This is a genomic window from Paracoccus aerius (assembly GCF_014656455.1).
Classification (GTDB): domain Bacteria; phylum Pseudomonadota; class Alphaproteobacteria; order Rhodobacterales; family Rhodobacteraceae; genus Paracoccus; species Paracoccus aerius.
Genome location: NZ_BNCL01000003.1, coordinates 220,272 through 277,020, shown reverse-complemented (window position 1 = coordinate 277,020; position 56,749 = coordinate 220,272). Strand labels below are relative to the sequence as shown.

Sequence of the window (56,749 nt, the reverse complement as noted above, 5' to 3'; positions counted from 1 at the left end):
ATCCTGCGCCACGGCCGGGTGGTGGACAGTTGCGACCCGCGCGAACATTCCGCCCGGACCCTGGCCGCGATGATGGTGGGCGGGGAAATGCGCCCCATCGACCGCAGCGGACGGCAGGCGGGCGAGGTGCTGCTGCAGGTCAAGGACCTGTCCCTGCCTGCCCCAACGGCGGAAGGCACGGCCTTGAAATCCGTCGCCCTGACCCTGCGCGCGGGCGAGATTCTGGGCATCGGCGGCGTCGCCGGGAACGGCCAGGACGAATTGCTGTCGGCGCTGTCGGGCGAGGCTCGCAGCGCCTCCGGCTCGATCCTGTTGGAAGGCGCCGACCTGTCGCGTCTTGGCCCCGAGGCACGGCGCACCGCAGGCCTTTTGGCCGCGCCCGAGGATCGGCTGGGCCATGCGGCCGTTCCCGATTTCAGCCTGACCGAAAACACGCTGCTGACGGCAGGCGCGCGCAGGCATTTGGTCCGCAAGGGCCTGATCGACCGCCCGGCCGCCCGCGCTTTCGCGCAGGACGTGATCCGCGCCTTCGACGTGCGCACCCCCGGCCCCGGCACCGCCGCCAAGGCGCTGTCGGGCGGCAACCTGCAAAAATTCGTCATCGGGCGCGAGGTGATGCAGGCCCCCCGCGTGCTGGTGGTGAACCAGCCCACCTGGGGCGTGGATGCGGGCGCCAGCGCCGCCGTGCGCCAGTCGCTGCTGGACCTGGCGGGACAGGGCGCGGGCGTCATCGTGATTTCCCAGGACCTGGACGAGATTTTGGAACTTTCCGACCGTTTCTGCGCGCTGAACGAAGGCCGCCTTTCCGCCCCCGTCCCGACCGAGGGGCTGACGCTGGACCAGATCGGCCTGATGCTGGGCGGCGCACATGGGATGGAGGTGGCCCACCTATGATCCGCCTTGTCCCCCGCACTGAAACCTCGGCCTTCTGGCAGATCGCGACCCCGGTCATGGCGGTGGCGGCCACCATGCTGGCGGGCGGGCTGCTGTTCGCCATCATGGGCTATGACCCGGTGTCTGCGATCCGCACCATCTTCTGGGATCCGCTGTTCGGTCCCGCCGCCGGCTATTCCCGCCAGCAACTGCTGGTCAAGGCGGCGCCGCTGATCCTGATCGCATCCGGCCTTGCCGTGGGCTTTCGCGCGGGCATCTGGAACATCGGGGCCGAAGGGCAATACATCATCGGCGCCATCACCGGCGCCGCCGTGGCGCTTGCCGCCTATCCCGCCCCCGAGATGTGGATCTTTCCCGCCATGGTGGTCGCGGGCGCCCTTGGCGGTTGGGCCTGGGGCATGATCCCGGCGCTTTTGCGCAACTGGTTCGGCGCGTCCGAGATCCTCGTGTCGCTGATGCTGGTCTATGTCGCGCAGCGCATCGCCGCATGGATGGCATTCGGGCCGATGAAGAACCCCGAGGGCTTCGGGATGCCCGGGTCGCGCAACCTGCAACAATATCCCGCAGCATCGAACCCGGAACTGATCGCCGGGACGGGCGCGCATTGGGGCGTGGTCGCGGCAGCCGCCGCCGTGCTGGCGACCTGGTTCCTGATGAGCCGTCATATCCGGGGCTTCCACATCCGCGCCGCCGGCACCGCCCCCCGCGCCGCCCGCTTCGCAGGGGTGAAGCCGGAAACCCTGGTGGCCTTCTGCCTGGGCCTGTCAGGCGCGCTTGCCGGCATGGCGGGCCTGTTCGAGGTCGCGGGGCCGGCGGGCCAGATCACCGACAAGGTCGGCGTGGGCTATGGCTTCACCGCCATCATCGTGGCCTTCCTGGGCCGGTTGCACCCCGTGGGCATCCTATTGGCCGGGCTGCTTCTGGCGCTGACCTATATCGGCGGGGAACTGGCGCAACTGACGATGAACCTGCCCGCCGCCACCGTGCAGGTCTTCCAGGGGATGCTGCTGTTCTTCCTGCTGGGCTTCGACCTGCTGACCCGTTACCGCCTCACCAGAAGGGTTACGGCATGATCGACCCCGTTGCCCTGTTCCTGCTGCTTCTGTCGGCCTCGACCCCGATCCTGTTCGCGGCCTTGGGCGAATTGGTCGTCGAACGCGCGGGCGTCCTGAACCTGGGCGTCGAGGGGATGATGATCGTTGGCGCCCTGTCGGGCTTTGCCACCGCCTATTACAGCGGCGACGCCTTCCTGGGCTTTGCCGTGGCGGCCCTGGCCGGTGCCTTGGTGGCCCTGCCCTTCGCGATCCTGACGCAGTTCCTGATGTCGAACCAGGTCGCCTCGGGCCTGGCGCTGACCCTGTTTGGCTTGGGCCTCGCCGCGCTGTTCGGCAAGCCGGTCGAGGGCGTGCGAGCACCCATCATGAGCGTCGGGCCGCTGGGCCTGAACTGGATCGTATGGCTGGGCCTCGCAATGGTGCCCGCGGTCTGGTGGTTCCTGAACAGGTCGCGCGCGGGGCTGATCCTGCGCGGCGTGGGGGAAAACCACGACGCCGCCCATGCGCTTGGCTATGACGTGCGCCGGGTGCGCCTTGCCGCCATCGCCTTCGGCGGGGCCATGGCCGGCATCGGCGGGGCCTTCATCTCGGTCGCGACCGTGCTGCAATGGACCGAGGGCATGACGGCGGGCGCAGGTTGGATCGCCCTGGCCATCGTGGTCTTCTCCAACTGGACGGCAGTGGGCGTTCTGGCGGGCGCATGGCTGTTCGGCGGCGTCACCGTGCTGCAACTGCGCCTGCAGGCGGCGGGCGTGCGGGTGCCCGTGCAACTTCTGTCGATGGCGCCCTATCTGGCGACGATCATCGTGCTGGTCGCCATCTCGGCCCGGCAAAAGTTCAGCCGCCGCGCGGGCGGCGCGGCCCCCGGATCGCTGGGGCAGGATTTCCACGCCCTGCGCTGACCGCGCCGGGCCAATCAGAGAGAGGGACACATGAACCGCAGACAGCTTATCGCCAGCGTCGCCGCCATGACGACGATCAGCCTGGCCCTGCCCGGCTGGGCCCAGGAAGACCCGCTGAAGGTCGGCTTCATCTATGTCGGCCCCGTCAGCGACGGCGGCTGGACCTATCAGCACGACCAGGGCCGCCTGGCGGTCGAGGCCGAGTTCGGCGACCGGGTGGAAACCACCTATCTGGAAAACGTCCCCGAGGGCGTCGATGCCGAACGCGCGCTGACCCAGCTGGCCTTGGCTGGCAATGACGTGATCTATGCCACCAGCTTCGGCTATATGGATGCGGTCATCAACGTCGCGGCCAAGTTCCCCGACATCAAGTTCGAACACAACACCGGCTACAAGCGCACCGAGAACGTGGGCACCTATGACGGCCGCTTCTACGAAGGCCGGGCCGTCACCGGCACCATCGCCGGCCGCATGACCCAGTCGAACAAGATCGGCTATATCGCGACCTTCCCCATCCCCGAGGTGATCCAGGGCATCAACTCGGCCTATATCCATGCCAAGAAGGTCAACCCCGATGTCGAGATGCGGGTCGTCTGGGCCTATACCTGGTTCGACCCCGCGAAAGAGGCCGATGCCGCCAACGCCCTGATGGCCGAGGGCGTGGACGTGATCCTGCAGCACACCAACTCGACCGCGCCGCTGGCGCAACTGCAGCAGCAGGGCAAGATCGGCTTCGGCCAGGCCAGCGACATGGCATCGTTCGCGCCGTCGCCGCGCGTGTCCTCGGTCTATAACAACTGGGGGGCGCATTACGTCAAAAGCGTGGGCCGCGTCCTGGACGGCACCTGGCAGCCCGAAGGCGTCTGGGGCGGGATCGGCGACGGCATCGTCGCCATCGGCGAGATCACGGACGCCGTGCCCGCCGAGGTCAAGGCCGAGGCCGAGTCCCTGCGCGACAAGATCGCGGCGGGTGAATACCACCCCTTCACCGGCCCGCTGAATAAGGCCGACGGTTCCGCCTGGCTGGCCGATGGCCAGACGGCCACCGATGAGGAACTGTCGGGCATGAACTTCTTCGTGGAAGGCATCACGGCCGAGCTGCCGCAGTAACCATGCACCCGCCCCGGCTTCCTGCCGGGGCGGCCTTTGCCGCCCTTAGGGGCAAACCGCCGCTTGAAGGCGGCACAAGGCCCGCGCTATCCATGCGGGAAACAGTATCGGCACTCTTGCCCCGCCCCAGACAGGCCCCATGACCCTTCTTGATGCACGGCCGCTGGCGCAAGTGATCTATCGCCGCTTTCCCAGTTATTGGACAGCCGGTCTGGAAGCCTTTCAGGGCTGGCGGCACGGCGGCGAACGCCCGCCGGCCCGGCTGGACGTGATGACGTCGATCGGCGGCAGCAACCTTGATGTGCTGCAGGTCCTGTTGCAGTCGCTTGCCGAAACCCATCCCCGGGACCGCATCCAGTTCTGGCTGTTCTACATGCGGCTTGCGCCCCAGGACCTGACGGACCTTTCCGCCTTTGTCGAAAGGCTGCCGAACCTGACGCTGCATCCTGTCCAGGTGCAGGAACGGAAGGATTTCGACCTTCTCAGCAAGCTGGGGCAGAAGCCCTATGGCGCGCGCTTCCTGTGGTACACGGCGCATCTCTATCTGCCGGCGGATATCAAGCGGATCATCTACCTAGATCCGCTTGATACGATCGTCACGAACGACCTGCTGCCCTTCCTGAAACAGCCGCTGCTGGGCCAGTACCTGGCGGCCTGCCGAGAGGCGCCGTTCGCCCCGCCCCTGATCTGCGGTCCGGCCCGTCAGGCAGCCGCGCGCGGCGCATCCCCCGACAAAATCCGGCGCATATCCAAGGGGGTCCTGAACAGCGGGGCGATCGTCATCAACCTCGACAAGCTTCGCCGGGACCGGGTGGGCATCGACGCCTATATCGAGACGGCCAGGTGGGCGCAGGCCGAAATGGGCCTTTCCTTCGGCGACCAGGGCCTTTTCTCGCTGACCCACGGCAGCAACTATGTGCGTGCCCATGACCGCTACAATTTCCGCTTTCACGACGCACCTGCCCGCGGGCCCCGGCTTCCGCCAGCCGTCGTGCATTTCGCAGGCCGGATCCCGAAACCCTTCCACCTGCGGCTGACGCCTGACCAGGAAAGGCAGATCACAGCCGCTCTGGACAGGACAGGGGCCAGGGAACTGCCTCTCAATCCCACGCAGAAGATCAAGCGCCATGACCTGGCCTATTACCGCCAGTGGTGGGACATCTGCGCCCGGACGCCGGTTTACGACCGCATTGCGCCGCTTGCGGGGGCCTATGCCACCAAGGTTCTGTCAGAGCAGCTGCCGGCGCTGCAGGACACGTCCGTCACCCCATCCGCTCGCTGACATAGCTGCCCGGCGAGGGCGGGAAGACCACTGTCTTGTCGCCGTTCAGGAACACGCGCCCATGGATATGGGCGTGGACGGCGCGGGCCAGGACCTGCGCTTCGACGTCGCGGCCCAGCGAGACGTAGTCGCCAGGCGATTGCGCGTGGGTGACGCGGACGGTGTCCTGTTCGATGATCGGACCTTCGTCCAGGTCGGCGGTCACGTAATGGCTGGTCGCGCCGATCAGCTTGACCCCGCGTTCATAGGCCTGCTTGTAGGGGTTGGCGCCCTTGAAGCTGGGCAGGAAGGAATGGTGGATGTTGATGATCCGCCCCGACATGGACTGGCACATCTCGTCCGACAGCACCTGCATGTAACGGGCCAGCACGATCAGTTCCGCCCCCGTCTCGCGGACGATGCGCATCTGCTCGGCCTCGGCCTGGGCCTTGTTTTCCTTGGTGACCTTGACGCAGTAATAGGGCAGGTCGTGGTTCACGACGACCTTCTGGTAATCCATGTGGTTGGAAATCACCGCCACGATGTCGATGGGCAACGCGCCGATCCGCCAGCGATACAGCAGGTCGTTCAGGCAATGCCCGAAGCGGCTGACCATGATCACGACCTTCTTCTTGACCGCGTCGTCGCTGAACTCGGCCTCCATGCCGAAGCGTTCGGCGATGGGGGCGATGCCCTGCTGCAACTGGTCCAGCGTCGCCCCCCCCTCGGACCGGAAGCTGACGCGCATGAAGAAGCGGCCGGTTTCAGTGTCGTCGAACTGCGCGCTGTCGGTGATGTTGCAGTCATGTCCCGCCAGATAGCCCGAGATCGCGGCCACGATCCCGCGGGTCGAGGCGCAGGTCACGCGCAGGGTATAGCTTTTCATGGGGCTCCGCTTCCTTGGCTGTCAGGCTGACAGCATTTCGGACGATTGCAGCGGAATGACAATCGCATTTCCGACACCGCCGGGGGCTGGCGCGACATCCCCCGGCGGCAAGTGCGATCAGGCGGCGGGCATCCGCGCCTCGACCATGCCGGCATACCAGCTTGACCCGGCGGGGATCGCATCGTCGTTGAAGTTATAGGCCGGGTGATGGACCATCGCCGTGCCGCCGTTGCCGACCCAGATATAGGCGCCGGGACGTTCGTTCAGCATATAGCTGAAATCCTCGCCGCCCATCATCGGCTGCATGTCCATGTTCACCCCGCCCGAGATCTCGCGCGCGACATCGGCCGCCCAGACGGTGGCCTGGTCGTCGTTCACGGTGACCGGATAACCGCGGTGGTAATCGACATCGGCCACCGCGCCCATCGCGGCGGCGATGTTGGTGGCGACACGGCGGATGCCTTCTTCCAGCTGATCGCGCACGCCGGCATCGAGGCTGCGGGCGGTGCCCTTCAGCTTGACCACCTGCGGGATCACGTTATGCGCCGTGGAATCCGTGCTGACCACGCAGACCGAGATCACTGCGTTCTTCAGCGGGTCGATGTTGCGCGCCACGACCGACTGCATCGCGACGATGATCTGCGCGGCGGTCAGGGTCGTGTCGATGCATTCGTGGGGCTTGGCCGCGTGCCCGCCCTTGCCCGTCACGGTGATGTCGAACTGGTCGGCCGCGGCCATCATCGCGCCCGGCTTGATGGCGAAGGTGCCGACCGGCATCCCCGGCATGTTGTGCATCCCATAGAATTCTTGGATGTTCCAGCGGCTGACAAGGCCGTCCAGCACCATCGCCTCTCCGCCTGCCCCGCCTTCCTCGGCCGGCTGGAAGATCACAACGGCGGTGCCGTCGAAATTGCGCGTCTCAGCCAGGTATTTCGCCGCGCCAAGCAGCATTGCGGTATGGCCGTCATGGCCGCAGGCGTGCATCTTGCCCGGCGTCCTGGATGCATAGTCGAGGCCCGTCTGTTCAATGATCGGCAGGGCGTCCATGTCCGCGCGCAGGCCGATCACCCGGCCCTGGCTGTCGGTCCTGCCCTTGATGACGCCGACCACGCCCGTCTTGCCGATGCCTTCCACCACTTCGTCGCAGCCGAAGTCGCGCAGCAACTGGGCCACCCGGCCCGCGGTGCGGTGGACATCATACAGCAGTTCGGGATGTTCGTGGAAATCACGGCGCCATGCGGTGATCTCGGGCAGAAGTTCGGCAAATCGGTTCTTGACTGGCATGTTCGGTCTCCTTCTCTGCCAGACTAGGACCGCTGAACCGCCAGTTAAAGAGGATGTTTTGCACAAGATGCAGGTTTCGGACAGCCCCCGGTTCCTGCGGACGCAAGAAGGCCCTGCCGGTTTCGGCAGGGCCATGGATGCGGCACGAAGGGATCAGTTGGTCATTGCAACCGGCTGATCTTCCTGCATGGCCTGGTTTTGGTCATATTGGAAATCTCGCGCGCGCTGGATATCGGCTTCGGTCACGGTGCCCAGCACCAGTTGTTCACCGTTCATCGAAACCACGGTCAGGGGAACCGGCACGACCTTGTCGCCGAGACCCATGAACCCGCCCGAGCTGAGAAGCAGGTATTGCCGCCCTTCCATGTCGATGACGCCTTCGGGATTGCCGAGATCCTGCCCGTCCGCCGTCACGACGGTCATCAGCATGACATCGCCGACCGTCATCTGGCCCGCATTGGCAGGGGCACCGGCATCAGCACTGCCGGCGGCTGGATCGGCCATGCCGACAGGTGCATCGGCGGGCGGGGCATCGGCGGCAGCGGCCTGCTGGCCGGCGCGGCGCTGTTCCCGTTCCTCGGGCGTCTCGATGGTGACCCGCGGCTCTCCGGTCATCTGAACGTCGACCGTCGGCTCCTCGGTCATGGTGATCGTCACGTTGGGCTGGGTGGCGCCCGAGAAGGACACTTCGGGTTCGGCGCGGGTGATGTCCACCTGAGGCTCTTCCGCGGGGGCGACAAAGCTGACGATCGGCTGCTGCTGTTCCAGATCGACATTGCCCGAAACCTGCTGCGCCCCGTCACCCTCGGCCGTGTCCTGGGCCTGATCGGTCGGCGCCTGTTCGCCCTGGGCCACGCCCAGACCGATGTCCAGCTGGGGATCGGGCTGCGTGACGATGATCTCGGGTTCGCCCTGGACAACCTCGACCTGCGGATCGGCCTCGGTCACCGAAACCTGCGGATCGCCCTGCAGCACATAGATGCTGGGTGCAGGCATTGTGACGCGGACGTTGATCGTGGGGATCTCGACCGCGATTTCGGGCTGCGCCTGCTCGACCTCGATCTGGGCGGCGCCGTCCTGCACGCTGACCTGCGGCGGAGCCTGGCGCACCGTCACCTCGGGCCGGGGAACGCGAACATCGACATTGGGTTCGGGAACCCGGACAACGGCTTCGCCGACGATGGTCGCTTCCTCGGACGTGACGACGGATTCGGTGGTCGCCTCGGCCTCGGCTTCCGCTGTGGCGCTGTCTTGCGCGGCGCCTGCTTCCGTCGTCAGCAGGGCCTGTATGTCGGCACATTCCTGCGCGACATCGTTGTTCACGGCATCTGCAACGCGTGTGGGTTCGGCACCGGCGATGCTGCCGTTCTGATCGGCGATGAACTGGCCCAGGGACCGGCATTCCTCGCTTTTTCCTTCAAGCTCGGCAATGTCCACGTTCAGGGTTTGCGCAGAAGATGGCACTGTGAATGCCGCCGTCAGGACGGACCCCGCCAAAAGGGCTTTCAGGTTTGCTGGATTGTTCATGTCGAATGACCTCCTTGCTATCCGGCCTGCTGCTGGCGAAAAAATGTGCAGCAGACACAGGCAAAGGGGATCGGAACAGGCGATGTTCCGCTTATATATATTAACCTTTGTTAATATTCCTGATAAGTTACTCTTTTGCGGTCAGCAAAAAGGTGTTCACAAACAGTTCAGATCCGCATTACCGCTTCGATCGCAAGATACCCCTACCCGTGGGTTACAGGGTCGACCAGAACCTTGTGACCCGGCGCGACCTCTCGATAGACCGAAGGCTGCGCCTGGTAATCCACCGGGTGGATCGGCGAGGGGATCGGCTTGAAATTCAGATCCTCGCTGATCTTCTTCTGGCGCGGATCGGCGACCGGCACGGCGGCCATCAACTGCCGGGTATAGCTGTGCTGGGGGTTCTCGAACACCTGCTGGCGGGTGCCGATTTCCACGATCCGGCCCAGATACATCACGCCCACATGGTGGCTGACGCGCTCGACCACCGCCATGTCATGGCTGATGAACAGCATCGAGATCCCCAGATCCCCCTGCAGTTCCATCAGCAGGTTCAGCACCTGCGCCTGCACCGACACGTCAAGCGCCGACACGGCCTCATCGGCGACGATCAGCTTGGGGTTCAGCGCCAGGGCACGGGCGATGGCGATGCGCTGACGCTGGCCGCCCGACATCTCGTGCGGATAGCGGCGCATGAAGCTGCGTGGCAGTTCCACGCGGTCGAACAGCGCGGCGATGCGGTCCTTGCGCTCGGACCGGCTGCCGATGCCATAGTTTTCCAGCGGCTCGGCCACCTGGTCATACAGCTTCATATGCGGATCGAGGCTGGCAAAGGGATCCTGGAAGATCATCTGCATGTCCCGGCGCGCCCGGCGCAATTCGCCGGGCGACAGCGCCAGGATGTCGGTGCCGCCCAGATCGACCGTGCCCGATTCGGGTTCCACAAGACGCAGCAGCGAACGTCCGCAGGTGGACTTGCCGCAGCCGGATTCACCCACCAGCGACAAGGTTTCGCCCGCATTGATGGTAAAGCTGACATCCTCGACCGCGTGAACACGCGCGACGGTGCGGCGCAAAAGGCCGCCCTTGACCGCAAAGCGGGTGGTCAGGTTCCGGACCGTCAGCAGCGGCTTCGGATCCTTGACGACGATGGGTTCCGGCGCGCTGACGGTGCCGTCGCGCATCAGGCGCATCCGTTCCGGCGCCGCCTTGCCGGTCATCTCGCCCAGACGCGGCACGGCGGCCAGCAGCATCTTGGTGTAATCCTGCTGCGGGTTCTCGAAGACCTCGGCGACGGGGCCTTCCTCGACCTTGTTGCCGCGATACATGACGACCACGCGGTCCGCCATCTGCGCCACCACGGCCATGTCATGGGTGATGAACAGGACCGCGATCTTCTTTTCGCGCTTCAGCCGGTCGATGAGGGCCAGGATCTCGGCCTGGATGGTCACGTCCAGCGCGGTCGTGGGTTCGTCGCAGATCAGCAGGCGCGGTTCGCAGGCCATGGCGATGGCGATCACGACACGCTGTCGCATCCCACCCGAGAGTTCGTGCGGATACTGGTCCAGCCGGCGTTCGGGTTCGGGAATGCGGACCTGGCGCAGGATCTCCAACGCGCGGGCGCGGGCCTGGGCCTTGCTCAAGCCGCGATGGACCATCAGCCCCTCGGTCAACTGGTCGCCCACGGTGAAAACGGGGTTCAGCGCCGTCATCGGTTCCTGGAAGATCATGCCGATCTGGTTGCCGCGGATGTCGCGCATTGCCGGCGTGGATTGCTGGGCCAGGTCGATGACCTTGCCGTCGCCGCCGTCGAACATCAGACGGCCATTGGCGATGGTGCCGCCGCCGAACTCCACCAGCCGCATCAGCGACAGCGAACTGACCGATTTGCCCGATCCGGATTCCCCCACGACGCAGACGCATTCGCCCGGCTTTATGGAAAAGCTGATGTCCTTGACACCCACCACGACGCTATCGCCAGTTTCGAACTCGACGCGAAGTTTCTCAATGGAAACAAGCGGTTTTTCATCCAGCATCAGATCGTCCCCGGTTCAGTGCCTTCGCAAGGCTAGCGACCGCCTGCGAAATGTCAAAGCTGAAACAAGGGACGGATGGTCGCGCGATAAGGCTTGCTTTCCAAATAGGCTTCGATTGAAACTGATCCCATTCCGCAGGTCCGCAGGACCAGGACAAGAACCCGGATGAACCGGGGCATGGGTAAAAAAGCCTGAACAAGGGCACCAACCGTTCTGGCCGCGACCTGCGGGCAGCAACTTCCGACAGGAGAGATTGATGAAGCTTAAGACACTGCTGATGAGCGCAGCCGCCACCCTGGCACTGGCCCCTGCAGCCATGGCCGAGCGGGGCAGCGACGGCGCGCTGAACATCATCATGTGGCAGGCGCCATCCACGATGAACCCCTACCTTTCGGGGGGCACCAAGGAAATCATCGCCTCCAGCATGACGCTGGAGCCGCTGGCGGGCATGACACCGGACGGCGAGCATTACACCCGCCTGGCGGCGGAGATCCCCACACTGGAGAACGGCGGCATCGCCGAGGATCTGAAGTCGGTCACCTGGAAGCTGCAGGAAGGGCTGAAATGGTCCGACGGCAGCCCCGTCACAGCCGAGGACGTGGTCTTCACCGGCCAGTACTGCATGGATCCCGAGGGCGGCTGTTCCCAACTGGCCAAGTTCGAGGGGATCGAATCGATCGAGGCCGTCGACGACCTGACCGTCAGGATCAACTTCATCGACGCCATGCCCGACCCGTATTCGGCCTTTGTCGGATCGCAGTCCCCGATCCTGCAAAAGGCGCAGTTCCAAAACTGCCTGGGCGCCAACGCGCCGACCTGCACGGACCAGAACTTCAACCCGATCGGTACCGGCCCCTTCCGCGTCACGCGCTTCCTGACAAATGACGTGATCACCTTCGAGGCCAATCCCGAATACCGCGACCCCGCCAAGCCCGCCTTTGCGACCGCGACTGTCAAGGGCGGCGGCGATGCGGCGGCGGCGGCGCGTTCGGTGCTGGAAACCGGCGAATACGACTATGCCTGGAACACCCAGCTTGCCCCCGACGTCATCGCCGGGATGGAGCAGATGGGCCGCGGCAAGGTCAGCGCCGCCTTTGGCAGCCTTGTCGAACGCATCCACGTCAACCTGACCGACCCGTCCTCGGCCCACCCGGAAGGCGAGCGTTCAACCGCAGCCCATCCCCACCCCTTCCTGACCGACCCGGCGGTGCGCAAGGCGCTGTCGATGGCAATTGACCGCCAGTTGCTGACGGAAATCGGCTATGGCGCCTCGGGCCAGCCGACCTGCAACTATGTCCCCGCCCCCGAGGCCTGGGCTTCGGACAATACCGAATGTTTGACCCAGGACATCGCGGGCGCGAATGCGCTGCTCGAGGAAGCGGGCTGGGTCATGGGCGGCAGCGGCGTGCGCGAAAAGGACGGCGTGCAGTTGCGGATGGTCTACCAGACCTCGGTCAACGCGGTGCGCCAGGACTTCCAGGCGCTGATCAAGCAATGGTGGTCGGAAATCGGCATCGAGACCGAATTGAAGACCGTCGATGCCTCGGTCTTCTTCGGGTCCGACCCCGGCTCGCCCGACACGCTGCAAAAGTTCTATGCCGATGTCGAGATGTATGCCGACAACTTCGAAGGCGGCAACCCGGCGCCCTATCTGGCGAAATGGACCTGCGACAAGGCACCCAGCCCCGCGAACCAGTGGCAGGGCGAGAACATCAGCCGCTTCTGCGACGAAGCCTATGACCAGTTGCTGGCGGAACTGTCGCGGACCGTCGATCCGGCGGAACGTGCCGAGATCGGCAAGCGCCTGAACGACATGCTGACCAAGGAAAGCAACGCGATCATCCCGCTGGTGTATCGCGGCACGGCTTCGGCCCATTCGAACACCCTGGGCGGCGTCAACCTGAACGCCTGGGATTCGGAACTGTGGAACGTGGCCGACTGGACCCGCGTCCAGTAAATCCCGGCCGGCCCCGCGATCCGTCGCGGGGCCGGATCTTCAAGACAAAGGTTGCATGTGAAGAAAGCTCTGGTCTCGGCCCTGGCGCTGATGATGGCCTCGCCTGCCGTTGCGGAACGCGGCAGCGACGGCGAATTGCGGGTGCTGTACTGGCAGGCCGCGTCGGTTCTCAACCCCTACCTGTCCACCGGGGCCAAGGACGTGGATCCCGCTTCCATGGTCCTGGAACCGCTTGCGCTTGTCGGCAATGACGGCGCGCTGATCCCCGTCCTGGCGGCCGAAATCCCCTCGATCGAGAACGGCGGCATCTCGGAGGACTTCACCACCGTCACCTGGCGCTTGAAGCCCGGCGTGACCTGGTCCGACGGCACGCCGCTGACGGCCGCCGACGTGGCCTTCACCGCAGACTATTGCATGGCGCCCGGTTTCGGCTGCGCCGTCCTGGCGGAATTCGAAGGCATCAAGACCGTCGAGGCCGTGGACGACCGCACCGTCCGCATCCATTACGGCGCGCCCAAGTATCCCCCGCTGCAGGCCTTCGTGGGTGGACGCACGCCCATCCTGCAAAAGGCCCAGTTCGAGCCATGCCTGGGCGAGGCGGGGGCAAGCTGCACCCGGCAGAACTTCGGTCCCATCGGCACCGGTCCCTTCCGCGTCACCAGCTTCGAGCCGGGCAATGTGTCGACCTTCGAGGCCAATCCCCATTACCGCGACCCGGCCAAGCCCGCCTTCGCCACCGTCACCATCAAGGGCGGCGGTGACGCGATGGCTGCCGCCCGCGCGGTGCTGGAAACGGGCGAGTTCGACTTTGCCTGGAACCTGCAACTGGCCCCCGACATAGTGGCCCCGATGGAGGCCGCGGGCAAGGGCAAGCTGGTCGGATCCTTTGGCAGCATGGTCGAACGGATCGAGTTGAACCAGACCGACCCCTCGCCCGCCTTGGGCAAGGAAAGGTCCACGCTGGCCCATCCCCATCCCTTCCTGACCGATCCGGCAGTGCGCCGCGCGCTGTCGATGGCCATTGACCGGCCGATCCTGGCGGAACTGGCATATGGACCCGCGGGCAAGCCCACCTGCACCATCGTCCCGGTCCCCCTGGACTTCACCTCGGGCCGGGACGATTGCCTGAAGCAGGACATCCAGGGCGCGAACAGGCTGCTGGACGAAGCGGGTTGGCTGCCCGGCCCCGACGGGGTGCGGCAGAAGGACGGCGTGCCGCTGCGGCTGGTGTTCCAGACGACGGTGAACGCGGTGCGTCAGGACGTGCAGTCGCTGGTCAAGCAGTGGTGGTCCGAAATCGGCGTGGCGACCGACCTCAAGACGATCGACGGCACGGTCTTCTTTGGCGGCGATGCCGGCAACCCGGATTCGCGCGCGCGTTTTCTGGCCGATGCGCAGATGTTCACCGATGCCTTCTATCTGCCCGATCCTGCATCATTCCTGGAAGAATTCGTCTGCAGCCGCGTTCCGAATGATGAAAACCAATGGCAGGGCAACAATTCCGTGCGCTTCTGCGACCCTGACTTCGACGCCCGCATGGCGGCGCTGAACCAGACCGGCGCCGCGCGCGAGCGGCACCGGATCGCCAAGGAGATGACGGACATGCTGACCGCCGACGGCCATGTGGTCCTGCCCCTGATCCATCGCGGCATGATCGGCGCCCATGCCAATTCGCTGGCCGGCATCCTGCCCAACGGGTGGGAGGGCAGCCTGTGGAACATCGCCGATTGGAGCCGCGCCGAATGACGCGCCCTGCTGGAGGCTATAGATGCTGACATTCACCACCCGCCGCCTGCTGCTGGCGATCCCGACGCTTCTGTTCATCTCGCTGGTGATCTTCCTGCTGCTCGAGGCATCGCCGGGCGATCCGCTGGGCGACGTGCCCCTGACCGTCCCCCCCGAGGTGAAGGAACGGATGCGCGAGGCGCTTGGCCTGGGATCGCCCTGGTACGTGCGCTATGTCCTGTGGCTGAAGCAGTTCTTCTGGGTCGAGCCGCTGTATTGGTTCGACCATGTCTTCGGCACGCAGTTCAGCGCCGGGATGCAGCGGATCATCAGCTTCCAGTCGCGCAGCCCGGTCTTCGACGTGATCGCGCAGCGCGTGCCGCAGACCCTGACGGTGGTGGGCTTTTCCTACCTGGTGGGCATCCTGATCGCGATCCCAATCGGCATCATCTCGGCCTACAAGCAGTATTCGTGGTTCGACCAGCTTGGCACCTTCGTGTCGATGATCGGCTTTTCTATGCCGACCTTCTTCACCGGCGTGGTGCTGATCATCATCTTCGGGGTGAAGCTGCAATGGTTCCCGTCGGTCTATGACACCACGCTGGAGGTGCGCGACTGGAACAGCTTCTGGGCGCAGGTCCGGCAGATGATCATGCCGGTGACGGTGCTGGCCTTGTATAACGCGGCGCAGATCAGCCGCTTCATGCGCGCATCCATGCTGGACAACCTGGGCCAGGATTACGTCCGCACCGCCCGCGCCAAGGGATTGTCTGAAAAGACCGTGGTGCTGAAGCACGTGCTGCGCAACAGCCTGATCCCGGTCATCACCGTGATCGCGCTTGGCCTGCCCGCCGTCTTCGGCGGCGCGATCATCACCGAGCAGGTCTTCAAGGTGAACGGGCTGGGCCAGTTGCTGATCACCGCGATCCACGGCAACGACATCCCCATGGTGCTGACGCTGACCTTCATCTTCGCGATCCTGATCGTGCTGTTCACCCTGATTGCCGACATCCTCTACGGCATTCTCGACCCGAGGATCCGCTATGACTGAGACCCGACGCCAGCACGACCTGTCCGTGACCGAAACCGTTGAGGCCAGTTCCGTCGCGGCGGGCATCACCCCCGGCCTGCCCCCGGACGACCCCCTGCACGCCGGGGGCGAGACCCGCAGCCAGTGGCGCGACGTCTGGCGCCAGTTCCGCAGCCATCGCGGCGCGATGGTGGCCCTTGTGCTGTTCGTCTCGACCATCCTGTTCGTGCTGGTGGGGCCATATCTCTGGACCATCGACCCGACCTATGTGGATATCCGCGCCCGCAATTCGGGCTTCAGCGTCGCCCATCCCCTGGGCACCGACCAGTTGGGCCGGGACATGCTGGCACGGCTGATGGCGGGGGGGCGTGTCTCCATCGCCGTGGGCCTGACGGCCATGATCATCGCGATCACGCTGGGCAGCCTGATAGGCCTTGTGTCGGGCTATTTCCGGCGCATGGACGCGCCCTTGATGCGCCTGACGGAACTGTTCCTGGCCCTGCCGCTGCTGCCCCTGCTGCTGCTGATGGTGACCCTGTTCCGCGAGCCGCTGTCGCAATCCTTCGGTCCCGCCATGGGCACCTTCATCCTGATCGTGTCGGCCATCGGCGCGACAAGCTGGATGCAGGCGGCGCGCATCGTGCGGGGCGACGTGCTGGGCCTGAAGGAACGCGAGTTCATCCTGGCCGCCAAGTCCATCGGCACCCCCGCGCACCGCATGATCCTGCGCCACGTGCTGCCGAACGTCCTGTCGCCGATCATGGTGGCCGCCACCCTGGGCATCGCGACAGCGATCATCACGGAAAGCGCGCTGTCCTTCCTGGGCCTGGGCTTCCCGCCCGATTTCCCGACATGGGGACGGCTGCTTTACGACGCTGTGGACCAGATGGTGATGTATCCGTGGCGGGTGATCCTGCCGGGGCTGTTCATATCGCTGACGGTTCTGTGCGTGAACTATATCGGCGACGGGCTGCGCGACGCGATGGACCCGCGCATCCGCGGACGGTAATTCCACCTGAGATGCGAACAAAGGCGGAACATGGGCTTTCCATGTTCCGCAGACCCGCTTATGCTCGCGGGATGGAGCTTTTGGACGATTCCGATGACATGGGCGGTGTGCCGCTGTCGCAACGCGCAATGGCCGCGCGCCCTGCCCCCTATCTGGACGGGCTGAACGCCGCGCAGCGCGCCGCCGTGGAAACCCTGGACGGCCCGGTGCTGATGCTGGCAGGCGCGGGCACCGGCAAGACCCGCGCGCTGACCACGCGGATCGCCCATCTGCTGATGCTGGGCAAGGCGCGGCCGGGCCAGATCCTGGCGGTGACCTTCACCAACAAGGCCGCGCGGGAAATGAAGAACCGCATCGCCCGCCTGCTGGGCGAGACGGTCGAGGGGATGCCCTGGCTGGGCACCTTCCATTCGATCAGCGTCAAGATCCTGCGCCGCCATGCCGAACTGGTGGGCAATGGCGAATTGCACCTGAAGCCTTCATTCACCATTCTGGACACCGACGACCAGATCCGGCTGCTCAAGCAGCTGATCCAGGCCGAGAACCTGGACGAGAAACGCTGGCCCGCCCGCCAGTTGGCCCATCTGATCGACGGCTGGAAGAACCGCTGCCTGACCCCGGCCAACCTGCCCAGGGGCGAGGGCACGGCTTTCGATGGCTGGGGCGGCAAGCTGTACCAGGCCTATCAGAACCGCCTGCTGGCGCTGAACGCGGTCGATTTCGGCGACCTGCTGATGCATTGCGTGACGCTGTTCCAGGCGCATCCGGATGTGCTGCGGTCCTGGCAGGACCGCTTCCGCTATATCCTGGTGGACGAATACCAGGACACAAACGTCGCGCAGTACATGTGGCTGCGGCTGCTGGCCCAGGCGCATCGCAACATCTGCTGCGTGGGCGACGACGACCAGTCAATCTATGGCTGGCGCGGGGCCGAGGTCGGCAACATCCTGCGCTTCGAGAAGGATTTCCCCGGCGCCCAGGTGATCCGGCTGGAACAGAACTATCGTTCCACACCGCAGATCCTGGCCGCCGCCTCGGGCCTGATCGCCGCCAACCAGGGCCGCCTGGGCAAGACCCTGTGGACCGAGGCCGAGGGCGGCGAACCCGTGCGCCTGATCGGCCACTGGGACAGCGAGGCCGAGGCCCGCTGGATCGGCGAGGAGATCGAGGCCTTCCATGGCGGCCATCGCGCCAGCGTCGGCCGCACCAGCCTGAACGACATTGCCATCCTTGTCCGCGCGTCCCACCAGATGCGCGCCTTCGAAGACCGCTTCATGTCGATCGGCCTGCCCTATCGCGTGATCGGCGGCCCGCGCTTCTATGAACGCGCGGAAATCCGCGACGCCATGGCCTATTTCCGGCTGGTGGTCAGCCCCGCCGACGACCTGGCCTTCGAACGCATCGCCAACACGCCGAAGCGCGGCCTTGGCGAAAAGGGCCTGCAGGCCATCCAGCACATGGCGCGGGCGCGCGGGCTGTCGCTGCTGGACGGCACGGTCGCGGCGCTGACGGCAGGCGACCTGTCGGGCAAGGCCGCCGCCCAGATGCGCCAGTTCACCGAGGCCCTGGGCCGCTGGCATGCCGACGCCCTGGACGACCGTGTCAACCATGTCGAACTGGCCGAGCGGATCCTGGATGAATCCGGCTATACCGCCATGTGGCAGAACAACAAGTCGCCCGACGCGCCGGGGCGGCTCGACAACCTCAAGGAACTGGTAAAGGCGCTCGAGGAGTTCGAGAACCTGCAAGGTTTCCTGGAACACGTGGCCCTTGTCATGGACCGGGACGAGGGCGAGGCAGCCGAGCAGGTCAGCATCATGACCCTGCACGCCGCCAAGGGGCTGGAATTCCCCGTCGTCTTCCTGCCGGGGTGGGAGGACGGCTTGTTCCCCAGCCAGCGCGCCATGGACGAGAACGGCACCAAGGGTCTGGAGGAGGAACGCCGCCTGGCCTATGTCGGCATCACGCGGGCAGAACGGCTGGCCACGATCAGCTTCGCGGGCAACCGGCGCCTTTACGGGCAATGGCAAAGCTCCATGCCCTCGCGCTTTGTCGATGAGCTGCCGCCCGAACATGTCGAGGTGCTGACCCCGCCCGGCCTTTACGGCGGCGGCTATGGCGCGGCGATGGCATTCGCGGCAGGCGGCCCGGTCAATGCGCTGCACGAGCGCGCGGCCAAGGCCGATGTCTACAACTCTCCGGGCTGGAAGCGGATGCAGGCCCGCGCATCCGAACGCAAGGCACCCGTCCACCGTGCGCCCATCATCATCGACGCCGAGCCTGTGTCGAAGTTCACCGTTGGCGACCGCGTGATCCATGCCAAGTTCGGCGAGGGCACGGTGATGGGCATCGCCGAGGATACGCTGACCGTCCAGTTCCCGGCGGGCTTCAAGAACATCAAGGCGGCCTATGTCCAGCCCGCTGGCAGGGATGATGACGTGCCGTTCTAAGGCAAGGGCGTTCTGACGGCTGGTCCCCTGCCCGGCGCGGTGCTAGCCTGCGGGCCGAACCATTCGGGACCGTTCCTTGGCCGCCTTTATCCGCCTGATCCTGTTCCTGCTGATCGCCGAGGCGCTGTTCTATCTGCTTCTGCGGGTCTATCTGCGGTCGCTGCGCCGCGAGCGGCTGGAAGAGACATGGGACCAGCGCCATCCCTCCCTGGCGGGGAACACCCCCGCCCGGCGAGAGTTCGTTCGAAGGTCCATGATCGGGTTCGACAAGACGCTGAAATCGCGGCTGTTGCTTCTGGTCTTCGTTCTGCCCAATCTGGCGGTCATGGGCATCATCTATTGGGTCAACTGGCAGTAAGGACCGCTTTCCATGCATTACCTCAAGGTCGCGGTCGGCGTGCTGTTCGGCATCGCGGTGTTCCTGTTCCTGGACTATGCGCTGCCGTCCAAGAACACGGTGCGCATCACCAATACCTATAACCGCCTGACCTCGGTCACGCCGTCGAACGCGATCTTCTATGCCTCGGACAATACCGGCACGGTCGAGAATGCCCAGGGACAGCGTGACGTGCGCTTCATCGAAACGGTGCGCCCCAACGGCAAGGTCTTCGTGTATCGGAACGAGGATACCGGCTGGATCTGGCCGCCCTATTTCAAGTACGACAGCGCCAACCTGCAGGCCGAGGCGACGAACCTGCAATCGGGCCGCGACAATCCGCAATGGGTCAGCGTGACCGCCTATGGCTGGCGGATGGCGTTCCTGTCCACCTATCCCAACGCGGTCAGCATCGACACGCTGGCCGGGCCAGACGAACGCCCGCGAAACTGGGCGGCAAGCATCGTCTGCATCGCGTTGCTGGCACTGCTGGCGCTGTTCTGGCGGATGTGGGCGCAGTTCCAGGAACGCGGCCTGTCCGGCTGGCGGAGGAAGCCATGACCCACAACCCCGGCACCGCGCTGCGCACCGACGGCTTTGCCGACATCCGCATCAACACCCCGGCCGTCGAACGCCGCGCGGCCAGCCTGCCTGCCCGGCGCAGCCTGAAGAAGGATCACCAGGCGGCCTGGCTGCTGAACGCGGTGCGCTGCATCGACCTGACGACGCTTGCGGGCGACGACACGCCGGACCGTGTGGCGCGCCTTTGCGCCAAGGCCCGCCAGCCGATCGCGCCCGATCTGCTTGACGCGATGGGCGTCACCGGCCTGACCACGGGCGCAGTTTGCGTTTATCCCACGATGGTCGCGCCTGCGAAACGCGCGCTCGGCGACTCCGGCATTCCGGTTGCCAGCGTCGCCACCGGCTTTCCGGCGGGCCTGATGCCGCTGAACCTGCGGCTGGCGGAAATCCTTTATGCGGTCGAACATGGCGCGGACGAGATCGACATCGTCATCACCCGCGCCCATGTCCTGCGCGGCGAGTGGTCGGCGCTGTATGACGAACTGCGCGCCATGCGCGAGGCCTGCGGGCCCGCGAAAATGAAGGCGATCCTGGCCACGGGCGACCTGAAGTCGCTCGAGAATGTCGCCCGCGCCAGCCATGTGGCGATGCAGGCGGGGGCGGACTGGATCAAGACCTCGACCGGCAAGGAAGGGGTGAACGCCACCCTGCCCGTCAGCCTGGTGATGTGCCGCGCGATCCGCGATTATCGCGACCAGACCGGCCATGTCGTGGGCTTCAAGCCGGCGGGCGGACTGCGCACCGCCAAGGATGCGCTGAACTGGCAAGTGCTGATGGCCGAGGAACTGGGCCGCGACTGGCTGAGCCCCGACCTGTTCCGCATCGGCGCATCCAGCCTTCTGGGCGATATCGAACGCCAGATCAGCCACCATGTGACGGGCCGCTATGCCGCCGGTTACCGCCAAGCGATTGCCTGAGGACCGCATGACCAGCGTGAGCGAATTGATGAAAACGATGGAATACGGCCCCTCGGTCGAGGACAGCGCCGCCGTGCGCGACTGGCTGGCGCGGCGCGATGCTTTCGGGCATTTCATCGGCGGCAGCTTCACGGAACCGGGCCAGTTGTTCGACAGCCGCGATCCCGCAACGGGCGAGGTTCTGGCGCAGGTGTCGCAGGGAACAGTTGATGACGTGGCGGCGGCGGTGGCGGCGGCGCGGCAGGCGCAGCCCGGCTGGGCGGCGCTGACGGGAACGCAGCGGGCGCGATATCTTTATGCGCTCGCTCGGCATATCCAGAAACGAGAGCGCTTCCTGTCGGTGCTCGAGACGCTGGACAACGGCAAGCCGATCCGGGAATCGCGCGACATCGACGTGCCGCTGGTCGCGCGGCATTTCTATCACCATGCCGGTTGGGCGGAACTGCGCGACAGCGCCTTTCCCGGGCATCAGCCGATCGGCGTCTGCGGCCAGATCATCCCCTGGAACTTTCCGCTGCTGATGCTGGCCTGGAAGATCGCACCCGCGCTTGCGGCGGGCAATACGGTCGTGCTGAAGCCGGCCGAATACACGCCGCTGACCGCGCTGGCATTCGCCGAGATCTGCCAGGAAATCGGCCTGCCCGCTGGCGTTGTCAACATCGTCACCGGGGACGGAGAAACAGGCGCGGCGCTTGTCGCGGCGGATGTGGACAAGATCGCCTTCACCGGATCCACCGAGGTGGGACGCGCGATTGCAAACCAGTTGGCGGGAAGGGCCACGCGCCTGACGCTGGAACTGGGCGGCAAGTCGCCCTTTGTGGTGATGCCCGACGCCGACCTGGACGGGGCGGTCGATGGCGTGGTGGATTCCATCTGGTTCAATGGCGGCCAAGTCTGCTGCGCCGGATCGCGCATCCTGGTGGCCGAGGCCGTGGCGGAACGGTTCGAAACTTTGCTGGCCGCCCGTATGTCCCGCCTGCGGGTCGGGCCGCCGCTGGACAAGTCCACCGATGTGGGCGCCATCGTGGATCCGGTGCAAAAGGACCGCATCCTGTCGATTTGCCGCGCGGCGACCGATACAGGCGCAGAACTGGTTGGTGGCGCGGCGCAGGAGGGCTGCTTCATCGCGCCGGGCTATCTGCGCAACATCACCCCCGCCAATCCGGGCTTCGAGCAGGAAATCTTCGGCCCCATCGCCACGCTGTCCACCTTCCGCACGGCGGATGAGGCGGTCGAGTTGGCGAATAACACGCGCTACGGGCTTGCGGCCTCGATCTGGTCGGAAAGCGCGGCGGTGGCGACGGATATTGCCGCCAGGGTGAAGGCGGGCGTCGTCTGGATCAACTGCGCCAACCTGTTCGACGCGGCTGCGCCCTTTGGCGGCTATCGCGAAAGCGGCTTTGGCCGCGAAGGCGGGCGCGTCGGGATGCTGGACTATCTGGCGGACGCGCCGGTCGACACGGTGGACGAACCAGCCGCCGCAGCGCCTGTCGCCGCCACCACCGGCAGCGGCAGCGGCCAGCCGGCCGATCTGGACCGAACGGCCAAGCTTTACATCGGCGGCGCGCAGAAGCGGCCCGATGGTGGGGCAAGCTATGCCGTGCCGGGCGGCCTTGCGCCGCTGGGCGGCCGCAAGGACATCCGCAACGCGGTCGAGGCCGCCGCAAAGGCCGGGAAATGGGCGGCCATGGGCGGCCATGCTCGCGCGCAGGTCCTGTACTACATCGCCGAGAACCTGTCGGCCCGCGCTGATGAATTCGCCGCCCGCACAAGCCGTGCCGAGGTCGAGGCCGCCATCGCCCGCGCCTTCCATTATGCCGCCTGGGCCGACAAGTTCGACGGCGAGAATGTGCAGGCCAAGCCGGGCCACCTGCTGAGCGTCGTCAACGAACCCTTTGGCGTGATGGGCATCGCCTGCCCCAATGCGCAGCCCTTGGCCGCGTTCATGTCTCTGGTCATGCCCGCCATCGCCATGGGCAACCGCGTCGTCGCCATCGCCGCGCAGGACGATCCGCTGGCGGTGACGGATCTGTACCAGGTCTTCGACACGTCCGACCTGCCGGGCGGCGTGGTCAACATCGTGACCGGCCCGCGCGACGATCTGGCCCGCGTGCTGGCCGCGCATGACGAGGTCGCGGCGATGTGGATGGTCGGCGGCGATCTGGCGGCGGTGGAAAAGGCCGCGGGCGGCAATCTCAAGCCCGTCTGGGCGCCCGCGCATCGCGACTGGACCGGCCCGCAGGCGCAAGGCGAGGTCTTCCTGCGCCATGCCACGCAGGCCAAGACGATCTGGCTGCCCTATGGCGCCCTGCCCGAAGGCACCGGGTCTGCGGCCTATTAGGCGCGCAGGCCCGCAAAGGTCATCGGGTCCAACGATGCCTGGGCAAAGGTCGGCCCGCTGGTCATCAGGCTGACCGCGTCATGCGAATGCAGCGATTCCTGGTGGCTGGCCACCACCCGGAAATCGCCGAAGCGCGGATCGGCCAGCAGTTGCTGAGCAAAGGCGCGCACCGCATCCTCGACGAAGATCGGGTTCGAAGCGTTGAGTTCGGCGAAGGCCTGTTCATCCTCGCGCTTGACCATCACCTGCGTCTCGGTTGGCACGGCGCGGCGGCAGAGTTCCACCATGTCCTCGAACCAGATTTTCTCCGGCCCGACCATTACTGCCGATATTCGCGCGATCGACCGCTGCGAATGCGGCGTCGCCAGCCGCGATCGGGTTTCGCGCGCATGTTCCGACAGTTCCAGCGAACAGGGGCAGGTCGAGGAATAGACATAGTCGAAATGCATGATCCGCAGCCGCTGGCCGTGGAAATCCAGGATCTCCATCGCGATATCGTAATACTGCCAGCCGGACAGCCCCGACCGCAGCGAATCCACCCGGATCGGATAGGAGAACTTCATCTGGATGCGGGCATCATAGGCATCCAGGTCGGCCTGATAATCGTCAAGCGCGGCCTCCAGCACCTTGAGGCTGAAGGCATGTTCGGAATGGGCGTAAAAGGACCGCATGATCCGGGACATGTTGATGCCCTTGCGGTCGGCTTCCAGGCTGACCGTGCCCGTCACGCTGGTTTCCAGCGTCAGTTCGCCGCCGTCGCGCGTCTGGTAGCGGATCGGCAGCCGGAAATTGGAAATGCCGACATGCTGGATCGGCGCGCGCGCGCCGACGATCAGGCTGGCAGGGCCGTTCTGCAGGTCGGGCAGCCCTGCCTTGTAGGCGTCATCCACCCGGAACCCCGCGTCATAGCTGCGCACAAGGGCCGGATAGGCGGGAATCATCGGGCGGGCTTCGGTCATGCTGGCATCCTTGTGGCCGGATCCCGGCACAATATGGGGGGTCAGGGCCGGAATCCAAAGCGATAATCCGGCATGTCGGGCCGCCGGGGCGGCCCGGCCCCGGTCAGCCGTTCAGGGCCTGGTGCAGGTCGTCGATCAGGTCGGCGGAATGTTCCAGCCCGATGGACAGGCGCAGCAGGCCCGGCGTGATGCCTAGATAGGCGCGGTCATCCTCGGACAGGCGCTGGTGGGTGGTCGTCGCCGGATGCGTCACGATCGACTTCGCATCGCCGAGGTTGTTCGAGATGCTGATGATCCCCAGCCGGTTCAGGCAGGCAAAGGCCGCCTCCTTGCCGCCAGCCACTTCGAAAGCGATCATGGTGCCGCCCGATCCCATCTGACGCATCGCCAGGTCATGCTGGGGATGGTCTGCCAGCCCCGGATAGATCACGCGCGACAGGGCCGGATGGCCCTGCAGCGCCTGTGCCACGGCCAAGGCGGTGTCGGCCTGGGCGCGCACGCGCAGGTCCATCGTGGTCAGCCCGTTCAGCATGATCCAGCTGTGGAAGGGACTGATCGCGCCGCCGGTATGCTTCAGGTAAGGCTCGGCCACCTCGCGGACGAACTGGCGGGTGCCGCAGATGACGCCCGCAAGCGCCCGCCCCCCGCCGTCGATATGCTTGGTCGCGGAATAGACGACCACGTCGGCCCCCAGTTCCGCCGCACGGGAAAAGACCGGGGTGGCGAAGACGTTGTCGGCCACGACCAAGGCGCCGACCTCATGCGCCAGGCGAGCCACGGCCTCGATATCGATTACCTCCAGTGTCGGATTCGACATGGTCTCGAAGAAGGCGGCCCTGGTGCCGGGGCGCAGGGCCGCGCGCCACTGGTCCAGGTCGGTGCCGTCGACATAGGTCACCTCGACCCCGAAGCGGGCCAGCAGATCCAGCACGTAAAGGCAGGATCCGAACAAGGCACGGGCTGCCACGACATGATCGCCGGGCTTGCACATGGAAAACAGCGCGCCATTGACCGCCGCCATGCCGCTGGCCGTGGCGAAGGCGTCCTCGGTCCCCTCCAGCGCGGCGATGCGATCCTCGAACATCCGGCTGGTGGGGTTGCCATAGCGGGCATAGATGAACTCGTCCGGGCCGGTCCCCTTGAAGCGGGCCTCAGCCTGTTCGGCGCTGTCATAGACAAAGCCCTGGGTCAGGAAGATCGCCTCGGCCATCTCGCCATACTGGCTGCGGCGGATGCCGTGATGGACGGCCTGCGTGCGCGGGTGACGTGGCTTGGCGGAACTGTCGCTCATGAAGGGCCCCTGTGCTGACGCCAGCGGGTTAGCGCCCCCGGCCCGGCCACGCAAGGGCCGAGCCCCGCCTCTGGCCGGACAAAGCCGCCTGCCCCCATGCCAAGGAGCTGAAATTAACCAGGAATAGCCTTGGCCGGGCCGTTTCCTGTAACGATTTCATGACATTGCATGATTGTCTGCATGAATTGCCCAAATGGACAGGTTGAGGGTCAAGTGACGCGAAAGTAAGTTGAGCAGGCAGTCAGGATATTGGACTGCGCAGGAAAGGATCGGCCTCTTGGCCGGGTCGTGGTCGTGATGTTGGAATATCTGAAGGAATATCCCGATATCCTGCATCGCCGATCCGTCGAACCTGACCTTTCCACCCGTCCTTCCATCCGAAGGGCGGCTTTGACAGAGCGGGACGGCAAGTCCGATTTTGTGTGTGGCGGCGCATCTGCTGCGGGACCGGTGACGGAACCCATGGAAGAATGCACGTGTGTTTGAGGTAGAGGCTTGCTGACCTGACCGGTCATCCTGTCGATCGGTCGATTGGGCTGTGTATTTGGTAATGTTCTTTGTAAAAGCCCGGCACGATACATTGGGGGGCGGAGAAATCCGCCCCCTGTGACATTCACAGATAATCGCCCCGCTGCAGGCCATACTTGGCCATCTTCTCGTTCAGGGTGCGGCGCGGCAGGCACAATTCCTCCATCACCCCACTGATGCTGCCCTTGTGGCGGCGCATGGTGTTGTCGATCAGCATCTTTTCGAAGCTTTCGACATATTCCTTGAGCGGCTTGCCCTCGGTCGTGGTGGCCTGCTGATTGTCTTCCCCGTCCGCCATCAGAAGCGACGCGATGGATCCCGATCCCCGCCGGTTCTGCAGCACTGCGCGTTCGGCCACGTTGATCAGTTGGCGGATGTTGCCGGGCCAGGGCGCCTGCAACAACTGGGCTGCTTCCTGTGCGCTGACCTGCGGCGGCTCGCAGCCGTATTCCTCGGAGAACTGTTCGGTCATGCGGGTGAACAGCGACAGGATATCCTCGCCCCGCGCGCGCAGCGGCGGCAGGGTGATCTTCAGCGCGGACAAGCGATAGAACAGGTCGGGACGCAGCGAATCCTCGGCCTTGCGGCCTTCGCCGCGGGCATTGGAGATGGCGATGATGCGGGTTTCCGCGGGCGTGCCCCCGTCGCTGATGAAGGCCAGAAGCCGCGCTTGCAGCGGTTCCGACAGCGCCTCGATATCTTCGAGGCACAGGGTGCCGCCGCGTGCTTCCTCGACGGCGGGGATGCCGTCCTCGACCGGGCCGAACAGGCGGGCCGACAGCGCCTCGTCACTGTAGGCGGCGCAGGACACCGGCACGAACTTGCGCGCGGCGCGGGGCCCCACGGCGTGCAGCGCATGGGCCACCAGCGTCTTGCCGGTGCCGGTCTCGCCGTCGATCAGCACGTGACCGTCCGCCTGGCCCAGATCCAGGATATCCTCGCGCAGGCGCTCCATCACCGGGCTGGTGCCGATCAGCTTGGACATCACCTGCTGGCCTTCCGACAGGTCGCGGCGCAGGGCGCGGTTGTCCAGCGTCATGCGCCGCATCTGCGTGGCCTTCTTGGCCAGCGTCGTCATCTTGTCGGGGTTGAAGGGCTTCTCCATGAAGTCCATCGCCCCGATCCGCATCGCCTCGACGGCCATGGGCACGTCGCCATGACCGGTGATCAGGATCACCGGCAGGCCCGAATCCAGGCCCATCAGGCGCTTCAGGAAGGCAATGCCATCCATGCCGGGCATCCGGATGTCGGATACCACGATCCCGGGCCAGTCGGCCCCGATGACCTTCAGCGCGTCTTCTGCACTGGGATAGGTTTCGGTTTCAAACCCGGACAGGACCAACCACTGGCTGATCGATTCCCGCATGTCGGGTTCGTCGTCGACAATCGCAATCTTCAATTTGCGGGACATAGGGACTTCCTCTCTCGAACAGTCATTCGGCGGCCAGGGCTTGCGGATCCTGCCTTGGCTTCTGCAAGGGCAGTTCCACCGCGAACACGGCTCCTTCATCTTCGTTATGGGCGGTCAGGCGGCCGCCGAAATCGGCGACGATGCTGGACGAGATGGCAAGACCCAAGCCCGTCCCCTCGCCTGGTTTCTTCGTGGTCCAGAACGGCTCGAACAGCTTTTCCAGATCCAGGATGCCGGGGCCGTTGTCGCGCACCAGCACATAGGCATGGGCGCCGGTTTCGACAGTGATCTCGATCCGGGCGTCGCGCTTGTCTCGCACCGCATCGACGGCGTTGCGCAGCAGGTTGATGATGACCTGTTCCAGCCGTATCCGGTCGGCCATGACCGTCACCGGGCGGCGCGGCAGGTTGCGGGTCACGCGGATCGTGCGGCCCCGCAACTGCGGCTCCATCATGGTCAGGGCGCTGCTGACGGCGGCGCGCAGGTCAACGGGCTCGACCGCCTCGCCGCCCTTGCGGGCATAGGATTTCAGTTGCCGGGTGATCGCGCCCATGCGTTCGATCAGGTCGTCGATCCGCTGGAAGCTGGACAAGGCTTCTTCGGACCGACCGCGTTGCAGCAGCAGGCGCGCCCCTGCCAGATAGGTCTTCATCGCGGCCAGGGGCTGGTTCAGCTCGTGGCTGACGCCCGCCGACATCTCGCCCAGGGCCGCCAGCTTGGATGACTGCTGCACGGTCTGTTCCGCGACCCGCAGTTCCTTCTGCATCCGTTCCCGTTCCGCGATCTCGCGCGTCAGGCGCATGTTCAGCGCCCGCAGATCCGCAGATTCGCGCATATAGGCGACCGACTGGCTGCGCGCCCGGCGCGACAGCACGTAGAACGTCCCCGCCAGCAGGATCGCGAAGCCCATGATCTCAAGCGCGAGGACCGCGTTCACCTGTTCCCGGACCGAGGCATAAGTGGTGAAGCTGATCATCCGCCAGCCGCGGAAGGGGATCCGCGCCTCGGCCTGCATCACGGCGCGGCCCTGGACATAGGCGTCGATCGGCAGCGCGGTCCAGTCGGCGGTGACCTGGAAGGCCCGCTGGATGGCCGAGGGCGCGTCGCGCACCGCAAGGGCCTCGGGCATGGTCAGGCCGCGCCATCGCGGCTCGGTCGCAAGGATGATGTTGCCTTCGCTGTCGGTGACGGCCACCGCGTCCGATATCCCCGCCCAGGATCGTTCCAGCCGGCTGAGGTCGGCCCCCACCACGATCACCCCCAGCGTCTTGCCATCAGCCACGACCGCGCGGGAATAGGTGAACTCATAGGCCCCGCCGCCCTGGTTGGCGACGGTGAATACGGTATCGCGCGACCGCAGCGCCTCGACATAGAAGGGCGACAGGACGTTGTTCGTGCCCAGCTGATAGCGGTCGGTGGACCCCACGGTGCGCCCCGACGCATCCAGAAGCCGGATCGACGCCGCGCCGATTTCCTTTTGCGCGGCGATCAGCCGGGCCGAGGTGGTCGAGAACTCGTTGCTGTTCAGCGACCCGATCAAGGCCGGGTCGCGCGCCAGCAGCAGTGGCACCACCGCGGTCCGCTGCAATTCCGACAGGAGGTTCCCGGTGTACAGCGCCAGCCGCAGTTCGGACCGGACGCGGGTGTTTTCCGAAAACCGCGTCGTCAGCCAGGCATTGGTCGTCCAGATCGAGACGATCGCCAGCATGAAGATCAGCGCCACGGCAATGCGCAGCCACCACGGGTTGCCGGGTTGGGACAGCCGCGGCCGCACACGCTCTGACGCGCTGACGCTGTCCTTGTCCTCGATCACCTGTGAAGCCCGGTCCTGTTGCACAACTGCCGCACTCTAGGCGCAGAAGCCGCCATGCTCAAGTCAGGCGTTGACAACCCCGTCCACGACCGAGCGGAACAGCGCCGCCCCGTCGGTGCCGCCCAAGGCCGGATCGGCCGCCCGTTCTGGATGGGGCATCATGCCCAGAACGCGACGGTTTTCCGACAGGATGCCGGCGATGTCCCCGACCGAGCCGTTGATCGCAGGGCCATAGGTAAAGGCGATGCGGTCGCCATCCTGCAGCCGCGCCAGCCCGTCGGGGGTGATCTGGTAGTTGCCGTCATGATGGGCGACCGGGATGCCGATCTGCTGGCCCTTGCGGTAGCCTGCGGTGAAGGCGCTGTCGGTGGTCAGGACATTCAGCGTGGCGGGCTTGCAAATGAAGGTCAGCGCGCTGTTGCGCATCAGCGCGCCGGGCAGCAGGCCCAGTTCGGTCAGCACCTGGAAGCCGTTGCAGATCCCCAGAAGATAGCCGCCCCGTTCCGCATGACGCCGCAGTGCCGCCGCGATGGGCGAATGCGCGGCAATCGCGCCGCAGCGCAGATAGTCGCCAAAGGAAAAGCCGCCGGGAACGCCGACCAGGTCGGTGCCTTCCGGCAGATCCTGGTCCTTGTGCCAGACCCGCGTCACCTGCGCCCCCGCATTCTGAAGGGCCACGGCCAGGTCGCGGTCGCAATTCGACCCGGGAAAGGTGATGACGGCGGCTTTCATGGGGCTGCTCCTGCTGGGATCACGCGTCCCATAGCCCAGCTTGGGTCTCGAAGAAAGGGGGCGCCGCCCCCATCGCGCGTGCCGCGCGATCCCCCTGGGATATTTGCGTACAGAAGACGGGCAGCCGCCCTCTTCCGTGTCAGAATATCCTCGGCGGAGGCAAGAAGGGCCGGGCAAATGCCCGGCCCCGTTCCTGTCGCGACGCCTTAGTTCAGCGCCTTGTTCAGGTATTCGTCCACCTTTTCCAGGTAGCCCATTGTGGTCAGCCATTTCTGGTCCGGCCCGACCAGCAGCGCCAGGTCCTTGGTCATGTGGCCATCCTCGACCGCCTGCACGGTGACCTTTTCCAGCGTCTGGGCAAAGTTCAGCAGCGCCGCGTTGTCGTCGAGTTTCGCGCGGTGCTTCAGACCACCCGTCCAGGCAAAGATCGACGCAATCGAGTTGGTCGAGGTCTGGTTGCCCTTCTGGTGTTCGCGGTAATGGCGCGTCACGGTGCCATGGGCCGCCTCTGCCTCGACAGTCTTTCCATCGGGCGTCATCAGCACGCTGGTCATCAGCCCCAGCGAGCCAAAGCCCTGCGCCACGGTGTCGGACTGCACGTCGCCGTCATAGTTCTTGCAGGCCCAGACATAGCCGCCCGACCATTTCAGGTTCGATGCCACCATGTCATCAATCAGGCGATGCTCATAGGTTATGCCAGCCTTCTTGAACTGGTCTGCGAACTCGGCGTCGAACACTTCCTGGAAGATGTCCTTGAAGCGGCCGTCATAGGCTTTCAGGATGGTGTTCTTGGTGGACAGGTAAACCGGGAAGCCGCGCTGCAGGCCATAGTTCATGGAGGCACGGGCGAAATCGCGGATCGAATCGTCCAGGTTGTACATGGCCATCGCCACGCCGGAGGACGGGGCCTGGAAGACCTCGTGCTCGATCGTCTCGCCGTCCTCGCCCACGAACTTGATGGTCAGCTTGCCCTTGCCCGGGAAGCGGAAGTCGGTGGCCTTGTACTGGTCGCCGAAGGCGTGGCGGCCGACGATTACGGGCTTGGTCCAGTGCGGCACCAGGCGCGGCACGTTCTGGCAGATGATCGGTTCACGGAAGATCACGCCGCCCAGGATGTTGCGGATCGTACCGTTGGGCGATTTCCACATCTTCTTGAGGCCGAACTCCTCGACGCGCTGTTCGTCGGGGGTGATGGTCGCGCATTTCACGCCCACGCCGTACTGCTTGATGGCGTTGGCGGCGTCAATGGTGACCTGGTCTTCGGTGCGGTCGCGTTCCTCGATGCCCAGGTCGTAGTATTTCAGATCCACGTCCAGATAGGGCAGGATCAGCTTCTGCTTGATGAAGTCCCAGATGATCCGGGTCATCTCGTCGCCGTCAAGCTCGACGACGGGGTTGGCTACCTTGATCTTCGACATGGGCATTCCCTTTGGCGTTGGATTCGGCTGCCGCTATAGCCGGGAAACGCCGGAAAGGAAAGAATGTATGCAGCGGTATGCAATCGTGCCGGGGGCATAAGCCCACTGTTGCAGAATCATTACAGGGGGATGATCTGCCGCAATTTTTAGAAAGATCCGATAGAAAACCCGGATGATTTTTCAACCTAGGGATGATATCCGGAACCGGTAGTAGTTACGAGTATCGGATGTTTTCATGGCGTTAGTCACTTGGATGTGGCTGGGCAATCATGCGCAGGTCAATGCAACCAACGGCACGCCGTCGACCGAGATCGAGGCTGACCGTCTCGCCGGATACGGCGCCGTTGGGACCGCGCAGATCAAGGCGGTCACGCTGAAGGGCGATACCCGCACGATCACCGTCGACGGAAAGCGGGTCGAGGCTTTCGCGACAACCTATAACGACGACAGCATGGGCCGGGATGTCACCGATTCCCGCATGACCTACGAAGCCCCGTCGTCGGGCAAGGCCGTCACCACCACGATCACCGGCTTCCTGTCGGTCCGCTACCAGTTGACCTTTCCGGACGGCGGAACGTCGAAGCAGGACGGCGTGCTGATCCAGATGAAGAACGGCGACATGTTCTTTCGCCCGTCAAAGGATGCCCTGCCCCAATGGGACGGGATCGATGCTCTGCGCGGGGTCAAGATCCTGTCGGCGGCTCCGATGGACCGCAACACCTATGTCGCGACGATCTCGTTCCGGCCGACGATCTTCGATCTTCCGATCAACTGCTTCACCATCGGCACGCTGATCGATACTGCCGAGGGTGAGCGCCGGGTCGAGGATATTCGTGTCGGCGACCTGGTCCAGACGCGGGACAACGGGCTTCAACCCGTCCGCTGGACAGGATGCCGCCATGTCCCGGCAGCCGAGATCGGGGCAAATCCCGCGCTTGCCCCCGTCCGCATCGCCCGTGGCGCGCTTGGGCCGGACCTGCCCCGGCAGGATCTTCTGGTGTCCCAGCAGCACCGGATCCTTGTGCGCTCGGCCATTGCCACGCGGATGTTTGGCGCGCAGGAATTGCTGGTTGCCGCCAAGCACCTGACCGAGGTCGAGGGAATCGACATCCTGCCCGATACCGCCGGCGTCACCTATGTCCACCTGATGTTCGGCGCGCACGAGATCCTGACCTCGAATGGTGCCCAATCCGAATCACTGTATCCGGGTCCGCAGGCCCTGCTGGCCTTGGGCGAGGCCGCGAACGAGATCTTCACGCTGTTCCCGGAATTGCGGGACGGCGTCGCGGATTTTCCGGGCGCACGGCCTTTCGTGGCAGGGAAGAAGGCGCGGCAACTGGCTTCTCGCCATGCGGCCAACCGAAAGCCGCTGGCTGGCTGATCAGGACAGAAACTCTTGCACCCGGGGGCGCAGCCATTGCCACAGGGCGGGCGCGCCCTGGGCGATCTTGCCGCCCACGCGCGATTCGATGTCGGCAAAGGTCACGCCGTAATCGACCCAGCCGATGCCCCCCGAACGCAGGTTCTGCATGACCGGCTGGCACCGGTCCAGCGACTTGGCGAAGATGGCGTCGGGGGTCGCGGCGGCTTCGAATTCCTGCCACAGCGACAGAAAGTCCCGCGCCTGGTCTTCCGGCAGCAGGCCGAAGATGCGGCGTGCGGCCCGGGCCTCGGCCGCCTGGATTTCGGCCGATCCATGCGCCTGGCCCGCCGCCGAATGCAACGGCACGTCTCCCACGTCGACCTCGACCAGGTCATGCAGCAGAAGCATCCGGATCACCCGCCCCGCATCGACGCCCGGCCCGGCGAGACCGGCGAAGACCAGGGCGTAGAGGGCCAGGTGCCAGCTATGCTCGGCGCTGTTTTCGCGTCGCGAGCCATCGACCAGAAGGTTCGCGCGAAGGACGCTCTTCAGGCGGTCGGCCTCGGCCAGAAAGGCCAGGCGCCGGGTCAGGTCACTCCCAGCGGGCGGCAAACCTGCCAGGGCAGCCTCGGCCCATCCCAGGGCCTCGGGCCATTCGGCGGCAAGGCGCGCGGCACGCCCGCCGTTTAGGTTGTCGCGGACTATGGCCACGTGATCGGCCAGGGGCTGCGCCGCCAGAAGCACCTGGAACAGCGGCTGGCTGTGGTCCATCCGCTTGGCCATGACGGCATCGGGCGTCCGGCCCACCTCGAATTCGCGCCAAAGGGCGATCAGCGCGTCCCGGTCGGGCGACAGGCCGAAGATGCGTTCGGCCGCCCCCGCCTCGGCCAGGGCCAGGGCGGCGGCGTCATGGGCCAGGTGGATGGGCTGGTCACCTGTGTCGATTTCCACCAGATCATGCAGCAGCAGCATCGCGATGGCGCGGTCTGATGCGCCGAACACCATGGCCTGCAAGGCGACATGCCAACTGTGTTCGGCGCTGTTTTCGGGCCGCGACAGGTCCATCAGCACATTCGCCCGATCCACCGACTTCAGCCGGTCGGCTTCGACCAGGAAATCGAAATGGCGGGCGATCCTGTCCGGCATGGCCTAGCGGCTGGTTTCGGTCAGGCGGCGGCGGACATAGGTCTGCACAAGGTCGATCATCGGCTTCATGTGCTGCTCGTCGTCGCGGAAGAAGTGATCCGCGCCTTCGATTTCCTCATGCGTGATCGTGATGCCCTTCTGTTCGCGCAGCTTGCTGACAAGGGTGTGCGTGTCCTTGGGCGGCGCGACGCGGTCGGCGGTGCCGTTCACGATCAGCCCCGAGGACGGGCAAGGCGCGAGGAAGCTGAAGTCATACATGTTGGCGGGCGGAGCCACGCTGATGAAGCCGGTGATTTCCGGGCGGCGCATCAGAAGCTGCATCCCGATCCAGGCGCCGAAGCTGAAGCCCGCGACCCAGCAATGCTTGCTGTTGGGGTTCATCGCCTGCAGGTAATCCAGCGCCGAGGCGGCGTCCGACAGCTCTCCGATGCCCTGGTCGAATTCGCCCTGGCTGCGCCCCACGCCGCGGAAGTTGAACCGCATCACGGTGAAGCCCAGCTTGTGGAAGGCGTAATGCAGGTTATAGACGACGCGGTTGTTCATCGTCCCGCCGTATTGCGGGTGCGGATGCAGGACGATGGCAAGGGGGGCGTCGGGTTTGCCCGGCTGGGGATGATAGCGGCCCTCAAGCCGCCCTTCGGGACCGGGGAAAATCAGCTCTGGCATCGTCTTCCTTCGACATGACGGTGGTTTCTTGACGCATCTGCGTGGCGCTCTTAGACCGCTATCTGGGATGCCGGTCGGGAATGCGCAAGAAACGCGCAATGGCGGCATAGCGCGCCAGTGCGCGCGTCGTCAATCCGACCCGGCCGCAAGAGGGGAGCCAGCAGATGAAACTGTCCACGAAGGGGCGCTATGCGATCATCGCGCTTGTCGACCTGGCCACGGCCAAGGGCGACGACCTGACCTCGCTGGCCGAGATTTCGGGCCGCCAGGACATCTCGCTGCCCTATCTTGAGCAGCTTTTCGTCCGGCTGCGCCGCGCGGGGCTGGTGGCGTCCGTCCGCGGACCGGGCGGCGGCTACCGCCTGGCCCGCGCGCCCGAGACGATCCGCATCGCCGAGATCCTGGAAGCCGTGGACGAGACCGTCAGCGCCATGCATATCGGCGCGGGCGCGTCGGGCGGGGTGTCGGGATCGCGGGCGCAGACCCTGTCGAACCGGCTGTGGGAAAGCCTGTCGGCGCATGTCTATGTCTTCCTGCACAACCATTCGCTGGCCGATGTGGCGAAGAACCAGTTGCTGCCCTGCCCCGCCCTGCCGCGCATCCTCAGCGTCGTCGACGACTGAGAAACGAAAAACGCGGCCCCTTTCGGGACCGCGTTTCGGAACGCAGGATCAGGCGTCTTAGAAGCGGTAGGACGCACGGACCTGCACCAGGTCGGTGTCCAGGTCGATGCCATCGGCGATGACGTCCGAGAAATCGCTGCGGCTGTATTCGGCGCCGACCGAGAACTTCTCGGTGACCAGATATTCAGCGCCCAGGCCATAGGTGATCCCGGTTTCCGAGAAGTCGCCGGCGGCGGCGTTGGTGGACACGCGCGCAGCGCCCAGGGTGGCATAGGGCTGGAACCGGCCCATGTCGTAACCGACGCGGCCGCGCAGGCGCCACAGGTCGGCGTCGCCGTCATCCAGATCCAGGTCGACCTTGTTGTAGTCCAGTTCGGCACCGGCAATCACCTTGCCGAAGTCGAACAGGTAACCGGCGTGCAGGCCGTAGGCATCGTAGTCGCTGTCGACATCGCTGTCGGACAGTTCGGCATTGCCCTGGCCATACTGCAGACCGGCATAGAAGCCGGACCAGTCGGTTCCAGCCTCGACCGGCACGACGGGCGCCACGACGGGCGCGGTGTCAACGACCGGGGCAACATAGCCACCGGCGAAAGCAGCCGAAGCGGCCAGCGATGCGGCAACCGAAAGGGCAACGAGTTTCATGGTAGTCTCCTTATTCGTCTCGAGCTTCTTGGTCTCGAGGCCCCTAGATATGGCCAGCGCGAAGGGTTTCCAGCCCAACATTGCAGTGACTGCAACTTCTGTTGCAAAAATGCGACCCTATCGCGAAAGTGATTGATACGAAAAACAAAAAGCGCCCGAGGGCGCTGCCATATATCTGCATCTTTGGAAGGAAATGGTAGCGGAGGAGGGACTTGAACCCCCGACACGCGGATTATGATTCCGCTGCTCTAACCAACTGAGCTACTCCGCCACGGGTGGGGGCGATTTACGGGGTGGCGCGGGGGGCGTCAAGCGGTTTTCGACAACAAAATGAAAACGCCGCCCGGCGGGGGCGGCGTCGCATCGATGGCTGCGGAACTGTCAGCCGCGGGCCTTGACCACCTGCAGCAGCGGCATGACCTGGGACATGTCGGGACCATGCGCCTGGCCCGTCACGGCCTTGCGCAGCGGCATGAACAGGCCCTTGCCCTTCCGACCCGTCGCGTCCTTCACGGCGGCAGTCCATTCACCCCAGGTCGCGTCCGTATAGGGCGGGGGCGGCAGCAGCGGCATGGCCTGGGCGATGAAGTCGGCATCCTCGGGATCGATCTGCGGCTCGGCCCCTTGGCTGAAGATCGTCCACCAGTCGGCCAGATCGTCCAGCTTCGTGATGTTCTGCGAGGCGACATGCCAGAAGCGTTCGGCCAGACCCTCGGGCACGCCAAGGGCCGCGATCCGGTCGGCCACCTGGTCGAAAGGCAGCGCCTGGTTGCGTTCGCGGGTCAGCGGCCACAGATCCTCGGCATCGAACTTGGTGGGCGAGGCGCCGAACTGCGACAGATCGAACCCTTCGGCCAGGTCGTCCAGCGTCATCTTCAATTCGACCGGCTGGCTGGATCCCAGCCGCGCCATCATCGACAGCAGGGCCTCGGGGGCGACCCCCGCTTCGCGCAGGTCGCGGATCGACAGGGCGCCGATGCGCTTGGACAGTTCCTCGCCCTGCGCGCCGGTCAGCAGGCTGTGATGGGCAAAGGACGGCGGCATGCCGCCCAGGGCGCGGATGATCTGGATCTGGGTCGCGGTGTTGGTCACATGATCCGCGCCGCGCACGATATGCGTGACCGCCATGTCGGTGTCATCGACCGAGGATGCAAAGGTGTAAAGCACCTGCCCGTCCGCCCGGATCAGTACCGGATCCGACACGCTGGCCGCGTCGATCGAGATGTCGCCCAGGATGCCATCGGTCCACTCGATGCGTTCCTGGTCCAGCTTGAAGCGCCAGTAGCCTTCGCGCCCCTCGGCCCGCAGGCGGTCGCGGTCGGCATCCGACAAGGCCAGCCCGGCGCGGTCGTAGACCGGCGGCTTGCCCATGTTCAGCTGCTTCTTGCGCTTCAGGTCCAGTTCCGTGGGCGTCTCGAAGACCTCATAAAGGCGGTCCCCCGCGCGCAACTGGTCCGCCGCCTCGGCATAGCGATCAAGGCGCAGCGACTGGCGTTCGACGCGGTCCCAGTGCAGGCCCAGCCATTCCAGGTCGCGCTTGATGCCGTCGGCATATTCTTCCTTGGAGCGTTCCTGGTCGGTATCGTCCAGCCGCAGGATGAAGGTGCCCCCGGCCTTTTTCGCGATCAGATAGTTGAACAGCGCCGTGCGCAGGTTGCCGACATGGATGTGGCCCGTGGGCGAAGGGGCGAAGCGGGTGGTGGTCATGGCACAACTCTCCTGTTGGCCTTGCTCTTTCACACGCGGCGATTCTTGTCCATATCAGGGCCGGTATGCAGGAGAAGCGGATGACCGACTGGAAGGACCTGACCGCGCCGGACGCGGCCCGGATCGAGGCGATGGCGCGCGACGCATTGGCCGCCCTGCCCCCCGAATTTGCCGCCCATGCCCAGGGCATCACCATCCACGTGGCCGAGTTCGCCCCCGAGGACGTGCTGGATGAATTGCAGATCGACGACCCGTTCGAGCTGACGGGCATCTATGACGGCATTCCGCTGACGGAAAAGTCGGTGTCCGACCAGCCGGGGCAGCCCGACATCATCTGGCTGTACCGCCGCCCGCTGCTGGACGAATGGGCGTCGCGCGGGAACGTGACCTTGGGCGAACTGGTGGCCCATGTCGTCACGCACGAGATGGCCCATCACTTCGGCTGGTCCGACGACGACATCGCCAGCATTGACAGGTGGTGGGAATGAAGTCGCAGGCGCCGATCCTGACGGTCACGCTGAACCCCGCGCTTGACCTGTCCACCGCAGCCGACGAAGTGCGCCCGGAACTGAAGCTGCGCTGCGACAAGCCGGTGGCCGATCCCGGCGGCGGCGGCATCAATGTCAGCCGCGCGATCAAGCACATGGGCGGGCAATCCACCGCGATGGTCGCCCTTGGCGGCGCCACCGGCACCCGCATCGGCGACATGCTGAAGGCCGACGGACTGTCGGTCGTGCGCCTGACCGCGCCTGGCGAGACGCGCCAGTCGCTGGCCGTCACCGACCGCGCGACTGGCGGGCAGTACCGCTTTGTCCTGCCCGGCCCCGAATGGCACAAGGCGCATGTGGCCGACATGACGCAGGCCATCGCCGAAGGCGCGCCGGCGGGCGGCTGGGTCGTCGTGTCGGGGTCGAACCCGCCCGGCGTTCCGGCCGGGTTCGAGCAGATGCTGACCGTGCGGCTGAAGAACAGCGGCGCAAGGCTGCTGGTTGATACCTCGGGCGAGGCGCTGCGGGTGCTGGCGGGTTCCTCGACCCCTGTGGACGTGCTGCGCATGGACAGCCACGAGGCCGAGGATCTGGCGGGCCGCCCCCTGCCTTCGCGCAGCGACAGCGCGGCCTTTGCGGCTGGTCTGGTCAAGAACGGCGCGGCGCGGTCGGTAATCGTGGCGCGCGGGGCGGACGGATCGGTCATCGCCGGGCCGGACGGCGCCTGGCACGCGGCGGCGGCGCGGGTCAAGGTGGTCAGCGCGGTCGGCGCGGGCGACAGCTTCGTCGCGGGCTTCGTGCTGGCGATGGCGCGCGACTGGCCGGTCGAGGAAGCCCTGGCCCTGGGCGCGGCCGCAGCCTCGGCCGCGGTGATGACGCCCGCCACCGAACTGTGCCACGCGGCCGATGTGGACCGCTTCTACGGCGAACGCATCGTCACGCGGCTTTAGCGCAAAGAAAAAAGCCGCCCGGACGGACGGCTTGCTTCCAGTGCGGGTGCCGGGGATCAGGCGGCTTCGGCTTCTTCGGCCTCGGCGGCCATGCGGCGTTCGCTTTCCTCGCGCGACAGTGCGACCGAGGTGCGCACGCCCTTGGACACGAATTCCATCAGGCCCTTCACCACGCGTTCGTTCGGGTCGATGCCCGCGCAGGACAACACTTCGCGACCATCGCGCGACCGCGCCCAGCGGGCAATCTGCTCGGGGCCGTTGCCATATTTCTTGTCATCTGCAATCGCATCATCAAGCGCGGCCAGAACGACCGCGGCAAAAAGCTTGCGGGCCCGCTGGCCCTGTTCGAAATTGAAAGCCGATCCGTCGACAAAATCGCGCATACCATTCGTCCATCTTCTGGGCTGCAAGGGCAAGGCAGCCATGTGGGAGGCATCATGCCAGCCCATCGTTATTGTTTCCGTTTCTCTGACGGTGCCGCTGCTTAACGCGGAACGACGCCGATTCGATATTCCTCCGGCCGCATATCTCCCATGCACATAATGCATGTCGCGTAAAAAACAGGTGAAATCTGCAATTGCACCCTGCGATCGGCGCCTTCCGGCACGGGTCCGCGCCTTGACAACACCGCAAAGGCGTTTTGGTTGCCTCGCCCGGAAGGTGTCGATATAGGGGCGCCACAGCGCCGTTCAACATGGACGGCTCGATTTTCCCGAACCGCAAAGAGCATTCCATGCCCAAGATCAACGGCAATGAAATCCGCCCCGGCAACGTGCTGGAGCATGACGGAGGCCTGTGGGCCGCCGTGAAGGTCAGCCACGTGAAGCCCGGAAAGGGCGGCGCCTTCGCCCAGGTCGAGTTGAAGAACCTCCGCGACGGCCGCAAGCTGAACGAGCGTTTCCGCAGCGAAGACAAGGTCGAGCAGGTCCGGCTGGAGCAGAAGGACCAGCAGTTCCTGTATGAATCCGATGGCAAGCTGGTCTTCATGGACAGCGAGACCTTCGAGCAGACCGAACTGGATTCCGACCTGCTGGGCGACCGCCGCCCCTTCCTGCAGGACGGCATGACCGCCACCATCGAATATTACGGCGAGGAAGCGCTGTCGGTCTCGATCCCGCAGAAGGTCACCTGCACCGTCGCGGAAACCGAGCCGGTGGTGAAGGGCCAGACCGCCGCCAACAGCTACAAGCCCGCGATCCTCGACAACGGCGTGCGCATCATGATCCCGCCCTTCGTGGGCGAGGGCGAGAAGATCGTCGTGAACACCGAGGTCTTCGAATACAGCGAACGCGCCTGAAGGCCCTTCCAGACCAGGCGCCCCGGCCAGACCGGGGCGTTTTTCCTTGTCCCGGGTTCCCGACATGACGCCGCATCACGCCACCGCCGAGGATCTGGCCCGCGCCCTGCCCCATATCCTGTCCGCGCCCAAGGACGAAGCCACGGCCCAGATCCTGTGCTTCCGCCCCGGCTTCAACCAGCGGTTCTTTCCCGACCGCCTGGTGATGACACGGGCCGATGGCATTCCCGGCGAACGCTGGCGCAAGGCGCCCTGGATGCGGCTGGCGGACGGATCGCCCGATCCGCGCATCCAGGTCTCAATCCTTTCACGCCGGGTGATGGACGCCGTCTGGCTGGACCGGACCGCAACGCCCCATCCCGGCGACACGATCATCTGCGACCTGGACACCAGCCATGCCAACCTGCCGGTGGGCACGCTGCTGCAGGCCGGGACGGCGGTCCTGCAAGTGTCCGACGTGTTCAACGACGGCTGCGTCAAGTGGAAGGCGCGCTATGGCCAGGCCGCCAAGGACTGGATCACCGCACCCGGACATCCCGAACTGCGCCTGCGAGGGATCCTGTGTTCGATCCAGCGGGACGGAGAGATCACCCTGGGCGACCCCATCCGCAAGCTGGCCTAGTCCGCCGACAGCCGCGCCTGGCCCGCCTGCATGTCGGGGCCGATCCGGTCAAAGCGCACATGCGCAAGGGCGCGGCCGCCGGACTGGGTGAACAGGGTGCCCACCTCTTTCCCCTCGGCCGTGATGGCGGTGCCGACCGGGGCCTCGCCTTCGATCCGCAGGCGGGCCAGGCCCTTGCGCAAATCGGTCTTGTGCTTCATCCGCGCCGTCACCTCTTGCCCGACATAGCAGCCCTTGCGGAAATCCACGCCGTGCAGCCGCTCGAACCCGGCTTCCAGGATGAAGGTCTCGTTCGGGATCAGTTCGACCAGCGTTTCGGGGATGATGTGGTCGACCCGAATGGCGTCGAAGTCGGTGCCGTCCTCGCCCGCCCCGCCATACAGCCGCCAGCCAAGCGCGGGGTGCCGGGGATCGGCGATTGCCCCGTCCGGCGCAGGCCCGGTGCCGCGGGCCACGGTCATGTCCGTGACCTCGATCCCGACCTTGGAGCGCAGCTTGTACATTGTCAGCCGCCGCGTCAGATCGTCGGCCAGGCGCGCCTCCACGTCCAGAAGCAGCGCGTCATTGTCCGGCACGATCAGGAAATCGGCCAGATACTTGCCCTGCGGCGTCAGCAGCGCGGCCCAGCAGGGCGCACGGGTCACGTCATTGGTGACCAGCCCTTGCAGAAAGGAAAGGCGGTCGTCGCCGGTGACGCGGATGATCTGGCGGGTCATTGGTCTTCTCCGAATTGCAGGGCGACAAGGCGGGCATAGGCGCCGCCCCGGGCCATCAACTGGGCATGGCTGCCTTCCTCGACAACCCTGCCCTGTTCCATCACCACGATCTTGTCGGCGTTGCGGATAGTGGACAGGCGGTGCGCGATCACGATCGTGGTGCGGCCTTCGGAGAGGTTTTCAAGGGCTTCCTGAACCAGCCTCTCGCTGGCGGTGTCCAGGGCGCTTGTAGCCTCGTCCAGCAGCAGCACGGGGGCATCGCGCAGGATGGCGCGGGCGATGCCGATCCGCTGGCGCTGCCCGCCCGACAGGGCCGAGCCGCGCGGGCCTGCAGGACTGTCCAGCCCGGCAGGCAGGGCATCGACGAAATCGCTGACATGGGCGGCTTCCATCGCGCGCCGCAACGCCGCCTCGTCCGATCCGGGGCGGCCCATCAGGATGTTGTCGCGCAGGGTTTCATCGAACAGCGCGGATTCCTGCGCCACGGTCGAGAACTGGTCGCGCAGGGTGCCAAGGTCCAGCTCGCCGATCGGCACCCAGCCCAGCGTGATGCGCCCCCGGTCGGGATCGACCATCCGGGTCAGCAGGTTGAAGACTGTCGATTTTCCCGCCCCCGACGGCCCCACAAGCGCCGTCGTCTGCCCGGCCTCGGCCACGAAGTCCAGCCCCTGCAGGACCGGCTTGTCGTCATAGGACAGCCAGACATCGTCGAAGCGGATCGCGGTGCTGGCTGGCGCCTGACTGCGCCCCCCCGAGGTGATGCGCGGCTGCGTGTCCAGGACCTGGTAGATGCGTTCCAGGCTGGCCGCGGCGGTCTGCCAGGTTCCCGCAAGCCCGCTGAGCCGGCGCATCGGCTGGAAGGCAAGGGCAAGGGCGGTGAAGAAGGACATGAAGTCGCCGATGCTGCGCGTGCCCTCCATCACCTCGCTGCCGCCCAGGGCCAGGACGGCGACAAAGCCGATGCCGGTGACGATATCGGTCAGGGCGGGGACCAGGCTGCCCATGGCGGCGACCTTCACCTCGGTCTGGCGGATGCGGCCGACGATCTGGGCGAAGCGGCGGGTCTGGTCCGCCTCGGCCCGGTTCAGCTTGATCGAGACGATGCCGTGCATCACCTCGTCCAGACGTGTCGCGCGGGCGCTGGCATTGGCCCGGTTCTGTCGCACCTTGCGGCGGATGTATCGCTGCACCATCGCGGCGGGCAGGATCAGGATCGGCGCGCCGATCAGCGCGGCCAGCGTCCATATGGGATCGATGTTGACCGCCACCGCGAACAGCATCACCAGCGAGATCGCGTCGCGGGTCGCACTGGTGATCAGGGTGGCCCAGACCCCCTGGACGGCGATGGTGTCGCCCTGGATCCGCTCGATCATCGCGCCGGGGGGGTTCAACTGGAAGAACCGCCCGTCCAGCGTCATGATATGGGCCAGCAGGTCGCGCTGCATCGTCGTGGAAATGCCCAGCGAGATGCGGGACAAAAGCGACCGGCTGGCGATCAGCGTCACCGCGCGCAGCACGAAGATCGCCATGATCGCGCCGCCGACCCACCAGATCGCGCCTTCCTCCTTGCCCACGAAGACGCGGTCGAAAAGGGGCTTCAGCATCCAGGATATCAGCGCCAGCGTAGAGCCTTCGACCGTCATCAGGGCGAATGCGCCCGCCATGCTGCCGCGATGGACGCGCAGGTAGTCGGTCCAGAAGCGGCGCAGCAGGCGGGTGGCGCTTGGATGCGGGGCGGGCGATGATGTCACGGGCGGGGGCGCCTTTCGTTCCTGTCCGGGCTGTCAAAGCCTTAGCCCGACCCGCCCTGTCGCGGCAAGGCGGGCCGGGATATCGGAAGTCGTTGACCTTCCTGCGCGCGGGCACTAGCGATTTTGCAGGATGTGAAGGACAGATGAAGCCATGAGCCTTGCCGCTGGTCGCCCCGTGATCGCCATTCCCGGCCCCTCGCCCGTTCCCGACCGGGTCCTGCGCGCCACTCACCGCGCCTCGCCCGACATCTATGGCGACGAACTGGCCGAACTGAACCTGGCTGTCATGGCGCAGTTGAAGCGGCTGGCCGGCACCCAGGCGAACCTTGCCCCCTACATCGGCAACGGCCATGCGGCGTGGGAGGCCGCGGGCGCCAATATCTTCACCTCGGGCGACCGGGCGCTTGCGCTGACCTCGGGCCATTTCGGGCGGTCCTGGGCCCAGCAGATGGAGGCGATGGGCGTTGCGGTTGAACGGCTGGATTTCGGCAGCCTGCCCGCCGATCCCGACATGCTGGCCCGCAGGCTGGCCGAGGACAAGGCCGGCGCGATCAAGGCGGTGATGGTCTGCCAGATCGACACGGCGACCGGCGTGATGGCCGACATCCCGGCCCTTCAGGATGCGATGGGCGATCACCCGGCGCTGCTGGTGGTAGACGCGATCGCGTCCCTGGGCTGCGCGCCGATGATGATGGACGACTGGGGCGTGGACGTGCTGATCTCGGCCAGCCAGAAGGGCATGATGTGCCCGCCCGGCACCTGCTTCGTGTGGTTTTCCGAAAAGGCTGCCGCGCGCGGGCGCACGCAGCTGACGACACCCTATTGGGACTGGCACGCCCGCGCCAATGCCGAGGCGCTGTGGCGGTTCTGGGGCGGCACGCCGCCCGTCCAGCAGATCTTTGCCCTGGACGAGGCGATGCGGATGATCCTGGACGAGGAAGGCTTGTTTGCGGTCTGGGCGCGCCACGCGGCGCTTGCCCGCGCCACCTGGGCCGCGGCCGATGAATGGGGACAGGGCAATCCGGGCATCCGCCTGTCGGTCGCCGATCCGGCGGCGCGCGCATCCTCGGTCACGGCGATGCTGCTGCCCGGGGCGGATGCGCTGCGGGCCTGGACGGCGTCGCATTGCGGGGTGACGCTGGGCGTGGGCCTGGGCGCCGAGCAGCCGGAGAACGCGCTGCGCGTCGCCCATATGGGCCATGCCAATGCCGGGATGATCCTGGCCGCGCTTGGCGCGATGCAGGCGGGGATGGCCGCGCTTGGCATCCCGCACGGGGCGGGCGGCCTGGACGCGGCGGCAAGGGCCCTGGCCGAGCCCGCCTGACCCCTATTCGGTGTGGCCGTTCCGGGCCAGCCAGTCACGCATCGTCTGGATCTCGGCCTCCTGGGCAGCGATGACCTCCTCGGCCAACTGCCGGATTTCGGGATCGTTGCCATGTTCCAGCACCACCTTGGCCATGTCGATGGCGCCCTGGTGGTGCGGGATCATGCCGCGCACGAAATCGACATCGGCGTCGCCCGAAGGCGCCATCGCCATGTCGCCATGCATCTTTTCCATCACCGACTGATAGGCCTGCGCGGCTGCGTCGTCGGACGCGCCATGGCCGCCGTGACCACCATGCGCGGCATCCTGTGCATAGGCCCCGAAGGCCAGGGCGAACAGGATCGGGGACAGGCCAAGGCCCCTGCGGACGGATTTGCTCATGGAAACCTCCTTCGCGATATGCGCCTGCAGGCTGGCGCAAAGGCGCGGCGGGGGAAAGCGCGCCTTTCGTCACATCACCGGCACCAGTCGGTTCAGGCGGGCAATCGGGCCAGCGTGACCAGCGTGTCGCCATAGCGCCGCTGGTCGATGGGGACGAGAGGCGCGGGCACCAGCGGCGGGCGGCTTTCTTCCCACACCACCATCGCGCCGGGGGCAATCCAGCCGCCGTCCAAGGCGGCGCCGACGGCCCGTTCCCCCAAGGCCTGCGCATAAGGGGGATCGAGGAACACCAGGCCATAGCCCCCATCGCGGCAGGGGGGCAGCCGCGTGGCGTCCTGGCGCAGAAGTTGCGCCGCGCCCTCGGCCCGCGCCTTGGCGATGTTGCTGCGGATCAGCGCCTGCGCCTTGGCGCCATCCTCGACAAAGGTCACCGCAGAGGCGCCGCGCGACAAGGCTTCCAGGCCCAGGGCGCCGGTGCCGGCGAACAGGTCCAGCACCCGCGCGCGGGGGATCGGGTTGCCATGCGTGCCGTTGACCAGCAGGTTGAAGATCGCCTCGCGTACCCGGTCGGTCGTTGGGCGCAGATGCGCAGCCGCATCGCCCGCGCCGACCTCGGCCAGCTTCAACCCGCGCAATGTGCCGCCGACGATCCTCATGCCTGCGTCCCGCGGGGGCCGGGGGCGCTTCGCCCCCCAGACCGCCAGAGGATATTTGCGCACGGAAGATAGGTCATGCCAGCAGGGCCTTCAGATCCGTCGTGGCGGCGATGGCGTCGGCCTCGGGGCTGCGGCCTGCCTCGATCAGGCGCTTGCCGATCATGTAGGCGCGGGCATCGTTCAGCGCATCGACGGCGATCAGGCGGCCCTGGCGGTAATACCAGACCGAGCCGCCATGCTGTCCGTCGCCGGCGCGCGTGACGATCCGGTCATGGCCCGCCCCAAGCCCCGCGATCTGCAGCTTGGCGTCGAACTGGTCCGACCAGAACCACGGCTTCGGCTGATAGGGCCGGTCCGCGCCCAGGATGTTGTCGGCCACGGCCTCGGCCATGTCGATGGCGTTGCCGACGCTTTCCAGCCGCAGGCGCCCGCCTTGCCAGGGAAAGCTGGCGCAGTCGCCCGCAGCCCAGATCGCCGGGTCCGAGGTCCGACCCAGATCGTCGGTGGCGATGCCGTTGTCCAGGACCAGCCCGGCTGTCTGCGCAAGACCCGTTTCCGGCAGCACGCCGATGCCGGTCACGATCAGGTCGGCGGGAAGCTCTCGCCCGTCGTTCAGCACGACGCCGGTCGCCCGGTCCGTGCCGGTGATGTGCGAGATGCCGGTGCCTTCCATGATCTCGACCCCATGCGCCAGATGCAGTTCGCGGATCATGTCGGCGGTTTCCGCCGCCGCGACCCGGCCCAGGATGCGCGGCGCGGCCTCGATCAGCGTGACGGTCAGGTCCAGCTTGCGGGCGACGGCTGCGGCCTCAAGCCCGATATAGCCGCCGCCGATCACGATCAGCCGACGGCCGGGCTGCATCTGCGGGACAAGCGCATTGACGTCAGCCAAGTTGCGGATCACCTGGACGCCCGGCAGGTCGCCCCCCATCGCGGCGGGCAGGCGCCGGGCATGGGCGCCCGTGGTCATGACCAGCACGTCATAGGCGACCTGCGCCCTGTCGGTCCTCACCATGCGGGCGGCGGGGTCTATGGCCTGCGCGGTCTCGTCCAGGCGCAATGTGATGCCTTGGTCCACCCACCATTCGGGCGACCGCAGCACCAGGCGGTCCAGCCCCATCTGGCCCAGCAGATAGGCCTTTGACAATGGCGGGCGCTGATAGGGGGCGACAGGCTCGGCCCCGATCAGGGTGACTGGACCGTCATGCCCCTTGGCGCGCAGCCGTGCCGCCAGCGACGCCGCCGCCTGCCCTGCCCCTACGATCACGATCTTCATCGGCTTTCCTGCCCGCTGCGGCCCGCTGGCCTGTCATCCGGGCGCACCCTATAGTCGCCGCGAATCCGTTGCAATTCAGGAGGACAGGATGACCATCACCGTCGGAGACAAGCTGCCGCAGGCCACCCTGCTGCGCGTGGGCGCCAATGGCCCGGAAGCCGTCGATACCGCCGATCTGGCCCGGGGCCGCGTTGCGCTGTTCGGCGTGCCCGGCGCCTTTACCGGCACCTGCACCAACGCCCACATGCCCAGCTTCGTGCGCAATGCCGACGCCTTCCGCGACAAGGGCGTCAGCCGCATCGTCTGCGTGACCGTGAACGATCCCTTCGTGGCCGATGCCTGGTCGAAAGCCACCGGCGCGCAGGACGCGGGGATCGAGGTCATGGCCGATGCCGACGGCAGCCTGACCCGCGCGCTCGGCCTGAACTTCGACGCGCCGCCCGCGGGCTTCTATGGCCGTTCGAAGCGTTATGCGGCGCTGCTGAACAATGGCACCTTCGAGGCGATAGACGTCGAGGACAGCCCCGGCCAGTGCGGCGTCAGCGCGGGCGAGGCGCTGCTGGAAAAGGTCTGATCCTGCCAGGACCGGCGATGGCCGGTCCTAGCCCCTGCGGAAGGGCGTGAAGTCCGCAAGCGCCTCGATCTCCTCGCCCATCGCCTCGCGTTCCCGGTCAAGATAGTCGGCCAAGGCACGCTGAAACCCCTCATCCCCGACCCAGTGCAGGGAATGCGTGGCAACCGGTTCATACCCGCGCGCCAGCTTGTGTTCGCCTTGCGCCCCGGCCTCGACACGGGACAGGCCATGCGCGATGGCGTGGTCGATGGCCTGGTGATAGCACAATTCGAAATGCAGGAAGGGGTGGTCCTCGACGCAGCCCCAGTAGCGGCCATAGATCGCGTCCGGCCCCAGGAAGTTCAGCGCCCCCGCAACCGGCCGCCCGTCGCGTTCCGCCAGGACCAGCAGGATGTCGTCGCGCATGGTCTGGTGCAGGCAGTCGAAGAAGGCCCGTGTCAGATAGGGCCGGCCCCATTTGCGGCTGCCGGTGTCCTGGTAGAAGGCCCAGAAGGCGTCCCAGTGATGCGGCTTCAGGTCGTCGCCGGTCAGGTGGCGGATCGTTCCGCCGAAATCCTTCGCCCGCGCCCGTTCCTTGCGCAGATCCTTGCGCTTGCGCGACGACAGCGCCCCCAGGAAATCCTCGAAGCTGCCATAGCCCCGGTTCAACCAGTGGAACTGCTGGGTGACGCGGGGCAGAAAGCCCATCTCGGCCCCCTGCCCGGCCTCGTCCTCGGTGCAGAAGGTGACATGCACCCCCGATGCCCCGCCCTTTTCGGCCACCTGCGTCATCCCCGCCAGCAGCGACTGGCGCATGGCCGGGTCACGAGCCAGCAACCGTGCGCCGGTCACCGGCGTGAACGGCACCGCCGCCTGCAGCTTGGGATAATAGCGCCCGCCGGCCCGCTGATAGGCCTCGGCCCAGGCATGGTCGAAGATGTATTCGCCCTGGCTGTGGGATTTCGCGTAAAGCGGCGCGGCCGCGACCACGGTGCCGCCTTCCTCCAGCGTCACATGCAGGGGCTGCCAGCCGGTGCCGCGACCGACAGAGCCCGATTCCTCAAGCGCAAGCAGGAAGCGGTGGCTGGTGAAGGGATTGCCGTCGCCAAGCCCATCCCAGACATGGGCAGGGATCGCAGCGATGCCGGAATGGGTGGACAAGGTCAGCGTGCTCATGCCTGGCAAGCTAGGCAGTCGCGGGGGCTTTGTCAGCGCCCCCCGCGTCACAATCGCGCAGGGCTTTCATCTTGGCCCAAATATCCCGCAGGGGGAAATCCGCCTTTGGGCGGATTGGGGGACGCGAAGTCCCCCTGCCCCGCATCAGACCGTCGCCCGATAGCCTTCGAAGGTGATGTTGTCGGCCACGCGGCGTGCGACAGCCTCCTCCTCGGTGCTGCGGATCGTCCAGCAGAGGATGGGCACGCCCATCGCCTTCAGCGCGTCCAGGCGCAGATTGCCCAGGTCGCCCTTGTCGTGGGACACAAAGCAGGACCGGGTCTGGTCGAAATCGTTGATCCCGGCCAGATGGTGGCGGCGCTCCTCGGGGATGCCGGGCCAGTCGGCCTCGAGATAGCCGCAGGTCGTCAGCCCCACCGGAACTTGCGGCGCCAGGGCGTGGAAGGCCCCGACGACATGGGGATTGAAGGACATCACCGCGACCGGGCCGCCATAGCCTTGCAGCGCATCCGCCACCGCCTTGTGCAGCAGCCCGATATTGGGGCCCAGCGACAGATCCTGGTCCTTGATCTCGATCAGCAGGGGCACGCGCCCCGCCACAAGGTCCAGGAACTGGCGCAGCGTCGGCACCGGCTCGTCGCTGCCCAGCAATGGCAACCGGCCCAAGGCCGTGGCGTCAAGATCGGCGATCATGCCCTGCTGGCCGGTCAGCCGCGCCAGGTCATAGTCGTGAAAGACCATCGGCGTGCCGTCGCGGGCGGGCTGGATGTCCAGCTCGATCGCGTAGCCCGCGTCTATCGCGGCCCGGGCTGCGGCCAGGCTGTTTTCCGGCACGCCAGCGCCGTGCAAGCCGCGATGGGCGATGGGCATGGTCAGGAAGGCCTGAGGCAGGGTCATCACGCGACCTCGAAGATGGCTTCGATCTCGACCGCAACGCCCAAGGGCAGCGCGGGGGCGGATACGGCGGCGCGGGCATGGCGGCCGGCATCGCCAAAGATCTCGACCATCAGGTCGGAACAGCCGTTGATGACCTTGGGCTGATCCGTGAAATCGGGGGTCGAGTTTACGAAGCCCGTCAGCTTGACCACGCGGCGCACGCGATCCAAATCGCCCACGGCGGCCTTCAGTTGCGCGATCAGAGACAGCCCGCAGCGACGGGCGGCGGCGGCGCCTTCGTCGACCGACATGCCGTCGCCCAGGCGGCCCTTAATCAGGCCGCCCTCGTCCTGGCTGATCTGGCCCGACACGAAGATCAAGTTGCCGGTCTGCACGAAGGGCACATAGTTCGCGGCGGGCGCGGGCGCCGCGGGAAGGGTGATGCCCTTCTGGGCCAGGGTGGCTTCGATGCTCATGGCTGTCCTCATGGTTCTGGATTCGGGCGGCACCGTAGCAAGGCCCGCCCTAGGCGACCAGAGCCTCGGCGCGCTGCAGATCCACGCTGACCAACTGGCTGACGCCCTGTTCGACCATGGTGACGCCGAACAGCCGGTCCATCCGCGACATGGTGACGGCGTGGTGGGTAATGATCAGGAACCGCGTGTCGGTGCGGCGCGTCATCTCGTCCAGCAGGTCGCAGAAGCGGCTGACATTGGCGTCGTCCAGCGGAGCATCCACCTCGTCCAGGACACAGATGGGCGCGGGATTGGCCAGAAACACCGCGAAGATCAGCGCCATCGCGGTCAGCGTCTGTTCCCCGCCGGACAGCAGCGACAGGGTGGACAGCTTCTTGCCCGGCGGCTGGCACATGATCTCCAGCCCCGCATCCAGCGGATCATCGGATTCCACCAGCACCAGCCGCGCCTCTCCGCCGCCGAACAGGGTGGTGAACAGCGTGGTGAAATTGGCATTGACCGCGTCAAAGGCCGCCAGCAGGCGCTCGCGCCCCTCGCGGTTCAGGCTGGCAATGCCCGCGCGCAGCTTGCGGATCGCCTCCTCGAGGTCGGCCTTTTCGGTGGCAAGCCGGTCGCGTTCGGCCTCCAGCTCGCGCTTGTCCTCGTCGGCGCGCAGGTTGACGGCGCCAAGCGCGTCGCGCTGCGTGCGCAGGCGGGTGATCTGGTCCTCGAGCTGGGCGGCGGGCGTGTCAGGCGGCGTCTCGCCCAGCGAAGCCAGCAGCGCCTGAGGCGTCGCCTCGGCTTCCTCGAGGATGCGGGCGCGGGCGGCGGCCTCGGCGTCGCGGGCGGCCTCGGCGCGGGCCTCTCGGGTGGCGCGGGTTTCGCGTGCCTCGGATGCGGCACGTTCCGCCTCGCGTTCCGCATGGGCGGCGGCGCGGGCGGCATCCTCGGCCACCGACAGCGCGTCGCGGGCGGCGGACAGGTGATCGCCTGCATCGGCCTCGCGCGCCTGCAGGCTGGCGCGGCGTTCGGCCAGCACCCCAGGCTGGGCCTCGGCATCGGCAAGTTCGGCCTCGGCGGCATCGCGACGGGCAGCCAGTTCCGATGCGCGGGTGCCTGCCTGCTGAAGCCGCAGCTTCCAGCCGGATTCTTCCTTGGCGATCTCTTGCAGCCGCTTTGTGCGCGCATTGGCCTCGCGCTTCAGCTCGTCCAGGGCTGCGCGGCGGGACATGGTGGCGATGCGCGCGGCCTCGACGCCGGTGCGCGCGTGTTCAAGCGCGGCCGCCGCGTCGGAACGGTCAGGCAGTTCGGCAAGCGCGGCTTCAGCCTGGGCCAGCCGCCCCTGCGCGTCCGCGCCGTCGGCCCGGTGGCGCGACAACTCGGCCCCCGCGGCCTCGGCCCGGCTGCGGGCCAGCGACAGATCGGATTCGGCGCGGGTCAGGGCGCGGGCCGCGTCGGACAACTGCCGTTCCGCATCGCGGCGAGCGTCGCGGGCGGATTTCTCGGTCGCCGTGGCATCCGCCAGGGCAGCGCGGGCATCCTCGTGGCGTTCCACCGCGACAGCGGCGCGCGCCTCGGCCTCGGCAGACTGATCGGCCAGTTCGGCAAGCTGGTTCATCTTTTGCAGATGCAGGGCGGCGGCCGAGGAAGCCTCGCCCGCCATGACCCGCATCCCGTCCCAGCGGAACAGGTCGCCCGCAGGCGTGACCAGCCGCTGGCCGGGCTTCAGGCCGGGCTGCGTTGCGGCGGCGGTGGCCGCGTCCCCGACCAGTCCCACCTGCGACAGGCGGCGCGACAGCACCTCGGGACCGGCGACATGCGGCGCAAGCGGCTCGGCGCCTTTGGGCAAGGGCTGCGGGTGGTCCCAGCCCGGCAGCAGGTGCCAGCCGCTTTCACCATCCACAGCCAGCCCCGCGCGCAGGTCGTCGCCGAAGGCCGCGCCGAAAGCCATTTCGTATCCCTTGGCGACCGTCACCTGATCCAGGATCGCCTTGCCGCCGGATCCGCCCCGTTCGACCAGCCTCCGAAGGGCAGCCATCTCGGCGGCAAGGGCGCTTGTCTCGCCCTCGGCCTCGGCCCGGGCGATGCGGGCGCCGGATTCCAAGGCTTCCGCCTCGGCCCGCGCGGCCTCAGTGGCGGCAAGCGCTTCCTCGGCGGCCTCGGCCCGTTCGGCGGCAAGTTCCTGCGCCTGCTCGGCCGTGGCAAGGGCTTCCTCGGCCAGGGCACCCGCCTCGGCGGCGCGGGCGGCATTGGCTTCGGCCTCGGCGGCGGCACGCTCGGACCGGGCGAGCATCGCGCGCAGATCGGCCATCAGCCGCTCCGCCGACTGGTGGCGGGCGGCCAGGCGCGCAGCCTCGTCGGTCAGTTCCGCCAGCCGCGCCTCGACTTCGCGCAGGGCCTCGGCCGCGTCATCGGCGGCCTGGGCCGCGGCATCCAGACGGGCATCGTGCCCCTGCCCGGCCTTTTCCAGTTCGGCCCGTTCCCAGGCCAGCCGCTCGACCACCTCTCCGGCGTCGCGGTTCAGCGCCTCCTCGCGGTCAAGGTCGCGGGCCAGTTGGGCGATGCGGACCTGAAGGCTGGCAATGGCCCCTGCGGCGCGTGCGTCTGCCTCGTCCAGGGCCTCGCGCTCGACCACGATGCGGGACAGGATCGCCGCCGCGACCTGCTCCTCCTCGCGTAGGTCGGGCAGGGCGGCCTCGGCCTCCTCTCGCCTGGCACCGGCATCGCGGGACGCAGCCTCGGCGGCGGCGGCATCGCGAATCGCGGCGGACAGCGCGGCGGCGGCGGCCAGCCGCGCGGCCTCGGCCTCGGACCAGCGGCGATACAGCAGCGCGCCCTCGGCCAGGCGCAGTGCGGCGCCAATCTCGCGATAGCGGGCGGCGGTGCGGGCCTGCCGCGCCAGGCTGGCCGCCTGGGTGGACAACTGGTCCAGCGTATCCTCGACACGCACCAGATTCGCCTCGGCCCCGTTCAGCTTCAGCTCGGCCTCGTGGCGGCGTTGATACAGGCCGCTGATCCCCGCCGCTTCCTCAAGGATCCGGCGGCGGCTTCGCGGCTTGGCGCTGATCAACTCGCTAATCTGTCCCTGCCGCACCAAGGCCGGGCTATGCGCCCCGGTCGAGGCATCCGCGAACAGCATCTGCACGTCGCGCGCCCGCACGTCCTTGCCGCCGATCTTGTAGGCCGACCCGGCGTCCCGCGTGATGCGGCGGACGATGTCGAACTGGTCGTTGTCGTTGAAGCCCGCGGGCGCCAGCCGGTCGCGGTTGTCCACGGTCAGCACGACCTCGGCATGGGCGCGGGCGGACCGTCGGGCGGTGCCCGCGAAGATCACGTCCTCCATCCCCTCGCCGCGCATGGCGGTGGGGCGGTTCTCGCCCATGACCCAACGCAGGGCTTCCAGCAGGTTCGACTTGCCGCAGCCGTTCGGACCGACCACGCCGGTCAGCCCCTCGCGGATGACCAGGTCGGTCGGATCCACGAAGCTTTTGAAGCCGTTCAGTCGCAGCCGGTCGAAGCGCAAGCGGTGGTTCCCTTTTGTTCCCCTGCGGATTGTCGCATGACGGGGGTCCGAGTCAACCTGTCCGTGCTATATCTGGCACGCGGCAACTGACTTTCCACAAGATGCGCATAGTCTGGCGGGGGTTTCTTGCTACCATCGGGCCATGATCACCGCCCTGTCCCTGATTCTGGCCTTTCAGCTGGTCGGAGAAATCCTGTCCCGTGCCCTGGACCTGCCCCTGCCCGGCCCGGTCGTGGGGCTGTGCCTGCTGGTCGCAGCCTGCATCCTGCGCCCGGCCTTGGCCGCGCGGCTGAGGCCGACCGCCCAGGGCCTGCTGTCGCATCTGTCGCTGTTCTTCGTGCCTGCAGGCGTGGGCGTCGTCGCGCATTGGCCGGTGCTGCGCGACCACGGGATCGGGCTCGCTCTGGCGATCATGGGTTCCACGCTGGTGGCAATCGCGGCAGGGGCGCTGACGTTCCAGTGGGTGGCACGGTGGACGGGGGCGGTCGATCCGTCGGCTTTGAAGGGGCGGGGCGATGACTGACCCGGCGCTGATCTGGTCCTATCTGGCGCAGGGGCCGCTGCTTTGGCTGACGGCGACGCTGGTCGCCTATGTCATCGGCGACGCGCTGTTCCGCGCGGCAGGGCGGCAAAGCTGGGCCAATCCGGTGCTGATCGCGGTGATCCTGCTGGCGCTGCTGCTGGGCGCGACGGGCACCGACTACGGCACCTATTTCGGGGGTGCGCAGTTCGTCCATTTCATGCTGGGACCTGCGACCGTCTGCCTGGCGCTGCCCTTGTATGACAACCTGCCCCGCGTCCGCCGCGCCGCATGGCCGATGCTGGCGGGGCTGGTGGTCGGGTCGGGGATGGCCATCGTCTCGGCCCTGCTGATCGCCCGAGCCTTTGGAATCAGCGGTCCGGTCCTGGCCTCGCTGGCGCCCAAGTCCACCACTGCCCCCGTCGCGATCGGCATCGCCGAGCGCATCGGAGGCCAGCCGACATTGACCGCTGCCCTGGTGCTGCTGACCGGCATCTTCGGGGCGATCGTGGTGACGCCCCTGCTGAACGCGCTGCGGGTCAGGGACTGGAGGGCGCGCGGCTTTGCCGTGGGCGTCGCCGCGCATGGGATCGGGACGGCGAGGGCTTTCCAGGTAAATGAGACGGCGGGGGCGTTCTCGGGGATCGGGATGGGGCTGAACGCGGTGCTGACGGCGGTCATCGCGCCGATTGTGGTGGGGTGGTTGGGCTGAAACAAAACCTACCTGCCTGAAAAGACATATTGCCGCAGCCAAGCATATATGGCGACTTTTCTTCACAAGAAACTATTTGAATTCGTTAACTTTAATTTTGGTTATCCATGTCGCTTGCTCCTTTGTTGCATCGCATTCGCAAACGCGTCTCTATGGCCCGAGATCTTGCCAAGGCAGCTCGTGAAACAGTGGCAGTCGCCGAGGCCGAAACCGGCTTGCGGACGATGGCAGCCTTCCTGCCTGGTCAACTTGACCGCGTAAAGGGTGTCCAGTTCCAAACCACCCACCAGCAAGAATTGGACCGGATTACGGCCACGCCATTCCATCATGCCGCGACAATGGCTTATCGATTGAGGGACTGCCTGTTGATTGGAGGGACGCTTTATTCAAGCGGCGGCGGACATCAGATGTTGCGTGATAGACCGCCTCTTGCCGCAGTGATCGACCACGAAATCGATCAAGCTGCTTTTGTCGGCACCCCAGTGAGCGACGTCTATTTCGGGCATTATCTTGTCGACGATTCTGCCACGGCCCTTCTGGCACGTGACTTCGCCCCAATCTATCGTCCCTTCAGTTATCGCCATGCCAACTGGAACCATCCTCTCGCGTATCGCCAGATGATGGGAATAGACTGGAAAACCACGGGCAATGCCCGCATCAAGGATGCTTGGGTTTTTCGCGACGTAGGAATGACGCAAAACCGACGCAAGCGGCTTGATGCCTTGCGGGAACGTCTGCAGGCGCGGCCATCGGCGCGCAGCGGGCATGGCGTCTTCCTGATACGCGGCGAGACGGGTTCGCAACCACGATTGCTCCGCAACGAGGCCGTGATCGCAGAGGCCTTGGCAGGGCGCGGCTTTGAAATCGTTGATCCGGCGAAAGAAACGGCGGACGACATTGTCCGCAAGCTGTCGGGCGCGCGTATCGCTATCGGCGTGGAAGGAAGCTCGCTGGGACATGCGCTTCTGACCCTGGCGGACCAGGGGGCGCTGCTGACCATCCAGCCTCCGTATCGCTTCAACAATGTCTGGAAGGATTTTACGGATCTCCTGGGGATGCGGTATGGCTTTGTCGTCGCGAACGGGGACCAGGACGGTTTCGACATTGGTCTGGACGATATCCTGCGGACCGTCGATCTGGTTGCATAGCCAAAGCCAATGCGTTGGCTTGGCAAGCCGTCAGTTTACCAGGACGTTCAGCCGATAACGCGGACCTGTGGCCGCGTAAGAAGGCAGGGCCCGACGGGACACGGAGTTACTTATACCCCCGGTCGAAACGCCTTCACCTTCGCCGGATCTGTTTCCACCCGCGCCGCGCCGATTAGGTCCAGACAATAGGGCACCGCCGCAAACACAGCCTGCAAACAGGTCGCTATCGCCGCCGGCTTCCCCGGCAGCGTGATGATCAGCGTAGCGTCCCGGATCACGGCCGTCTGGCGCGACAGGATCGCGGTCGGCACCTCGGCCAGGGAGGCGCGGCGCATTTCCTCGCCAAAGCCCTCCAGTTCCTTTTCGGCCACGTCCATCACGGCCTCGGGCGTCTGGTCGCGCGGGGCGGGGCCGGTGCCGCCGGTCACCAGGATCAGGTCCGCGCCGGTTTCGACCAGTTCGCGCAAGGTCGCGGCCACGCCTTCGCGCCCGTCGGGGACGATCACGCGGTCGATCTGCATGGGCGAGGTGATGACGTCGCGCAACCAGGCCTCGGCGCCGGGGCCGCCCTTGTCCTCGTATTCCCCCCGCGCGGCGCGGTCGCTGACGGTGACAATGGCGATGCGGGCGGGACGATCGGTGACGGGGGCGGTCATGGGGCGGCCTTCTGCTGGACCGGGC

50 protein-coding genes and 1 tRNA gene (1 of these 51 running past the window's edge) are annotated in these 56,749 nt (G+C 66.3%); 25 read left to right on the top strand and 26 right to left on the bottom strand.

Annotated elements, in window-relative coordinates; translation table 11 throughout:
- The 5 genes from IE224_RS05545 to IE224_RS05525 form a co-directional block, all read left to right on the top strand.
- On the top strand, positions 1 to 894 hold the 3' portion of the coding sequence (locus IE224_RS05545) for an ABC transporter ATP-binding protein (RefSeq protein ID WP_191308631.1). 627 nt of this gene lie to the left of the window's left edge; 894 of the gene's 1,521 nt are visible here — the last part of the coding sequence; its start codon lies off the left edge, out of view; its stop codon occupies positions 892 to 894.
- Positions 891 to 1,967, top strand: coding sequence for an ABC transporter permease (locus tag IE224_RS05540; protein ID WP_191308629.1), 1,077 nt, complete (start codon positions 891 to 893; stop codon positions 1,965 to 1,967). The genes IE224_RS05545 and IE224_RS05540 overlap by 4 nt, the downstream gene beginning before the upstream one ends.
- Complete coding sequence (locus IE224_RS05535) at positions 1,964 to 2,851, top strand: ABC transporter permease (protein ID WP_191308628.1); 888 nt, start codon at positions 1,964 to 1,966, stop codon at positions 2,849 to 2,851. The genes IE224_RS05540 and IE224_RS05535 overlap by 4 nt, the downstream gene beginning before the upstream one ends.
- A 30-nt stretch (positions 2,852 to 2,881) precedes the next feature.
- Positions 2,882 to 3,961, top strand: coding sequence for a BMP family ABC transporter substrate-binding protein (locus IE224_RS05530; RefSeq protein ID WP_191308626.1), 1,080 nt, complete (start codon positions 2,882 to 2,884; stop codon positions 3,959 to 3,961).
- A 139-nt stretch (positions 3,962 to 4,100) separates the two neighbouring features.
- A complete protein-coding gene (locus tag IE224_RS05525; RefSeq protein WP_191308625.1) occupies positions 4,101 to 5,243 on the top strand; it encodes a glycosyltransferase family 8 protein in 1,143 nt (380 codons plus the stop codon).
- Here the strand turns inward: IE224_RS05525 and purU are convergent.
- The 4 genes from purU to IE224_RS05505 form a co-directional block, all read right to left on the bottom strand.
- Positions 5,224 to 6,108, bottom strand: a complete 885-nt coding sequence (gene purU / locus IE224_RS05520; protein ID WP_167621321.1) for a formyltetrahydrofolate deformylase — start codon at positions 6,106 to 6,108, stop codon at positions 5,224 to 5,226. The two genes, IE224_RS05525 and purU, sit on opposite strands and share 20 nt — an antisense overlap.
- Positions 6,109 to 6,225: 117 nt before the next feature.
- Entirely contained in the window at positions 6,226 to 7,392 is a 1,167-nt protein-coding gene (locus IE224_RS05515) for a M20 aminoacylase family protein (protein WP_191308623.1), read from the bottom strand.
- 153 nt (positions 7,393 to 7,545) lie between these two features.
- Complete coding sequence (locus IE224_RS05510) at positions 7,546 to 8,919, bottom strand: hypothetical protein (RefSeq protein WP_191308621.1); 1,374 nt, start codon at positions 8,917 to 8,919, stop codon at positions 7,546 to 7,548.
- A gap of 203 nt (positions 8,920 to 9,122) precedes the next feature.
- Positions 9,123 to 10,955, bottom strand: a complete 1,833-nt coding sequence (locus IE224_RS05505) for an ABC transporter ATP-binding protein (RefSeq protein WP_191308619.1) — start codon at positions 10,953 to 10,955, stop codon at positions 9,123 to 9,125.
- Between the two features lie 256 nt (positions 10,956 to 11,211).
- On the opposite strand from IE224_RS05505, the gene IE224_RS05500 reads away from it, so the two are divergent.
- The 9 genes from IE224_RS05500 (at position 11,212) to IE224_RS05460 (ending at position 23,342) form a co-directional block, all read left to right on the top strand.
- On the top strand, positions 11,212 to 12,912 hold the full coding sequence (locus tag IE224_RS05500) for a peptide ABC transporter substrate-binding protein (protein ID WP_167621317.1): 1,701 nt from the start codon (positions 11,212 to 11,214) through the stop codon (positions 12,910 to 12,912).
- A 51-nt stretch (positions 12,913 to 12,963) separates the two neighbouring features.
- Positions 12,964 to 14,658, top strand: coding sequence for a peptide ABC transporter substrate-binding protein (locus tag IE224_RS05495; protein ID WP_373305509.1), 1,695 nt, complete (start codon positions 12,964 to 12,966; stop codon positions 14,656 to 14,658).
- 22 nt (positions 14,659 to 14,680) lie between these two features.
- A complete protein-coding gene (locus tag IE224_RS05490; protein WP_191308618.1) occupies positions 14,681 to 15,688 on the top strand; it encodes an ABC transporter permease in 1,008 nt (335 codons plus the stop codon).
- Positions 15,681 to 16,676 carry an ABC transporter permease gene (locus tag IE224_RS05485; RefSeq protein WP_167621315.1) on the top strand — a complete coding sequence of 332 codons (996 nt, stop codon included), beginning with the start codon at positions 15,681 to 15,683 and terminating at the stop codon, positions 16,674 to 16,676. The genes IE224_RS05490 and IE224_RS05485 overlap by 8 nt, the downstream gene beginning before the upstream one ends.
- Positions 16,677 to 16,747: 71 nt before the next feature.
- Positions 16,748 to 19,126 carry an ATP-dependent helicase gene (locus IE224_RS05480; RefSeq protein WP_191308747.1) on the top strand — a complete coding sequence of 793 codons (2,379 nt, stop codon included), beginning with the start codon at positions 16,748 to 16,750 and terminating at the stop codon, positions 19,124 to 19,126.
- A 76-nt stretch (positions 19,127 to 19,202) separates the two neighbouring features.
- Complete coding sequence (locus tag IE224_RS05475; RefSeq protein WP_191308616.1) at positions 19,203 to 19,484, top strand: hypothetical protein; 282 nt, start codon at positions 19,203 to 19,205, stop codon at positions 19,482 to 19,484.
- Between the two features lie 12 nt (positions 19,485 to 19,496).
- Positions 19,497 to 20,063, top strand: coding sequence for a DUF1523 family protein (locus tag IE224_RS05470; protein ID WP_191308615.1), 567 nt, complete (start codon positions 19,497 to 19,499; stop codon positions 20,061 to 20,063).
- Entirely contained in the window at positions 20,060 to 21,001 is a 942-nt protein-coding gene (gene deoC / locus IE224_RS05465; RefSeq protein ID WP_191308613.1) for a deoxyribose-phosphate aldolase, read from the top strand. Before IE224_RS05470 ends, deoC begins: the two co-directional genes overlap by 4 nt.
- Before the next feature lie 7 nt (positions 21,002 to 21,008).
- The gene (locus IE224_RS05460) at positions 21,009 to 23,342 is read left to right on the top strand and encodes an aldehyde dehydrogenase family protein (protein WP_191308612.1); all 2,334 of its coding nucleotides are present in this window, start codon (positions 21,009 to 21,011) and stop codon (positions 23,340 to 23,342) included.
- On the opposite strand, the gene folE2 is transcribed toward IE224_RS05460, so the two are convergent.
- The 6 genes from folE2 to IE224_RS05430 all read right to left on the bottom strand — a co-directional run bounded on the left by folE2 (position 23,339) and on the right by IE224_RS05430 (position 31,494).
- Positions 23,339 to 24,346: a GTP cyclohydrolase FolE2 gene (folE2, locus tag IE224_RS05455; RefSeq protein ID WP_373305513.1), complete on the bottom strand. Its 1,008-nt coding sequence runs from the start codon at positions 24,344 to 24,346 to the stop codon at positions 23,339 to 23,341. The two genes, IE224_RS05460 and folE2, sit on opposite strands and share 4 nt — an antisense overlap.
- A gap of 58 nt (positions 24,347 to 24,404) precedes the next feature.
- Complete coding sequence (gene metZ, locus IE224_RS05450; protein ID WP_191308608.1) at positions 24,405 to 25,592, bottom strand: O-succinylhomoserine sulfhydrylase; 1,188 nt, start codon at positions 25,590 to 25,592, stop codon at positions 24,405 to 24,407.
- Between the two features lie 613 nt (positions 25,593 to 26,205).
- Positions 26,206 to 27,531: a sigma-54-dependent transcriptional regulator gene (locus tag IE224_RS05445; RefSeq protein ID WP_167621308.1), complete on the bottom strand. Its 1,326-nt coding sequence runs from the start codon at positions 27,529 to 27,531 to the stop codon at positions 26,206 to 26,208.
- A gap of 22 nt (positions 27,532 to 27,553) precedes the next feature.
- On the bottom strand, positions 27,554 to 29,239 hold the full coding sequence (locus IE224_RS05440) for a sensor histidine kinase (protein ID WP_191308745.1): 1,686 nt from the start codon (positions 29,237 to 29,239) through the stop codon (positions 27,554 to 27,556).
- Positions 29,240 to 29,407: 168 nt separating this feature from the next.
- Positions 29,408 to 30,076 (bottom strand): phosphoribosylformylglycinamidine synthase subunit PurQ, encoded by a 669-nt coding sequence (gene purQ / locus IE224_RS05435; RefSeq protein ID WP_191308606.1) that lies wholly within the window; start codon positions 30,074 to 30,076, stop codon positions 29,408 to 29,410.
- A 206-nt stretch (positions 30,077 to 30,282) separates the two neighbouring features.
- Positions 30,283 to 31,494 carry an NADP-dependent isocitrate dehydrogenase gene (locus IE224_RS05430; protein WP_167621306.1) on the bottom strand — a complete coding sequence of 404 codons (1,212 nt, stop codon included), beginning with the start codon at positions 31,492 to 31,494 and terminating at the stop codon, positions 30,283 to 30,285.
- Between the two features lie 235 nt (positions 31,495 to 31,729).
- Between IE224_RS05430 and IE224_RS05425 the strand changes: the two genes are divergently transcribed.
- Positions 31,730 to 32,875, top strand: coding sequence for a Hint domain-containing protein (locus IE224_RS05425; RefSeq protein WP_191308605.1), 1,146 nt, complete (start codon positions 31,730 to 31,732; stop codon positions 32,873 to 32,875).
- On the opposite strand, the gene IE224_RS05420 is transcribed toward IE224_RS05425, so the two are convergent.
- Together IE224_RS05420 and IE224_RS05415 are read right to left on the bottom strand one after the other, a co-directional pair.
- The gene (locus tag IE224_RS05420) at positions 32,876 to 34,003 is read right to left on the bottom strand and encodes an HD domain-containing protein (RefSeq protein WP_191308603.1); all 1,128 of its coding nucleotides are present in this window, start codon (positions 34,001 to 34,003) and stop codon (positions 32,876 to 32,878) included.
- Positions 34,004 to 34,006: 3 nt separating this feature from the next.
- Positions 34,007 to 34,669 (bottom strand): alpha/beta hydrolase, encoded by a 663-nt coding sequence (locus IE224_RS05415; protein ID WP_167621303.1) that lies wholly within the window; start codon positions 34,667 to 34,669, stop codon positions 34,007 to 34,009.
- Positions 34,670 to 34,833: 164 nt separating this feature from the next.
- Here IE224_RS05415 and iscR point away from each other — a divergent pair, with 164 nt between their 5' ends.
- Complete coding sequence (gene iscR, locus IE224_RS05410; RefSeq protein ID WP_167621302.1) at positions 34,834 to 35,292, top strand: Fe-S cluster assembly transcriptional regulator IscR; 459 nt, start codon at positions 34,834 to 34,836, stop codon at positions 35,290 to 35,292.
- A 57-nt stretch (positions 35,293 to 35,349) separates the two neighbouring features.
- On the opposite strand, the gene IE224_RS05405 is transcribed toward iscR, so the two are convergent.
- From IE224_RS05405 to gltX, 3 genes are all read right to left on the bottom strand, one after another.
- On the bottom strand, positions 35,350 to 35,937 hold the full coding sequence (locus tag IE224_RS05405) for an outer membrane protein (protein ID WP_191308601.1): 588 nt from the start codon (positions 35,935 to 35,937) through the stop codon (positions 35,350 to 35,352).
- 194 nt (positions 35,938 to 36,131) lie between these two features.
- Positions 36,132 to 36,208, bottom strand: a tRNA-Met gene (locus tag IE224_RS05400).
- Positions 36,209 to 36,318: 110 nt separating this feature from the next.
- The gene (gltX, locus tag IE224_RS05395) at positions 36,319 to 37,644 is read right to left on the bottom strand and encodes a glutamate--tRNA ligase (RefSeq protein ID WP_191308600.1); all 1,326 of its coding nucleotides are present in this window, start codon (positions 37,642 to 37,644) and stop codon (positions 36,319 to 36,321) included.
- An 80-nt stretch (positions 37,645 to 37,724) separates the two neighbouring features.
- On the opposite strand from gltX, the gene IE224_RS05390 reads away from it, so the two are divergent.
- Entirely contained in the window at positions 37,725 to 38,132 is a 408-nt protein-coding gene (locus IE224_RS05390) for a metallopeptidase family protein (RefSeq protein WP_191308598.1), read from the top strand.
- Complete coding sequence (locus tag IE224_RS05385) at positions 38,129 to 39,082, top strand: 1-phosphofructokinase family hexose kinase (RefSeq protein ID WP_191308596.1); 954 nt, start codon at positions 38,129 to 38,131, stop codon at positions 39,080 to 39,082. The genes IE224_RS05390 and IE224_RS05385 overlap by 4 nt, the downstream gene beginning before the upstream one ends.
- A gap of 56 nt (positions 39,083 to 39,138) precedes the next feature.
- Here the strand turns inward: IE224_RS05385 and IE224_RS05380 are convergent, their stop codons facing one another.
- Entirely contained in the window at positions 39,139 to 39,465 is a 327-nt protein-coding gene (locus IE224_RS05380) for a DUF6280 family protein (protein ID WP_042251710.1), read from the bottom strand.
- A 350-nt stretch (positions 39,466 to 39,815) separates the two neighbouring features.
- Here IE224_RS05380 and efp point away from each other — a divergent pair, with 350 nt between their 5' ends.
- Together efp and IE224_RS05370 are read left to right on the top strand one after the other, a co-directional pair.
- The gene (gene efp / locus IE224_RS05375) at positions 39,816 to 40,379 is read left to right on the top strand and encodes an elongation factor P (protein ID WP_167621297.1); all 564 of its coding nucleotides are present in this window, start codon (positions 39,816 to 39,818) and stop codon (positions 40,377 to 40,379) included.
- A gap of 64 nt (positions 40,380 to 40,443) precedes the next feature.
- Positions 40,444 to 41,001 (top strand): MOSC domain-containing protein, encoded by a 558-nt coding sequence (locus IE224_RS05370; RefSeq protein ID WP_191308594.1) that lies wholly within the window; start codon positions 40,444 to 40,446, stop codon positions 40,999 to 41,001.
- Here the strand turns inward: IE224_RS05370 and ygfZ are convergent.
- Both ygfZ and IE224_RS05360 read right to left on the bottom strand, forming a co-directional pair.
- A complete protein-coding gene (gene ygfZ / locus IE224_RS05365) occupies positions 40,998 to 41,717 on the bottom strand; it encodes a CAF17-like 4Fe-4S cluster assembly/insertion protein YgfZ (protein WP_191308592.1) in 720 nt (239 codons plus the stop codon). The two genes, IE224_RS05370 and ygfZ, sit on opposite strands and share 4 nt — an antisense overlap.
- Positions 41,714 to 43,468 carry an ABC transporter ATP-binding protein gene (locus tag IE224_RS05360; RefSeq protein ID WP_229849251.1) on the bottom strand — a complete coding sequence of 585 codons (1,755 nt, stop codon included), beginning with the start codon at positions 43,466 to 43,468 and terminating at the stop codon, positions 41,714 to 41,716. The genes ygfZ and IE224_RS05360 overlap by 4 nt, the downstream gene beginning before the upstream one ends.
- A gap of 151 nt (positions 43,469 to 43,619) precedes the next feature.
- Between IE224_RS05360 and IE224_RS05355 the strand changes: the two genes are divergently transcribed.
- Positions 43,620 to 44,792: a pyridoxal-phosphate-dependent aminotransferase family protein gene (locus tag IE224_RS05355; protein WP_191308590.1), complete on the top strand. Its 1,173-nt coding sequence runs from the start codon at positions 43,620 to 43,622 to the stop codon at positions 44,790 to 44,792.
- Positions 44,793 to 44,795: 3 nt separating this feature from the next.
- On the opposite strand, the gene copM is transcribed toward IE224_RS05355, so the two are convergent.
- The 3 genes from copM to IE224_RS05340 form a co-directional block, all read right to left on the bottom strand.
- On the bottom strand, positions 44,796 to 45,173 hold the full coding sequence (gene copM / locus IE224_RS05350; RefSeq protein ID WP_191308589.1) for a CopM family metallochaperone: 378 nt from the start codon (positions 45,171 to 45,173) through the stop codon (positions 44,796 to 44,798).
- A 92-nt stretch (positions 45,174 to 45,265) separates the two neighbouring features.
- The gene (gene rsmD, locus IE224_RS05345) at positions 45,266 to 45,829 is read right to left on the bottom strand and encodes a 16S rRNA (guanine(966)-N(2))-methyltransferase RsmD (RefSeq protein WP_191308587.1); all 564 of its coding nucleotides are present in this window, start codon (positions 45,827 to 45,829) and stop codon (positions 45,266 to 45,268) included.
- A 73-nt stretch (positions 45,830 to 45,902) separates the two neighbouring features.
- Entirely contained in the window at positions 45,903 to 47,105 is a 1,203-nt protein-coding gene (locus tag IE224_RS05340; RefSeq protein WP_191308585.1) for an NAD(P)/FAD-dependent oxidoreductase, read from the bottom strand.
- 88 nt (positions 47,106 to 47,193) lie between these two features.
- On the opposite strand from IE224_RS05340, the gene IE224_RS05335 reads away from it, so the two are divergent.
- Entirely contained in the window at positions 47,194 to 47,679 is a 486-nt protein-coding gene (locus IE224_RS05335) for a peroxiredoxin (RefSeq protein WP_191308584.1), read from the top strand.
- A gap of 27 nt (positions 47,680 to 47,706) precedes the next feature.
- Here IE224_RS05335 and IE224_RS05330 read toward each other — a convergent pair whose 3' ends face one another.
- The 4 genes from IE224_RS05330 to IE224_RS05315 form a co-directional block, all read right to left on the bottom strand.
- Positions 47,707 to 48,834: a GNAT family N-acetyltransferase gene (locus IE224_RS05330; protein WP_191308582.1), complete on the bottom strand. Its 1,128-nt coding sequence runs from the start codon at positions 48,832 to 48,834 to the stop codon at positions 47,707 to 47,709.
- A gap of 144 nt (positions 48,835 to 48,978) precedes the next feature.
- A complete protein-coding gene (locus IE224_RS05325; protein WP_191308581.1) occupies positions 48,979 to 49,731 on the bottom strand; it encodes a glycerophosphodiester phosphodiesterase family protein in 753 nt (250 codons plus the stop codon).
- Positions 49,731 to 50,186 (bottom strand): RidA family protein, encoded by a 456-nt coding sequence (locus tag IE224_RS05320; RefSeq protein ID WP_167621286.1) that lies wholly within the window; start codon positions 50,184 to 50,186, stop codon positions 49,731 to 49,733. The genes IE224_RS05325 and IE224_RS05320 overlap by 1 nt, the downstream gene beginning before the upstream one ends.
- A 49-nt stretch (positions 50,187 to 50,235) precedes the next feature.
- A complete protein-coding gene (locus tag IE224_RS05315) occupies positions 50,236 to 53,688 on the bottom strand; it encodes a chromosome segregation SMC family protein (protein WP_191308579.1) in 3,453 nt (1,150 codons plus the stop codon).
- A gap of 142 nt (positions 53,689 to 53,830) precedes the next feature.
- On the opposite strand from IE224_RS05315, the gene IE224_RS05310 reads away from it, so the two are divergent.
- The 3 genes from IE224_RS05310 (at position 53,831) to IE224_RS05300 (ending at position 56,068) form a co-directional block, all read left to right on the top strand.
- Complete coding sequence (locus tag IE224_RS05310) at positions 53,831 to 54,211, top strand: CidA/LrgA family protein (RefSeq protein WP_191308577.1); 381 nt, start codon at positions 53,831 to 53,833, stop codon at positions 54,209 to 54,211.
- On the top strand, positions 54,204 to 54,920 hold the full coding sequence (locus IE224_RS05305; protein WP_191308575.1) for an LrgB family protein: 717 nt from the start codon (positions 54,204 to 54,206) through the stop codon (positions 54,918 to 54,920). Before IE224_RS05310 ends, IE224_RS05305 begins: the two co-directional genes overlap by 8 nt.
- 107 nt (positions 54,921 to 55,027) lie before the next feature.
- Positions 55,028 to 56,068 carry a glycosyltransferase 61 family protein gene (locus tag IE224_RS05300; protein ID WP_191308574.1) on the top strand — a complete coding sequence of 347 codons (1,041 nt, stop codon included), beginning with the start codon at positions 55,028 to 55,030 and terminating at the stop codon, positions 56,066 to 56,068.
- A 110-nt stretch (positions 56,069 to 56,178) separates the two neighbouring features.
- Here IE224_RS05300 and mog read toward each other — a convergent pair whose 3' ends face one another.
- Entirely contained in the window at positions 56,179 to 56,724 is a 546-nt protein-coding gene (mog, locus tag IE224_RS05295) for a molybdopterin adenylyltransferase (RefSeq protein WP_167621281.1), read from the bottom strand.
- Between the last annotated feature and the right edge of the window lie 25 nt (positions 56,725 to 56,749).

Excerpts from the sequence above, each read along its gene's own strand:
- IE224_RS05540 (WP_191308629.1), top strand. The coding sequence starts at position 891 with ATGATCCGCCTTGTCCCCCGCACTGAAACCTCGGCCTTCTGGCAGATC.
- IE224_RS05535 (WP_191308628.1), top strand. The coding sequence starts at position 1,964 with ATGATCGACCCCGTTGCCCTGTTCCTGCTGCTTCTGTCGGCCTCGACC.
- IE224_RS05530 (WP_191308626.1), top strand. The coding sequence starts at position 2,882 with ATGAACCGCAGACAGCTTATCGCCAGCGTCGCCGCCATGACGACGATC.
- IE224_RS05525 (WP_191308625.1), top strand. The coding sequence starts at position 4,101 with ATGACCCTTCTTGATGCACGGCCGCTGGCGCAAGTGATCTATCGCCGC.
- purU (WP_167621321.1), bottom strand. The coding sequence starts at position 6,108 with ATGAAAAGCTATACCCTGCGCGTGACCTGCGCCTCGACCCGCGGGATC.
- IE224_RS05515 (WP_191308623.1), bottom strand. The coding sequence starts at position 7,392 with ATGCCAGTCAAGAACCGATTTGCCGAACTTCTGCCCGAGATCACCGCA.
- IE224_RS05510 (WP_191308621.1), bottom strand. The coding sequence starts at position 8,919 with ATGAACAATCCAGCAAACCTGAAAGCCCTTTTGGCGGGGTCCGTCCTG.
- IE224_RS05505 (WP_191308619.1), bottom strand. The coding sequence starts at position 10,955 with ATGCTGGATGAAAAACCGCTTGTTTCCATTGAGAAACTTCGCGTCGAG.
- IE224_RS05500 (WP_167621317.1), top strand. The coding sequence starts at position 11,212 with ATGAAGCTTAAGACACTGCTGATGAGCGCAGCCGCCACCCTGGCACTG.
- IE224_RS05490 (WP_191308618.1), top strand. The coding sequence starts at position 14,681 with ATGCTGACATTCACCACCCGCCGCCTGCTGCTGGCGATCCCGACGCTT.
- IE224_RS05485 (WP_167621315.1), top strand. The coding sequence starts at position 15,681 with ATGACTGAGACCCGACGCCAGCACGACCTGTCCGTGACCGAAACCGTT.
- IE224_RS05480 (WP_191308747.1), top strand. The coding sequence starts at position 16,748 with ATGGAGCTTTTGGACGATTCCGATGACATGGGCGGTGTGCCGCTGTCG.
- IE224_RS05470 (WP_191308615.1), top strand. The coding sequence starts at position 19,497 with ATGCATTACCTCAAGGTCGCGGTCGGCGTGCTGTTCGGCATCGCGGTG.
- deoC (WP_191308613.1), top strand. The coding sequence starts at position 20,060 with ATGACCCACAACCCCGGCACCGCGCTGCGCACCGACGGCTTTGCCGAC.
- IE224_RS05460 (WP_191308612.1), top strand. The coding sequence starts at position 21,009 with ATGACCAGCGTGAGCGAATTGATGAAAACGATGGAATACGGCCCCTCG.
- metZ (WP_191308608.1), bottom strand. The coding sequence starts at position 25,592 with ATGAGCGACAGTTCCGCCAAGCCACGTCACCCGCGCACGCAGGCCGTC.
- IE224_RS05445 (WP_167621308.1), bottom strand. The coding sequence starts at position 27,531 with ATGTCCCGCAAATTGAAGATTGCGATTGTCGACGACGAACCCGACATG.
- IE224_RS05440 (WP_191308745.1), bottom strand. The coding sequence starts at position 29,239 with ATGCTGGCGATCGTCTCGATCTGGACGACCAATGCCTGGCTGACGACG.
- purQ (WP_191308606.1), bottom strand. The coding sequence starts at position 30,076 with ATGAAAGCCGCCGTCATCACCTTTCCCGGGTCGAATTGCGACCGCGAC.
- IE224_RS05430 (WP_167621306.1), bottom strand. The coding sequence starts at position 31,494 with ATGTCGAAGATCAAGGTAGCCAACCCCGTCGTCGAGCTTGACGGCGAC.
- IE224_RS05425 (WP_191308605.1), top strand. The coding sequence starts at position 31,730 with ATGGCGTTAGTCACTTGGATGTGGCTGGGCAATCATGCGCAGGTCAAT.
- IE224_RS05420 (WP_191308603.1), bottom strand. The coding sequence starts at position 34,003 with ATGCCGGACAGGATCGCCCGCCATTTCGATTTCCTGGTCGAAGCCGAC.
- IE224_RS05415 (WP_167621303.1), bottom strand. The coding sequence starts at position 34,669 with ATGCCAGAGCTGATTTTCCCCGGTCCCGAAGGGCGGCTTGAGGGCCGC.
- iscR (WP_167621302.1), top strand. The coding sequence starts at position 34,834 with ATGAAACTGTCCACGAAGGGGCGCTATGCGATCATCGCGCTTGTCGAC.
- IE224_RS05405 (WP_191308601.1), bottom strand. The coding sequence starts at position 35,937 with ATGAAACTCGTTGCCCTTTCGGTTGCCGCATCGCTGGCCGCTTCGGCT.
- gltX (WP_191308600.1), bottom strand. The coding sequence starts at position 37,644 with ATGACCACCACCCGCTTCGCCCCTTCGCCCACGGGCCACATCCATGTC.
- IE224_RS05390 (WP_191308598.1), top strand. The coding sequence starts at position 37,725 with ATGACCGACTGGAAGGACCTGACCGCGCCGGACGCGGCCCGGATCGAG.
- IE224_RS05385 (WP_191308596.1), top strand. The coding sequence starts at position 38,129 with ATGAAGTCGCAGGCGCCGATCCTGACGGTCACGCTGAACCCCGCGCTT.
- IE224_RS05380 (WP_042251710.1), bottom strand. The coding sequence starts at position 39,465 with ATGCGCGATTTTGTCGACGGATCGGCTTTCAATTTCGAACAGGGCCAG.
- efp (WP_167621297.1), top strand. The coding sequence starts at position 39,816 with ATGCCCAAGATCAACGGCAATGAAATCCGCCCCGGCAACGTGCTGGAG.
- IE224_RS05370 (WP_191308594.1), top strand. The coding sequence starts at position 40,444 with ATGACGCCGCATCACGCCACCGCCGAGGATCTGGCCCGCGCCCTGCCC.
- ygfZ (WP_191308592.1), bottom strand. The coding sequence starts at position 41,717 with ATGACCCGCCAGATCATCCGCGTCACCGGCGACGACCGCCTTTCCTTT.
- IE224_RS05355 (WP_191308590.1), top strand. The coding sequence starts at position 43,620 with ATGAGCCTTGCCGCTGGTCGCCCCGTGATCGCCATTCCCGGCCCCTCG.
- copM (WP_191308589.1), bottom strand. The coding sequence starts at position 45,173 with ATGAGCAAATCCGTCCGCAGGGGCCTTGGCCTGTCCCCGATCCTGTTC.
- rsmD (WP_191308587.1), bottom strand. The coding sequence starts at position 45,829 with ATGAGGATCGTCGGCGGCACATTGCGCGGGTTGAAGCTGGCCGAGGTC.
- IE224_RS05340 (WP_191308585.1), bottom strand. The coding sequence starts at position 47,105 with ATGAAGATCGTGATCGTAGGGGCAGGGCAGGCGGCGGCGTCGCTGGCG.
- IE224_RS05335 (WP_191308584.1), top strand. The coding sequence starts at position 47,194 with ATGACCATCACCGTCGGAGACAAGCTGCCGCAGGCCACCCTGCTGCGC.
- IE224_RS05330 (WP_191308582.1), bottom strand. The coding sequence starts at position 48,834 with ATGAGCACGCTGACCTTGTCCACCCATTCCGGCATCGCTGCGATCCCT.
- IE224_RS05325 (WP_191308581.1), bottom strand. The coding sequence starts at position 49,731 with ATGACCCTGCCTCAGGCCTTCCTGACCATGCCCATCGCCCATCGCGGC.
- IE224_RS05320 (WP_167621286.1), bottom strand. The coding sequence starts at position 50,186 with ATGAGCATCGAAGCCACCCTGGCCCAGAAGGGCATCACCCTTCCCGCG.
- IE224_RS05310 (WP_191308577.1), top strand. The coding sequence starts at position 53,831 with ATGATCACCGCCCTGTCCCTGATTCTGGCCTTTCAGCTGGTCGGAGAA.
- IE224_RS05305 (WP_191308575.1), top strand. The coding sequence starts at position 54,204 with ATGACTGACCCGGCGCTGATCTGGTCCTATCTGGCGCAGGGGCCGCTG.
- IE224_RS05300 (WP_191308574.1), top strand. The coding sequence starts at position 55,028 with ATGTCGCTTGCTCCTTTGTTGCATCGCATTCGCAAACGCGTCTCTATG.
- mog (WP_167621281.1), bottom strand. The coding sequence starts at position 56,724 with ATGACCGCCCCCGTCACCGATCGTCCCGCCCGCATCGCCATTGTCACC.